Source organism: Methanoculleus sp., assembly GCF_020696975.1.
Classification (GTDB): domain Archaea; phylum Halobacteriota; class Methanomicrobia; order Methanomicrobiales; family Methanoculleaceae; genus Methanoculleus.
The window spans coordinates 1-53741 of the sequence record NZ_JAJGBK010000012.1 but is presented as its reverse complement, the minus strand read 5'-3'; the positions used below and the strand labels follow the sequence as shown (position 1 = coordinate 53741).

Sequence of the window (53741 nt, the reverse complement as noted above, 5' to 3'; positions counted from 1 at the left end):
CGACCGGGAGGGCCCGGAGGTCGACGGGGATATGGCCGGCGGTCTGCCCCCCGTCGACGATGAAGAAGATGCCGTGATCGTGCAGGCTCTCGCCGATACGGGCAATATCCTGCACGGAGCCGAGAACGTTGCTCCCGTGGGCCGTGACCATGAGCCGGGTATCAGGCGTGATGGCCGATTCAAGAGTATCGGGGCCGACAAAGCCGTTCTCGAAGGGGAGGACCGTCAGCTGGATCCGGCCCTGCCGCTCGAGTTCGTGGAGCGGCCGCAGGACCGAGTTGTGGTCGAGCGCGGTCGTAATAACATGGCAGCCGTCCCCGTTGGCGGCGAGGAACCCCTGGATGAGGATATTTAAGGAGTCAGTCGCGTTCTGGGTGAAGGCGACGTGCTCCGGGGGATCTGCGTTGAGGAGGGCCGCGAGCGCTTCCCGGGCGAGCGTAGCGTAATCCTCACCCTGGCTGCCGGTGGTCCTCCCTGACCCGAAGACGGGAAGGGCAAGAGACTGCCTGACGGCATCGAGCACCTCCGGGGGTTTCGGCCACGTCGTGGCGGCGTTGTTTAAGTAGATCGGTGGACTCCGGGCCATGCGACGTTCAGAGGGTCCGTCCTCTACGGTCAAAAAGGAATCGTTACAGACACCCGGAGGTCTTTTTCCACGGGGCTGCATACAACTGCCCAAACGGGCAAGGGAGGCGGCAGAGGTGCCCGGAATCCGGTACAGGGCCTGCCTCAACAAGATCCGGAGCCGTCCCGGTCTCAGGGATTGCGCCGCTTCGCAAAAAGGTAGACCGGTATCCCTGCCAGCATGACCGCACTCCCCGCAGCCATGGATGCGGCAGGGAGGGTGAACGCGAGCACGAGGCAGCCGAGAAGGCCGATCACCGCGATTTTTCGGCCATACAACCGTTCCTCTCCCGTCAGGGTGTACGCGGACGTATTCGTGACCGCATAGTACAGGAGGACGGTGAAAGAACTGAACCCGATCGCTGCACGAAGGTCCACGAGCAGCACCGCGGCGATCAGGATTACGCCGACCGTCACCTCGGCGAGATGCGGGACCCGGTGCACCGGGTGGACCCGGGCGAGATACGCGGGCATTCTAGAGTCTCGTGCCATTGCAAACAGCATCCGGCTGATGCCCGTCATAAGGGAGAGCAGCACCCCCAGCGTTGCGGCGGTCGCGCCGGCCCTGGCGATCCACTGCCATTGCTTAAGACCCGCCCCGGCGAGCACCGTCACCAGGGGGGCGCCGGACTCTGCGAGGAGCGCAGGCCCGATAAGGAGGAGCGCCGAGACGGCGACGGCGGTATAGACGACCAGTGTGATGCCAAGACCGAGCACGATCGCCCGGGGGATGGAGGTCTCCGGGCTTCTGACCTCTTCACCCAGGGTGGCGATCCTCGAGTACCCCGCAAACGCAAAGAACCAGATCCCCGCCGACTGCAGGATCCCGTATACACCGTTCGGTCCCGGGAGCGGGAGCAGATTGCCGGGTTCCGCCTCACCGGTGAACGCGAGAGCAACGATCGCGGAGAGCGAGAGCAGAACCACCGCAACGATGACCTTCGTCGCGCCGGCAGTCTTCTCGATCCCGAAATAGTTCAGTGCCGTGAAGATGATCACTGCCCCTGCGGCAAGCCAGCGTGCGTACTCCGGGAAGAGGTAGTTGCCGAACGTGAGCGCAACCGCAGAACAACTGGCGAGTTTCCCGACCACAAAACCCCAGCCCGCCACCCAGGCCCAGAACTCGTTCAACCGCTCTCGCGCGTATACATAGGTGCCGCCCGACACCGGGTACAGGCGGGCGAGCCCGGCGGACGAGGCAGCGTTACAGTATGCGATGGCGGCCGCAATTGCGAGGCCGACGACCAGCCCCGCCGAAGCTGCAGCCGCCGCCGGTGCAAGGGCCGTGAAGATGCCGGCTCCGATCATGGAGCCAAGCCCGAGGGCGACGGCATCCCCCGTCGTCAGTCTTCGCGAGAGCCGGTCCACCCGGACTCCGCCGAGAGGTGCCTTTCTCACCATACGACCGCCATCGCCTTACCGTCCGTAAGCCTCGCCAGCGCCGGAAAGCATACGATCGGTGCGAGAGTTAACTGATGTGCCTGTATAGGCGAACGAGCAGCGAAACACCGGACCGGGCCCGACCGATCTGCCGGAAAAAAAGGTTCGGGCCTTTACTCCTCCACGATGACGACGGGTTTGATCAGGTCTCTCGGCTTCTCCTTCATCAGGAGCAGGGCCTCCTCGAGTTTGTCGAAACCCCTGAAGACATGCGTCGCCATGAGGGATGGATCCATCCGCCCGTAGATCACGACTTCGGCCAGCCGCTCCATCCTCACCCGTCCGCCGGGGCAGAGCCCGGTCATGATGTTCTTGTCCGCCATCCCGAATCCCCAGCCCACGCGGGGAAGAGGAATGGTGTCCTGGTCCCCGATACCCGAACCGAAGTAGTTGACGTTCGAGATCACCGATCCGGGCCGGGCGACGTTGATCGCGTCCATCATAATATCAGGACCCCCACCGGCGACGATCACGGCATCGACCCCTGCACCGCCGGTCTTATCGAGGATCTGGTCGACGGTGCTTCCCTCCTTGTAACTGATGATATCCGTCGCGCCGTACTCTTTCGCCACCCTGACGGCGGCGGGCCTTGTCCCGACGGCAAATATCCTCCCGGCCCCCCGGAGTTTTGCGCCGGCTACGGCGGAGAGGCCGACCGGCCCGATCCCCAGGACCGCTACTGTGGACCCGATCCGGATCTCAGCGTTCTCGGCACCCATAAAGCCGGTGCTGAGCATATCCGGGAGCATGACCCCTGCCTCAAGCGATATCCCCTCCGGGAGATGAGCGAGGTTGTAGTCTGCCAGGTTCACGTGGAAGAACTCGGCGAAGACACCGTCTTTGAAGTTTGAGAACTTCCAGCCGCCAAGGGGCCCGCCGGTCTGCGAGGGGAACCCGCGCTGTGCTGCTTCCGTCTCCCAGTCGGGGGTGATGGCCGGGACGATGACCCGGTCGCCGGGCCTGAAATCCCTGACCTCACCTCCCACTTCATCCACGATCCCGAGAGCTTCATGCCCCAGGATAAGGTTGTGCCGCTCCCCGATCGCCCCTTCCCAGGCAGTATGGACATCGGAGGTGCACGGCGCAAGCGCCAGCGGTCTGACGATGGCGTCTCTCGGCCCACAGGCCGGCCGCTCTTTCTCGATCCACCCGATCTCTCCGATCTTCAGCATTGCGAGACCCTTCATTCTCTCATCCCATCCGGGTCGGGGTAACGGTACGGTGACATAAAGATATGGGCCATCAGAAGGCCAGCGGTTCTGCGGGCAGAGCGCCCCGGACCGGGCCCGGCATCAGTGAGGGGAGATGCCCCCGCTCGCACCCGGCGGTCCGAACGCTGTGCGGGTATGGAACGCGCAGGCGCAGGTACCCACGCCGCCGGAAACTCCATAAGAGTGAAGCACCATCCACTCATCAGAGAGATCGCATGGGTGGGCGCAAGAAGAGATCGGTCGTCGGTGTCCTCGTATCCTGGGCCATCGGGCTCGTCATCTTTCTGGTCCTGTTAGGCGTCCTGAACATACTCACCGGCAGCTACGTCCAGGCACCGATATTTGTCCGGATCGTCGGGTTCCTCAACGCCAACCTTGGCCTCCTCATCCTGATCTCGGTCGTCTTCCTCATCGGCGACCTCTTCGGCACCCTCATCTTCCCCCTGAACCTGCCGGGCCCGATCTTCGGCGCCGTCGGCGCCGTGTTTCTCGTTATGTTCCTCTTGCGCCTCATCCTGCTCGTGGGCGAGATCACCGGGATCGGGCTCTTTGCCCAGTTTGGGCGGACGTTTGCCGTCCCGATCTACCTGATCGTCTTCATCCTCACGCTCATCGGCGGATACATCGCGCTCTTTGCGGACCCGCCGCCGGACTGGGCGTGAACCGGGGCTACTCGAACCCCTCCGTCTCCTCGAACGTGCTCACCTCATGATCCCGCAATTTGCCGGTCGCGGGATCCATATGAACCATCACGAAGAGTTCGTGCTCGGGGTTCTCCCAGAGGGCAAGGGCGGGCCTGTCCTCCTTCGCCCTGAACCCGAGACCCTCAAGACCCTTACGGATCTCGTCGTAAGTGGCGTTTGCGGTCAAGACATCCCGGACCCGGCCAATCATGGCCTCCTGCTCACCCCGGTCAATCTTTATCTGTCTGGGCATGCGAGAACCATACCGCACACGTCCAGATAAACCTGACCCGGCAGGGGCGGTGAGATAAGGGGGTGGACAGAACCATTACCGGGCATTGTAGCCGGAAAACTCCCCGTTCTGGCTGTCAAGGTCGTCGTAGGCACCAACCCTGTACCCTGCATACCCGCCCCCGAGGTTCATCTGGAGCAGGACGAAGATCCTGAGGTCAGGCTGCACCCAGATTGCGACGTCGGTATCGTCCTGCTCCGGTATGAAGTTCAACGACTGGAGAGCCTCCCGTATATCAGCATACTCGGGCGTCGTCTGGATCATCTCCTCGATCTCCGCCATCACGGTCCGCTGCTGTGCCGCTTCAATATCTTCAAGCATGGCCCCCCTCGATAGGTCACTTCGTATAAAACATGATCCCGGGAACAATCGCTTGCCCTGCAATCCCGGGACGGGATAACAGCGCGGGCACTGCAGCCCCCCGCGGCCATCCGCCACTCCAGGAATCCCGGAGGTTGCCATCGAGGAGGAAGACACATGCCATCCCACCGGGGTGAATTTCCGGATCTCGACCGGACGCCAGGCTGCCAGACGAGGAGCACCCGGCGAAGTGACCGGATGACCGCTCTCTTCCTCGCGGTGGGCGGCACAATCCTCTTTACTGCGGCAACCGCTTAACGGATAGTTCCCATAATCATAAAGGCTACGTATATGGAAATATACAGCAATGGAAGGCCGGCAGGGGATGCTATGACCAGCGACGACGACACAAGGACACTGATCCTTGATATGGACACCGACGATCTGCAGGAACTCTCCGAATACCTGGACGTGCTGAGCAGCAGCACACGTCTAAAGGTCCTCAAAGTTATCGAGCGCAAGCCAAAGGACATCCGGCAGATCTCGGCCGCAATCGAGACAAGTTACGAGAACACCAAGAAGCACCTCGACAAACTCATGAGCATCGGGGTCGTCCGGAAAGAGGCCGGTCTCTCCCGGCCGACCGCAAAAGGGATCCGCCCGGTCTGGAAGTACTCGCTCGTGCCCGGAGGGCTTGAGGCGATCACGAGAAGCCTCGGGCTGTTTGCGAACCTGAACCTGACGCTTACGGATGCCGTGCTCGCAAAGAAACTTGCCGGTGTCCGGGAGACGTTCTCGGGCGAGTTTGCCGGGCAGAGTCCGGTCTTCATCCTGTTAGGGGGAGCGGAGGACGGCAAGGTCTTCCCGCTCGGAGACGACAGCATCGCCGTAGGGCGGGCGGACCCGGACGCGCCCGGCCGGTCCGGACAGGAGATCGTCCTCGGCGATGAGTATGCGGCGGTCACCCGTGTCTCACGACCGCACGCCCGGATCACCCGGCGGGACGGCGCCTGGTTCATCGAGGACTGCGGGAGCACCGGCGGCACGTTCGTGAACGGCGCGCCGCTCGACCGGGGCGCGCGGGGAGAACTCCACGACGGCGACCTTGTCGAACTCGCCAAAGGAGCGCCGGGGGCAACCCTTGTCTTCGTTGTTCCCGGGGGGGTGCCGGCGGCGGATGCGGCCTGAACGGGCGACAGTCCTGCTCCTCGCCGCCGCCCTCCTCCTCGCTGCGATCGCTCCGGCCGTCTCGGGAGCGGGTGGACCGCCAGGGGACACGAACGGCGTCGTTCCGGCCATCGGGGCTGCGGGCAAAGCGCCGGCCGACGACGTCACCACCGCTCCCGGGAAGAGCGGGTTAGCCCCAGGCCAGAACAAGGATAAGGGCAAGGGTAAACCCAAAGAGACACCGAGCCCCCTCCCCTCGCTCACACCTGCCGGGACCCCGGGAGAAGAGCAGGCCGGAAGAGCCGGTGAAGAGGGGAGCGGGCCGACGGTCGCAGACTTCTCCGGCTGGGGCGGGATTGGACTGGGCCTCATCCTGCTCGCCGGCGCCGCCGTGCTTGGTGCCCGATACCTGATGGAACCGGAGGAAAGAGGTGCCGGCGGCGAAACGCGGGCAGGCGCGACCATCCTGCCCGGCGCATACCGGACCCAACTCTCCCGTCCGGCCGGGTTCCCGCCGGAACTTGGAGAGCGCTACGACCGGATCGCCTTCGTCGGGAGGGGCGGGCTCGGACAGGTCTTCTCCGCAGTCAGGCGCGATGACCGTCGGACCGTAGCGGTGAAGATACCGGTCACCTACGACGAGGCAACCGGAAAGACGTTCATGAAGGAGATGCGGTTCTGGGAGGACCTCGTCCACCCTAACATCGTCCAGGTCTACTCGGTCAACATCCTCCCGGTCCCGTACGTCGAGATGGAGTACCTGCCCCGGAGCCTCGCAGACCTCGATAAACCGCTCCCGGTCGGGACCGCCGCCCGGATCGCTGCCGGCATCGCCGCCGGGCTTGCCTATGCCCACGAGCGGGGCGTCGTCCACCGGGACATCAAGCCCGGAAACATCCTCCTCGCCGACGACCTGACGCCGAAGATCACCGACTGGGGCATGAGCACGAGACTCGCAACGAGCCGGGAGACCGGCGCCGCCGGGTTCACCCTCGCCTACGCTGCCCCGGAGCAGATCGCCCCGGAACGGTTCGGGAAGACCGGGGCCGGGGCCGGGACCGACATCTACCAGCTCGGCGCCGTCCTCTACGAGCTGGTGACGGGAATGGCCCCCTATGCCGGCGAGGGCATCGCCGGGATGGCCGGGGCGATCCTGAACGGGCAGCCGGTCCCCCCCTCAGAGGTCGACCCCGCCCTCGCCAGGCTCGATGGAATCATTCTCCGCTGCCTCGCAAAAGAGCCTGCCGACCGCTACCGGTCCGCCAGAGAGGTGCTCGATGCAATCAATGCCGTAACGGGCGGCGAAGGGGATGAAGGATCGTGAAAGGTCTTCTCACCCACCTGATGGCGGCGGCCGGATAGGTGCCGAAGACCGGCCGGGAGTGAGGAGATCCGGGAAACGAGATTAAAACGCTCGTTTTCATAATTCGCCCGGTTAAAGCTACGAAAAATATCGTAGTTAAAGCAAGATATTTATTTTCACCGAATTAAAAGATGATTGATACCTATGCGAGGAAAGACAGCACTTCTGGGGCTTGCCCTGATGGTCATCTGCGCCGCGGTGATCGGGAGCGTCACCGCACAGATGCCGGAGGAGGAGTCCAAGGACAAACTGATCCACGTCTCCGGGACGGGCAAAGTGACGACCACACCCGACCAGGCCATCATTCTCTTCGCGGTCGAGACCGAGAACGCCGACGTTACAGTGGCGCAGCAGGAGAATGCCCGAAAGATGGACGCCGTGATCAACGCCTTAAAGAACGCCGGCATCCCGGAGAAGGATATCCGGACCGCAAGTTACAACATCATCCCGGTGACCGAGAACAACAACCGGCCACTTCCCGCCGACACGACGACCCGCGATCTGCGGATCCAGTTCTACCGGGTCATCAACACCGTTGAGGTCACACTCAATGACGTGAACCGCGCCGGCGAGATCGTCGACCTTGCAGTCGCGAACGGTGCAAACCGGGTCGATCGGTTCGCGTTCACCCTGAGTGACGCCAGGCAGCTTGAGTTCCGGTCGCAGGCCCTGACCGCCGCCGTAGAGCAGGCGCGGGGCGACGCAGACGCGGTTGCCGCGGCCCTCGGCAAGACCATCATCGACGTCAAAGAGGTCAACGTCGGAAACAACTACATCCCGCTGGTCTACGACAACCGCGTCATGGGCATGGAGAAGGCAGCCGGCGGAGCAGCGGCCCCGACACCGCTCGAGGCCGGTGAGATCGACGTGACCGCAACCGTCTCAATCTCCTACATCATCTCCTGATTCTACCCAAAACCCCCATTTTCGTCTGCAGGTCCGGGTGCTCTCCGGCCCCGGGCCCGACCTCCGATTACCTCATCGGGAAGCATAATCGTTCCCGACGAGAGACCGGATGTCTGGAGTCTGTTCTGATGCCCACTCTCATCGAGGTCTACAACAACATCCCCTTCCGGCCGGATCTCGCCACGGATTGGGGATTCTCCTGTTTTATCAAGGATGCCGGGCTGCTCTTTGACACCGGGGGGCGCGGGGACGTGCTTGCCGCAAACATGCAGACGCTCGGGATCGACCCGGCTTGCGTCCGGCATCTCGTCCTCTCCCACGACCACCACGACCACATCGGCGGGATCGCGACGGTTCTCGCCGATAACCCGTCAACAGAGGTCTACGTCCATGACGCCTTCTCGGAGAAGACTCTTGGACTGATCCGGGAATACACCGAACCGCGGATCATCCGCAGATGGACCGGGATCGCGGACGGCATCGCCGTGACCGGGCCGCTCGGGACCGGCATCCGGGAGCAGTCGCTCGTAATAACCGTACCGGGCGGTCTTCTCATCGTCACCGGGTGCGCGCACCCGCAGATCAGCCGGATCATCGAACGGATCTCACAGGTTGGACCGGTATGGGGCGTCATCGGCGGGCTGCACACCGTCACCGGCGAGGATATCGACACCCTCGCCGGTGTGAAATACCTCTCCGCGTCCCACTGCACCGATAAAATTGCAGAACTCCAGGCACGCTACCCGGAGTCGTTTTGGCCGGGAGGGGTCGGGAAGGTGCACCGTTTCTAAAAAGAGTTTGAGATTGGTTATTTTCAGGGACTCAATCGTCCCCTTTCTTCCCGGCAGCCCGGTTCTTCACCTCAAGGTTGTCCGCAAACGTGATGGTCCGTTGCGGGAAAGGCTTTTCGATACCGTTCGCCTCAAGTGCCTGCTTGATCTTCCAGAGGAGATCCGTCCTGACATCCCACCAGTTCCGGGCCGGCGCCCATATGTAGACGGTCAGGTTGACGCTGTTATCACCGAGATTGTCGACGAAGACCGATGGCGCCGGGTGCTTCAGAGCGAAGGGATGGTTCGCGATGACCTCCCTCGTGATCCGGATCGCCTTATCGGCATCGTCCTCATACCGGATACCGATCTCGTATGTAAACCGCCGGGCTGCATTGTGGACGTAATTCGTGATATTCGATGTGAATACTGTCTCGTTCGGTATACGGACGTAGATCCCGTCGTATGTCTTGACAACCGTCGAGAGGACGCGGACATCCTCGACATTGCCGCTCACGTCCGCGACGTTTATGCTGTCCCCGAGTTTGATCGGGCGTTCGAACATCAGGAAGAGGCCCGAGATCAGGTTCGAGACGACGCTCTGGCTGGCAAAACCGATGACCAGACCGGCGACACCCCCGGCCACCAGGAGACCGGAGAGGTCGAAGTTGAGTTGCGGGAGAGCGAAGACGAACGCCCAGAGGATGATGATGTAGTAGACCAGTTTTGCGAGCAGTTCGGACTCGTTCTTGGGCAGCCGCTCCGTGAGGGCTCTGCGGACGTTCGTCGAGACAATCCTCGCGACGGTCACGCCGATGGTGAGGATTACGGCGAAATACAGTATGTTTTCGAGGGTGATAGTGCCGACCCCGATAGGGATCTCCAGGACCTCGGTCACGTTGAACGCCATCAGTATCCCCACTCCATCAGGTAACCCCGATCGAGAACCGGGATCTTGCGGGCCACATTCAGCTCGATAGCCTTCGTCATGCCGGGCCGGAGGGGCGCGTCGACGAAGTCCGTCTCCGCGAGCGTCTTGGAGACGATCTTCATCGTTGCGGAGGCCGCGACATAATTGTCGTAGTAGATCTTCATATCGGTGCTGTCAAAGACTGCGCACGAGACCTCCGCCCACTCGTTGTATGCGTTATGAATGCAGAGTTTCAGCACTCCCTCGCGGAACGGCTCAACCGGCGGGATCTCCGGGTAGACCGCACTCCGGTAACATCGGGCGATGAGCCCGTTCGTCGGCGAGCCGTAGAGCGTATACTTCTGCGGACCAAGGCCGAAGATATCCAGCACATCGATGTCCTTCGCGGACTCTAAGAAGACACCGATCTCGACCGGAAACTTCAGGTAGACCGTCTGGGTGGCATCCGGCTCAATGACTATCGGAGAGAACTCCATCAGCAGGAACTCGGTGATATTCTCAGGGAGGTTGTGCGGCTCCACCGGGCTGATGACGATCTCACCCGTCTTTGAGACCAGGATCCGCTCGAACGTCCGGCCTTCGCACCGACGCCGGTAGGTCAAAAGACCGTTCACCACATCGGTTTCAACCGAAATGTCCCCGCATTCGCGGCAAAATGTGCCATTATAGCGTCCGAACATCACCTATACTCTGCAAATACTCAAATATTAAGTTACTTCAATAACGGAAACTATCGGTCTGTTGCGTTCCCGGTTCCAATCTCAAAAAGGCACATTAAGTGCCCTGATAATAAATTTTCAGCGTTAAATCAACGCGTTGTACCAACTCTGACCGTTATAGCGGGGAGTGATCTAGAAAAATATAAATAATAAATCTTCATCACAACATATTCTGAAACAAATAAATAGACACTCTTTTAAGCGGCGGTCCCAGACACTTTTTATATGTCTCTCCGGTTCTGGGGATACCCCGCTTTCTTCGCCTTCCTGGGTTGACTGGTGCAAGGTGCGGGGGTCTCGTCAGGGACCGGTGCAAGTAAGAAGCAAAGGACGTCGTATTTGCCGAGACGGATGACCCTTCCGGGAGAGGGAGTTTCCGCGGCTCCATGCGGCCGAGAACCGTTTGCAGGTGATGCGTGTGAAGATAGACCAGGAAAAGATCAGGGAACCCATGAGTCACAGCCAGATACCCTTGAGTATATTCACCCACCTCCAGCAGCCGGCACTTGTTCTCGACTGCGAGGGACGGGTGGTCGTCTGGAACGATGGCATGGTCCAGTACACCGGGGTCTCTCCGGAGGATATCATCGGGAAAGGCAATTACGCTCATGGGGAGGCGTTGTTCGGTGAGAGTCGCCCCACACTGGCGGACTGTATCCTGACAGAGAGCGAGCCCGGGAGCGACCACTACCGCCTGCTCCCCCACGACGGTGAAGGCCGGCTCGCCGAATCACGCATCACCCTCGTATCCGGCAGAGAGGTTGTCTGTATGGCTGCCCCTCTCCGCGACGCCGCCGGCCGACAGATCGGGGCGGTCGAGACGCTCCGGGATACTCCCAGAGAGCCACCGGTCGAAGAGTCATCGCGAGAACAGGTGCAGATCTTGGCAAACGCCCTGCCCGATATGATCTTCACGCTCAGCCAGGACGGCATCTTCACCCAGTTCTTCTGGACCGGGGGCCGGAACGTGGGCGTAAACCCGGACGAGATCGTGGGGAAGACCCCCCATGCCCTCTTGCCGGCCGAAGAGGCAGACTTCCTTGTCAGGGCTGCCCGCCGGGTCGTCGAGGCAGGAGAGGTCGTATCCGAGACCCGAACGTTTCTGTGGCACGGGGACCAGCGGTCATTCCACGTCACCATCCACCCCCTGCACGATCCTGCAGGGAGGATCATGGCAGCCACCGGCGTCAGCCGCGATATCACCCGGGACCTCCTCTGTGAACGGACCCTCCAGGAGACCAGCCAGTTCTCAAACCTCTATCTCGACCTGCTCGGCACCGACATCTACAACACCAGCATGGTTGCAGCAACGATCATCGAGATGCTCCGGGAACGGCTCTCGGGCGAGGAGGCGGAACTCGCACAGAGGGTCAAGAACACGGTCGAGCAGGGGATCAACGTCATCAAGAACGTTGAACTCTTAAACACACTCAACAAGCACCAGGTCCGCCTGGAGCCGGTCGATCTCGACTGCGTCATCCATGACCAGGTACGGCGTTACGCGGGGATCGATATCCGGTACGAGCCGGGGAGCCACATGGTCTGGGCAAACCCTCTCCTCGAACACGTCATATCCAACCTGATCAGCAACAGCATCAAGTTCGGCGGCATGAAGGTGCGGATCGATATATCCGTCATGGAGACCGCGGAGATCGTGACGCTCACCATCGCCGATACCGGGATCGGCATACCGGATCACCTCAAACCCAACATCTTCGATCGCTTCAACCGTGAGGGGAAGACCACGCCCGGAAGCAGGGGTCTTGGGCTTCACATCGTCAAGACCCTTGTAACCCGGTATGGCGGGCGCGTCTGGGCGGCGGACCGGGTTCCGGGCAAACCGGAGGAAGGAGCGGCAATAAAGGTTATCCTGCAGAAATGTTAGGCCCCCGGTTCAGGGGGACGCAATATATATTCTCCCAGCGACTATATCATACCGCATCATTCCCATTGGGGACTGCTTCAATGATACGAACAATATGCTTTAAAGAACGAAGATATATCGAAGAATTGCGAATTCTTACCCGGGCGACCGCGCTGGACTGCATTATCGATGAACGGTTCGACCGCATAGTATACCTCATAAAAGAAGGAGATATGGGCCTCGCTATCGGTCGGAAAGGAAGCAACATCCGCAAGATGCAGCGGGTCCTCGGGAAACGTATTGAGATGGTCGAATATTCTCCAGAGATCGAAAAATTCGCGAAGAACGTGTTTAAACCGGCCGACGTCGTCGGGATCAACAAGGACAACGACGGGAGACTCACGGTCTACATCAATAAGAGTGATCTCGGCATCGCCATCGGGAAAGGCGGCTGCACCATCGAGAAAGCACGGTGCCTCCTCTCCCGGTACTTCGAGACAGACCTTGGCGAGGTGCTCGCGGCGGGGGATACCCATGCGTGACTGGAAGGTTCTTGAAGAAGTCTGGCTGGTCATCCAGGACCGGGCAGAGCACCCGTCGGCCGAGAGTTACGTCAGTTCGGTCCTGACCCACAGGAAAGGGGTCGACAAATCCCTGGAGAAAGTCGGTGAGGAGGCGGTCGAGTTCATCCTGGCCGCCAAGAACCAGGTCCCCGAGAGGACGGTCTCGGAAGCCGCGGATCTCATCTTCCACTTCCTGGTGGCCCTTCAGGCATCCGGCACCGACGTGGCGGACGTGCTCGACGAACTCGCCGCACGCCGCAAGTAAGAGCAAGGGGCTCTCCCGGCGGAGCCTCAGAGATATTCCTTCAGGTCCACCATCCGCGGGAGGTCGTCTTTCTTCACCGCCGCGGACTCTACGACCGTATCCTCGATCATGATGGGAGCACGATACCGCAGAGCGATAGCTATCCCGTCGCTCGGCCGGCAGTCCATGATCTCGGTGCGCGAACCCTGCCGGAGGAGGAGTTTGGCGTAGAAGACCCCCTCCTCCAGGGAATCGATGTGCAGGGCATCGAGGGTTATATCAAAGTTCCGAAACAGCTCAACGATGAGGTCGTGGGTGATCGGCCGGGGGAGCATCTCGCTATTGAGGGCGTTGCTGATCGAGATCGCCTCCCAGAGCCCGACATATATGGGGATTGTGCTGTCACCCCCGGCGTCCAGGACGACTGTCGGTGCTGCTCCCATCTCGCTCACCGACATGAAGACGCCCTGCACCCTGCAACTTTGAGCCGTCATGTGTTCCTGACATGAGCTCATGGGGTTTAAACCTTGGGGTCAATCACCGCTGTTTTTTTGCGCGGGCGAGAAACTCGCGCCGCACAATGACGAGACTCGAGAGCAGGCCGAGGAGAATGTTGAGATAGTAGAGGATCAGCCGCCAGAGGAGGACAAAGACGCCCACGATCGACGACGGGACAAAGAGGCTGTAGAGCGACGTGGCGCCGAGCTCAGCAACCCCCGAGCCGCCGGGGGTGAGGGGGATCATCATGATGATGGCGATGACGAGCTGGACAACAAACGACTCGATGACGTACGGCGACTGGCCGAGGCCCACCAGGAGCAGCGATGCGATGGCGAACTCCGAGAGCCAGAAGAGCAGCGTGAAGATAAAACCCCAGACAAGACCGCTCTTTCCATGGTTCACGAACTTGACAAGCCCCGCATTGAAGTTGTCCACCTCCCGATCGATCGTATCAAGCAGGCTCTCGAGCCGTTTCAAATGCCAGCGCCGGTCGATCCATCGTGATATCCATTTGAGGGCCCTTTTGAGGAGGTCCGGGTTCTTCACCGAGTAGACGAAGACCAGCACGAAGAGCATGACGGAGATCCAGGCGGCGTACATGATGAAACTCAGACCGCTGAACCCGGAGGTAAGGTTGCTCCAGTACCGTCCGAGGAAGAGCATCGAGATGGCTCCAAGCACCCCAAGGACAATCCCGTCGAGGATCCGTTCCATCACGACGACGGCGGTGGCGTCCCCGACCGGGACGTTTGCCCGGTAGAGTTCGTGGACCCGGACTGGCTCGCCACCCGCCTGGGACGGGGTGACCGCCGCAACAAGCATGTTCGCGAGCACCAGGTTCAGGCAGTGCATGAACCGCACCCGGTATCCGAGCGATCCCGACATCAACTGGATCCGAAGCGCCCAGAAAACAAGCGAGACGATGTGGAAGAGGACAGCAAGGGCCAGATAGAGCGGGCTCACGCGGCTGAGATACTCGACCGTCATCTCATCGACGGTGAAGTAGAGGACCCCGGCCATCACAAGGACGCTAAAACTGATCGAGACGAGCAGCCACTTCCACTGAGACCTCTTCATACTCAACGCTCCCGGGCACCGGATGCTATCCGCAGATTGTTGCGGATTATCGGGCAATTTCTTGAGGAAAAAGCCCGAAATCGGATTAATAAAGTATTGTCCAGGAACTATATAACGATGGTTTTATGGCGAGCAGGGGGATGGACCCTTAGACGGTGAAAAGACCCCGCTCACCGGTTATTCTGAAAAGCCCCGCGCGGATGCCGGCATCAAGCCAGGCATACCCGTAGCTGAACCGGGCAAGCGCCCCTGGAAGATCGCCGGCCTCAAGGCGCTCCACTCCCTCCGTATACCAGGACTCTGCCGCCGAGCGGAACGCCTCCGCCCCCGCATGAAGCGGGCTCGCCTCGTCCGGGCCCGCCTCGACCACCAGGAGAGCATCGTTGAGCATCCGGCGGTAGCGGTGGGTCTTCTCGTGCAGGTGGGCGCTTTGCGAGTCCGGTATGCACGCCTCCACCCCTGCCGGCGGGTGGGCGGGGGACGGCTCAAAGAGTCCGAGGCTGCCGCCTGCGTCAAGCCAGCCGAGCCCGTAGGCAAAGGCGGCGAGCGCGTTCACCGGGTCGCCCGTCCGAAGAAACGTCGTCCCGTCGCTCAAATACGCCCCGGCCATCTCGACCACCTCCCCCGCCAACCGGGAGAGGAGAGTCCCCTCCGGGACGACGGTCCGGGTCCCCGAGAGCGCCTCTGAAAAGAGCGCCCCGTACTCCAGAAGGCTCATAGGCCGGCAAAGACCTCCAGGTACTCGCGTTCCATGGGGTGGAGATCCGCCGGGACGACGAGAATATGGAGCGGCGGCCCGAAATCGGTCTCCTTGAGCCTCGCACCGGTCCCGGCCCTGACCACGGGGCTCTCCGACCCCGCCCTGGCGATCCCCACATAGAGGGCGGGCGGCTCGATCCCGCGCTTCTCCGCCATCTCCTCAAGGATGGCAATCGCCTCCGGGATGCGCATGTAGCGGTCCTTCTGAATATCGAGGTAGACAAGTGTATGAAGGGAGAGAGCAAGGTTTGCCGCAACCGTCTCGACGGGGGCCGTCGGGAACCATCCCTTTGCGGGGAACGGCACCGAGCAGGATTTCCCGAACCGGTAGTTCTGCAGACCAGAGAGGCCCGAGACCGCGCTCGATATGGACGAGGCGTGGATGATAGAGGTCTCAACCCCGGCAGCGGCCGCCCGCATCCGGAGGTCGGCATGCGTCGTCGAGACCATGGGGTCCCCCCCGGTCAGGAACGCCACCCGGCCGCTCGTCGCACGCTCGATGATCTCGTGGGGGTCCTGTTCGACGTCCTCTCGCGCGAGCACCCGGACCTCTTTGCCGAAGAACGCCTCCATTGCCGGAACGTCTGTTCCCATCAGCCGCGACGTGTACCCCTCGAGGTAGACGGCATCGGCGTTCCGGACACAGTCGAGCCCTTTGACGGAGATGTCCCCGAGGTCGTAAAGCCCGAGGCCCACGAACGTCAGCATGACCGGCTCACTCCCTGGGGGTGTGCAGAGCATCGCAGAAGGTTCATCGTCATCCCTCAACTGTCGGCGCTCCTGCATCGTAGAGGTAACGGATCGGGGGGGTGGGGGCCTATCCCAGGATATAGAAGAGAAGGGCCCCGACAAGGAGACCAAGAGCGACAGTGTAGAGCGTGATCGCGAGCGTGATCCGTGAGCCGACCTCACGCAGGAGGACCGTGATCGTCGCAAGGCAGGGGACGAAGAGGACGGTCACGACCGCAAAGATGTAGAGCTGGAGGGACGAGAGGACCGCACCGAGGTCTGCAGTGCCCGCAAGGATGGCGAGGGTCTCAAACGCCATCTCTTTCCTTAAGATCCCGAAGATAAGCGCCGTCGCCGAGTAGCCGGGAAGGCCGAGGAGGGCCATGGTGTAGGGCTCCACGATCTCCTCAAAGATCGTCATGATGCCGAAGAACCCGAGCAGTCCGAGGACGACGCTCCCCACGAGGAGGAGGGGCATCGCTATGAAGAGGAACTCGGAGAGGCGCGACCAGGCTTTCCTCATCACCAGTCGCGGGTCCGGCCGGCGGAGCGGGACCATCTCCATGATCATGCCGAAGCGCTCTCCGGGCGCCACGCGTGAGAGGAAGAGCCCCGTCACGAGGATCAGGCCAAAGACGATCGCGTAGACGCTGAACGCCGCCCCGAGCCCGACGAAGCCCGCCACAATCCCGGCGATGATGACGGTCCGGGCCGAGCAGGGGACCATCGTCACCAGGAACGAGGCGATGATACGCTCGCGCCGGGAGTGCAGGAGCCGTACGCTCATGATGGCCGGCACGTTGCACCCGAACGCCAGGGTGAGGGGGATGACCGCCCCGCCGTGCATCCCGACCCGGTGCATCGCGTTGTCGGCGAGGAACGCCGCCCGGGTCATGTACCCGGAGTCCTCGAGGACGGAGATGACGATGTAGAAGAGGAGGACATACGGGAACGCAATCCCGAATCCCGCCTGGAGCGCGAGCAGTATGGATATCCCCAGTTCTTCGGCGAGCGGCGGGAGCCCCAGCGCGAGGAACGGCTGCACCGCAAAGACGTCGAAGAGTTCGACGATCATCTCCTCAAGGAACGTCCCCACAATAAAGACCAGGAGGAGCATCCCCACCAGGATCCCGAGGAGGATGGGGATGCCCGGGAAGACCCGCGTCAGGATGCCGTCAAGGTCGGAACGGGGAACCATCACGTCTTCCTTGAGGGTGAGGTCGGCAATCCGGTGGGCGAAGTTGTGCCGGTTGGCCGCAATGATCTGGGCGGCCGTCATCCGGTGCCGGGACTCGATCTCGTCGGCGATCGTTCGTGCTGCCTCAAGGAGTTCCGGGCTCTCGCCGATCCCCTGGAGCGCCTGGATGCTCTTCATCCGGTCGGCCCCGTACATCTTGCCGAGGCTCCGGACGGCCGCCTCGATATGGTGGTCGTACGGGATCTCCACCTTCGCCGGCCGGGTTGCGGCAAGGGCCGCCGGTATGATCCGGTCGATGTTCTTTCCCTGTGCGGCGGCAGTCAGGATCACATCCACGCCGAGGAGGTCGCGGATCGGGCCGGGATCGATCTCAAGCCCTTGTTTCACGGCCTCGTCGGCCATGTTCAGGACGACGACCATCGGGATCCCGTATTCCGCCACCTGGAGGAGGAGGTAGAGGTTGCGCTCAAGACGGGTGACGTTGGTCACCACGATGACCGCATCGGTGTCCTGCTGCTCCAGGAACTCGCGGACCAGTGTCTCTTCGTCGGATTCTCCATCCAGCGAGTAGACACCGGGCAGGTCCACGAGTTCGACCATCTCGCGCTGAAAGCAGGTGTTGCCCCGCTGCAGCTCGACGGTGGTCCCGGGGTAGTTGCTCACCTCCACCCCGAGGCCGGTGAGCTGGTTGAAGATCAGGGATTTGCCCACGCTGGGGTTGCCGACCAGCGCAAACCTCATGGACACGACTCCACGACAATAGATGCCGCGATCTCGGGGCTGATGCCGATATCGCACCCTTTCGCCCTGACGACGACCGATTTGTTCGGGAGCTTCCGCCGGATCTGCACGACCTCACCGGGGAAGATACCGAGGTCGACCAGCCTGCGGTTCCGCCGCGGTCCCCGTATCATCGCCACCCGGACAGTGTCGCCTTCCTTGCAGTCGAGCAGCGTGCAGGCGTTTCGGCCGCAGCACCGCCCCATACGTCCCCGCGCGGGCTCTGCGCCGTCCATGTACGAGGAGAGCCGATCGATGGTCTCGTCGGAGATGCCGTGCTCGAGGGTACAGGCCTCCTTGCTCGCCGCGTCCGCATCGACGCCGAGCATCTCCGTCAAAAAACACTGCAGGACGCGGTGTTTCCGCGCCACCCGCGACGCCACCGCGGACCCTTTCGTGGTCAGCCTGACGGCATCGCCGGAGACGTGCTCCAGATATCCTTCCTCTGCGAGCGCGGCGATGGTCGTCCGGGCGACTTCTGCCCCGGTACCGAGGGCGGCCGCTATCTCCGCGAGCGTCGCCGGACGCCTGCCGTCTTCCGTGATCATGAGGATTGCTTCAAGATAATCCTCGAATGCGGAGGGGAGCATGCTACATTCTTTTTATCGTATGGCAGTTTATGGATTTGTATGGTGCCATAGGGATCGGGGCGCCGGCAACGCTGAATTCACTACCGGGGATGACGACGATGATGAGCCAGAAAGAGATCACAAACAGGGATGTTGCCGAACGGCTCGCGTTCATGGCTCGCCTGCTCGAGATCGCAGGAGAAGACCGGCATAAGGTCCAGGCCTACGAGCGGGCGGCGCGGCAGGTCGAGCGGCTCACCCTCCCGGTTGCCGGACTCGACGAGGAGGAACTCACCCGTATCCCGGGTATCGGCAACCGAATAGCCGGGCAGATCCGGGAGATCGCCAGGACCGGGTCCTTTGCAGAACTCAACGACCTGCAGGCCGCCATCCCCGGCTCGCTCATCGCACTCCTCGATGTTTCAGGGGTTGGGCCCCGGACCCTGCACCTTCTCTGGAAGAGGCTCGGCGTCCTGACCCTCGACGATCTGGAGCAGGCAGTGAAGGGACGTCGGCTCCGGAAGCTCCCCGGCTTTGGGGCAAAGAAGGAGGGGACGATCGCAAAAGGGATCCAGCAGTTCCGCCGGATGCCGGATCGGATGACCCGGCCGCAGGCCGAGGCGGTGCTCGCGAAGGTCGCGACGCTCCTCCCGGACGGACAGTACACAGTTGCCGGAAGTTACCGCCGGGGTGCCGCCACGGTCGGCGAGATCGAGATCGTCACGACCGCCGATCAGGCCGCCCTCGCGGATCGTCTCGCCGCCGTAACCGATGGGACACGCGCAAACGTCCGGTTCACCGATCCTGCCCGGTGCGGCACCGCGCTCCTCTGCGCCACCGGGTCGGCCGGGTTCCTGGAGAGGCTCGGGGAGGTGGCGCTCGCGGAGGGCTACCGGCTCACGCCCGACGGCCTTGTGGATGCATCAAGCGGCCGGCTCCATACGTTCAGGAGCGAAGAAGAGGTCTTCTCGTTCCTTGGGATGGCGGCCATCCCGCCGGAACTGCGCGAGAACCGGGGCGAGATCGAACTTGCCCGCCGGCACGCCCTCCCGGACCTCGTCGATCTCGGCGACGTGCGGGGAGACCTCCATGCCCACACCACCGCAAGCGACGGCCGCCAGTCGCTTGAGGATGTGGCAGAGGCGGGAGACGCCCGGGGTTACGAGTATATCGTCATCACCGACCACTCTTCGCGAGTGAGCCCGGAGGCCCTCGCAAAGCAGCAGAGCGCGATCGAGAGGACCAACCGGCGGCACACCTGCCAGCTCCTCGCCGGGAGCGAAGTGGACATCAGAAGCGACGGCACGCTCGGGTATCCGAACAGGATTCTTGCCGACCTTGACCTGGTGATCGCAAGTGTCCACTCGGGGTTCGGCCAGGACCAGGACGTCGTGACCCGGCGGATCCTCACTGCGATGGAGAACGAGCACGTCGATATCATCGGCCACCCCACCGGGCGCCTTCTCGGGCGGAGACCGCCCTACGCGGTCGACCTTCCCCGCGTTGTGGCCCATGCAGCGGAGACGGGGACCGCGCTTGAGATCAACTCGTCTCCTCACCGGCTCGATCTTGAGGATATTTATATCTGGCATGCGAAGAAGAAGGGAGTGAGACTGGCTGCAGGGACCGATGCCCACCGCACCGGTGAGTTCGCAAATATGAAGAACGGCATCATGCTGGCGCGCCGTGGCTGGTGCGCCCCGGACGATATCGTAAATACCCTCTCCTTATCTGGACTGCTGGAGTGGCGCTCGTGATCTACCGGTTCTACGAGAAGATCCTTCTGCGTGATCTTCGCACGCTCCCGGAACAGATCTGTTTCATGATCACGGGGCAGGATATGCTCGACGCTCCCGACAACCTCTACGTTGCCGCCGGGTGGTGCCGCGACCTCGGGATCAGAAGTGTCATGTTCCACATCAGCACCGATGACCCGGCCAGTCTGGAGCGATGCCTCCCGCGGATCCGTGCGGTCTCCTCGATCGCGCGCCTGACACTGCACTACCGGGACGAAAGAGAGGTCAGCGGGGAGGGAATGGACGTGGCGGTAGCAATCGGGAAGAGCGGCCGGGAGGAGATCGCCGGCTGCGTGAGAAGGATGGCCGAGGACGGCATCGACCCGGGCTCCGTGGACGAGGACCTGCTGGAGTCCTACCTCACTTTCAAGTACGAGCCGGACCTCGTCATCAAGACCGGCGGCGACCACCTGACCGACTTCCTCATCTGGCAGTCGGTCTACTCCGAGCTCTTCTTCCTCGACGTCAACTGGGCGCTGCTCCGGAAAGTGGACTTCCTCCGCGCCCTCCGGGACTACCAGTCGCGTGCCCGCCGGTTCGGGCGGTGAGTGTGGTGGCGGAAGACCCCGAGCTTCAACCCCACCGGCCCGCGCTCTCCTTCCACCTCATGCGCTGGTCGTAGACCCGCATCGCCCGGAGGAGATCGATCTTCCTGAACGCCGGCCAGTAGGGGGCGCAGAAGTAGACGGCGGACTCGTGGCCGTTCGCGAGCCAGGGAAGGAAGTTGGACGTCCGGCAGTCGTTGCCGGTCCGGATGATCAGGTCGACGGGGGGTATGGGTGCACCCCGGTTGAGGTGGCTCTCGACGGTATCGGGGTTGATGGTCGCCGGATCGATGATGCCCTGCTTGACCTCGTCGAGGATCGACCGGGCGGCATGCACGATCTCGTTCCGGCCGCCGTAGGCAAGCGCGATATTGATGCAGTAGTCGGTGTAGTGCCGGGTTGCCTTCTCCGCCGCATCGATGGTTGCGAGGAGGTCGTCGGGGAGGAGGGACCGGTCCCCGATCATCTGCACCCGGATATGGTTCTTATGCACCCGCTCATCCTTCAGGATCGCGACGAACTTCTCCTGAAAGAGCGCGAAGAGCGACGCAAGCTCGCCCTTATCCCTCCGGAAGTTCTCGGTCGAGAAGGTGTAGAGCGTGATATACCGCACACCGAGCTCACACGCCCAGTCGAGGACCTGCTCCGTGGCATCCGCCCCGAGGCGGTGCCCGATCGCCGTGTCAAGCCCCTGCTCCCGCGCGAACCGGCGATTTCCATCCTGGATAACCGCAACATGCCGGGGTATGTGCTTCACCTGCCACCGCAGGTAGCGCTCGTAAAGAGGTTCAATCCTCGTTCGCAACATCGAGCGGTGTCACCTCCACGATCATCCCTCCGTTCGGGTAGCGTTCGACGACGTACTTCCTGCCCGGCAGCCCGGCAGACTCATCGGCAAGCACCCACCATGCCATCTCGACCCTCCCGTCACAGACCGCGTAGTCGTCTTTATCGAGGCTCTTCAGGAACCCGTCGAGATCGCCGGCCGGCTCAAGCACCCCATACACAACAGTCCCGTCATCTGTCACCTCTTCAAACGGACGCGCGGTGTTCGCTGCGATTCGCTTTAACCGTTCCCGTAACTGGACCGAGTCCTTGAAACTCGACGAACAGAAGTGCACCTTCGGATCGGCCGGGAGTTCCTCCGCCCACCGGGAGGCGCCCAGCACAGCGTTGTGCAGCCCATCAGTGAGTTCGAGCCCGCGTTCGCGCATGGCGGCGGCGCAGGTCTCCCCCCACTCCAGCTCGTTGATGTTGAGGAAGTCAAGGAGCGGCAGGGCGGCGGCAAGGGCCCCGATCCCCGGGAGCGCCGGCACCTCGATCCCGATCAGAAAGCCCATCCGCCGGGCGAGGACGGCGGAGCGGGCGAAGTTCGTCTCCAGGATCCGGGGCCAGGATTCGTGCGGGGGATGCAGCCGGATCTCGTCGACCGGCCCCTGCATCCGCCGGAGCGCATCTTCGTCCGGCGGGAGGCCCGTGTAGAGGTGAATCTGGTGGTCCGGGCCGAAGTGATCCTTGAGGCGCCTCGCGTACTCCACCACCCGGTCGAGGACAAGCAGCGGTTCGCCACCGGTGATCCCGGTCCCAAGAGCACTCATGCTCTCGGCTACCTCGATGGCCTCGGTCGGTGACGAGACCTCCCGTTCATTCGCAAAGACCACGTCCCGGCCTTTCCGTTCGCGGGAGAGCGGGCAGTACCAGCAGGTGCGGTGACACCGGCCGGTCACGAAGAGGACCATCTTTGCTCCCTGGTGGCAGAGGACGCATCCCGGGCTCAGGTATCGCCCGCCAGGTGCTGCTACTCCCGACTTCCGTGCCATATGTGCTTAACCTATGGGGAGGCGAAGAAGAAAAGACTTGGCGGTCCCCGGGATGCAGGCGTACCCCCCGGTCCGGCCGGAAAACCATGTTTATCGGACGGATGCAGTATTCAAACCAGGGGCGAGAGAAAAGGCGGTGTTCAGGCCGCCTGGACCGGCCCGCTGGATCCCTTCACCCTCCCCTCGTCCACAAGGTCGGTGTAGTCGTCGAACCAGTAGGCATCCGGGTTGCTCTTATAGACCATGAACCGCCCGCGGTCCTCCGGGTTTGCCGCCTGGTTGTACTTGAAGTACGTGAACTCACCGGTCTTCCCCACAACCTCAATCTTGCCGGTCGCATGGGAGATCACGAACCGTGCCCGTTTCGCAAGCCCCGAGCAGACCGAGCGTGCCTGCTCGAAGATTCTGTAAGACTCCTCCACCGGGACAGCGAACGGCCGGTTTCCAGTCGTGGGGCGGCACTGGAAGACATAGTACGGATGGACACCGATGGATGCAAGTCTGTTAAACAACCCGGCGAGAACACCGGGACTATCGTTGACGTCGCGGAGCAGGGGTGTCTGGTTCATGATGATCGCCCCGGCATCCTGCAGAAGGGAGACCGCCTGGCGTGCGGCGTCGGTCAGTTCACGCGGGTGGTTGAACTGCGCCATGATGTAAATGCGCTTCTGATCGTGACTGTACTTCCGGATCATATCCAGGAGTCCGGGATCGTTGATGACCCGGTAGGGATTGTACGCGAGCATCTTTGTGCCGATCCGGATGATCCCGACGTGATCGATATCCCGGAGCTGGCGGACGGTATCAAGCAGCTGGTCGGTCTTGAGGGTCAGAGGGTCGCCCCCGGTCAACAGGACGTTATTGATCTCCGGGTGGTCACGGATATAGGCAAGCCCTTCGGAGATATCCTTATTCACCTCACGTGCATCCCTGATGAAGAGGCGTTTCCTGAAACAGTAGCGACAGAGACCGCCACAGAGGTCGCTCACGAGCAGGAGAGCAGTCTCCCGGTACTTGTGCTGCAGCCCCGGTGCCCGGGTATACCGGTGCTCCGATGAGGGATCGAGGTGTCCCCAGGGCTCAAGCTCCTCCAGGCTCGGTATGATCAGCCTCCGGATAGGATCCTTTGTATCCTCCCAGTCGATCAACGAGAGATAGTAACTGTTCGAACGGAACGCAAAAAGATCGGTTACCCGTGCGAGTTCGGCGCGTTCTTTTGCGCCGATACTGGCAACCTTATCCAGCGATGCAACATATGTCGGGTTCATACTCCTCCTTTCTGTCGACACCTTCCGCTCCGTGGAACGGCCAGCAGTAATCGGGGATAAATGCATGAGAGCGGGATCAAGGATGGCAGTCCGATTGTGGAAAGGGTTCATGAGAGTGCCGTGCTCTTATGCAGGAAACCATCGCCCGTGATATGCAACTTAGGGTGTCGAGTTCTCTTGATACCGAAAAAATGGTTCTCGGATTACTTAATATTTTGGCCGGGCCCACGAAAATGGCGGGGATTGGGCGGGCCCACAAAAATTGCCTTCAGGCGATTACTTTTTCCTCTTGCCCATAGAGAGGATATCCACCATGTACCTCCCTTCTTTTTCCAGCCCGACGACGACCTCGTCGGACCGGGCCAGTTTCTCGATATTCAGTTCGTACGAACCGGGGCCGAGGATACGGATGCTCTCAATCCGCTCAAAGACCTCGATCTCCTCTCTGCGTCGGTCCTGCCGGACCTCAAGCACATCCCGCCCGGTCTCCCTGGCGATCTCATCGACGGTCTTTTCTTTCAGCACATCGTCGTGCCGTTCGGCCTCACGGATGTAAAGGAACTTCTTTCCGCCGCAACTCGGGCATCCTTTCAGTATCTTTGTCGAACCGTCTTCGAACTCCCTGCCGCATTGCGTACACTTGTGAGGCATCCTGTATCACCCGTAAACGTTCTTCATCGTGAGGAGGAGATCCACGCGCTGATGAGGTCTTTCTCCTTCTTAATAGTCTTGAGCTGGTTTGCAGGCCCGATAACGGTCAGCCGGGTCTCCGAGCGCTTCCCCCCCAGAAGCCTCGACAGAAACCCTTCCTGGGCATCCTTGATAGGATAGGTCTCCATCTCGATCCCCGTGAACCCATCGGGCGTGATCTCCCGCATCGTAATCTCGATGAGTTTGCTCTGTTCGTCCGGCGCGAGGCCCTTCTCCAGGACGACGATGTTCCCCTCCATGACATCGTCGAGGATCAGGCGGATCTTTTCCATGCCCGTGAGCCGATCAAGGCGCTCTGCCGAAATAAGGTCTATCTGTACACCCTGTATCATCTCCATCACCCGAAATAGGACGCCATCTTCTCGTACAGTTCATCTACGTTGCTTCCTTCCAGACCCGATATGGCGACCACAGGGTGCTGGGGAAACGCGCTCTTGATCCGCGCCGGGGAGGCATCGGGGAGATCGGTCTTGTTCGCGACGATCAGGACCGGGAGGTTTCTGCTCTCGATGATCCCCACCATCATGATGTTCACCTGCTGGAACGGGTCCTGCGTGGAGTCGAGCATATAGATGACGCCGTCGATGTCCTCCCGGAGCCAGTGCATCGCCTCGGCGACGCCTTCGGTCGCCTCTCGCGCACGCTTAACCGCTTCCTCCTTATCGAAGCCGTATTCGATGAACTCGTTATAGTCGATCTTGGTCGTCACACCCGGCGTATCGACGATATCGAAGGTGATCGAGTTGCCATCGCTGCCAGTGATGGTTACATCTTGCTTGCGGCGCACGCGACGCGTCTCGTGAGGTACCTCACTGACCGGCCCGACTGCATCCCCTATCCAATCCCGGACAATCCTGTTCGCAAGTGTCGTTTTGCCGGCATTGGGAGGCCCATAGATCCCGATGCGGCAGGTTTGCTGCCCGAAGAACGTCTTAAGGATTTGGGATATCTTCTGTTTTGTACGAACTAAGAAACTCATCTGGCACCTTCTGATTGACCATTTTCTGTATGCTTACGTATGCTATGACACTCACAATTAAATATAATTATATGTTCCATCCTGCAGATCATCCCGATTTCCGGAACGAAGCATCAATTCCAGTGCGTGAGAATTCTTTTATACTGCTGAAACGTAGATACACTTGCACCTGGATAATCGGCTCTCATAACGACCGAATTAGGAGAATCCCATGATGAATAATAGCGATACCATCCACTTCGAGACACGCGTTCCAGTCAGGGAGGTCATGCGGAGCCATCCAACGACCATCGATGTGGGGGAAACAGTCGCCCGAGCAGCGCAGTCAATGTGCCGCGATGAGGTCGGTAGCTGTATCGTGCTGCAAAATAATCTGCCCATAGGGATCGTCACGGAGGAGGATATCAACTGCAAAGTTGTGGCAAAAGACTTAAAGCCAAGCGGTACCCGCGTTAGCGAGATCATGAGCACCCCGCTGATCACCATCGGCGCAGACAGGCTGGTCGGGGATGCCGCGGTAATGATGGTGAAACACCGTGTCCGCAGACTTCCTGTGGTTGAGGACCAGCTGGTCATCGGGATCGTGACGGTCAGGGATATCCTCACCGTTGCAGCCGAGGTGAACGAGTTGCTGGCGGACCTCATCGAGATCAACCGCGAGGAGGAGTACGCCATGGGCGTCTGTGACCGGTGCGGGAAGATCTCCGATGACCTCTCACGAGTCGACAGCCTTATGCTCTGTCCCGTCTGTCGGGAAGAGGAGCAGTTGCTATGAAAGTGACCTCAAACCTGATGGTTGATATTCCTGCCCTACAATGCGATGAATATGTCACCAGAGCACGGAGCGTGCTCCGGGACGACGTCTTTCGTGAACTCTACGTCGTTGACGAACGGAACCGTCTGATGGGTTACCTCGATATAACTGACGTCCTTCGAGTGACGGACACCAAATCAAACGTCACGATCAGGGGCTTTGTCAGGGAAGCCGCCCAGGTCGCCCCGAACACGCCCCTCGTTGAGGTCGGTCGCGCGATACTGAATGCCAATACCAATAGTGCTGCCGTCATCGGCGAAGACGGTACGCTTCGGGCAGGGATTCTCTTCTCCGAACTCTTCCCGGTCCTGATCTCCCGCCATACCATACCGGGCCGGGTTGAGGATGTCATGTCGCGGGAACCCGTCACCTGCTCGTACCAGGATCCCATACACCGGATCTATAACCTGATTGTTACAAGTGGTTTTGTCGCGTTCCCGGTGATGCAGAAGAAGGAGGTCATCGGCATCGTCTCCCGCCGGGACCTCCTGCGTGCCGGGAGCATACGCCCGTCGGTGAAGAACCAGGCGGAGACCACGGTGGACCGGGTGATGACGACACCCGTCATCAGCGTAACACCCGACGACACGGTAGCAATGGCGAGCCAGCTGATGGTCGACCACGATATCAGCATCCTCCCGGTCATCAATGAGAGTAAGAGGCTTGTCGGCGTTATCGACCGTCATGATGTTCTGCGCAGTCTTGCCCGGTGAGGGCATCTGCAGGTACCATAGCACCCAAAGAGGAGTGATACCATGCAACCTAATCCGAACAACTCAGATAAGAAACCGGCTGATCGGCTCCTGAAGATGCCGGGCAAACTCGATCGCGGACCTGTCGACTTCAAGACGCGGATCGCTGATTCCGAAGGCGAGATCATGGCAATCGCCACGAGAAACGTCGTTACGGCACAGCGGACCACCCCGATCATCCAGGCAGTGGAGATCATGACCCGTGAAGGGTTTCGCAGGCTGCCGGTCATCGATGCAGGAACACACCATCTTCGCGGGATCGTGACCGTCAGCGACATCATCAACTTCATGGGCGGCGGCGACAAGTTCAACCTTGTCCAGGTCAAGCACGGGGGCAACTTCCTCGCGGCCATCAACGAGGGGCTGCGCGAGATCATGACCCCGCACCTGGTAACCATGCCCGTCACCGGAAACATTGCCGATGCGATCGATATCATCGTCAACAGAAACATCGGCGGGATTCCTATCACCGACGCCGAAGGAAGCCTGAAGGGTATCGTGACCGAGCGTGATGTGATGAAGGTGCTTGCCACCGAGCACTCGAGCCGCAGGGCGGAAGATATCATGAAGGCCCCCGTGCGTGTCACCAGCCCAGACACACCGGTCAGCAAGGTCTGTGAGGAGATGATAACGTGCCGGTTCCGGCGACTCCCGGTCGTTGTGGACGACGTTCTCTGCGGCATCGTTACCGCCACCGATGTCATGAATTATCTTGGGAAGGGCAAGGCCTTCGAGCAACTGACGACCGAGGATTCTGCCGAGGTAATGGGGGCGCCGGTGCGGTCGCTCCTCTCGGGGGACCTCCACACCATCGCGCCGGACCGGAATATCCACGAGATTGCCGTCGAGATGGTCCAGCGCCGGGTCGGAGCGCTCCCCGTCATAGAGGACTCCCACCTCGTGGGGCTCGTGACGGAGTACGACCTCGTGAAAGCATTTGCAGAGGAGTGAAGGAAGGATGCGTGCCGTTGATGTGATGTCCGCTCCGGTGCACGTCGTTGCACCGAACGATAACGTCGCCTATGCGCGAAACCGTATGCTGAAGCACCGTGTGTCAAGACTCCTTGTCATGGAAGAGGACGACCTTCAGGGCATCCTCACCAAGAAGGATATCGCCTACCGGCTCAGGCAGACGGAGGCAATGTGGCGACGGCGCCCGATCGACCGGATCCCGGTCAGCGTCCTGATGGCGCCGGACCCGATCACTATAACGCAGGAGACCAGTATTCGCGCCATCGCAGCCACGATGCTTGATAGGGACATATCAGGACTGCCCGTGGTCGAGGACGGCACGGTGATCGGTATCGTCACCAAACTGGATGTTATGCGTTCGGCATACGTGCAGGGGCTCACTGCCCAGGTCAGTGAGATCATGGAGGATGCGATCACGGTCAACCGGTATCACTCGCTGGATCACGTTATCAACACGATCAAGGGAAAAAACGATAAACTTATTGTCGTTAACGACAATGGAAGCCTTGCCGGCATTATTACGGAGAGTAACCTCGCATTCTACGAGTATCTGGACGAACGGATGAACCTGCCCAGAAAAGACGTTACCCATCTCCGGAAGGAAGAGCCGGCGGGGCAGAAACGCTTCAGATACGTCGTAGAGGTATCGGCAGTCGCAGAGGACATCATGAGCCGCCCGGTCATCACCATCCCTCCCGGCGCATCCCTCCAGGATGCCGTCGGGCTGATGCTGGAGCACCAGGTCAACAGCCTCGTTGTCGCGGAGGACGATGATATCCAGGGTGTGCTCAAGAGAGATGATATCATCAAGGAAGTGGCAAAATGAGCGACAGATTTCAGGTACTTATCAAAGACGTGATGGCGAAACCGATCACCATCGCAAAGTCTGCCTTTGTCAGTGAAGCGCTCGAAAAGATGCTCGATGAGGGCGTCGATCCGCTTATCGTGACCAACAACGGCACGGTCATCGGCACGACGTCCCGGGCGGCAATCGCCGAGACGCTTGGCAGCAAGAAGACTCAGGCAATGAAAGCCACATCCATTCATGTCGCGAACACCGTCGAGGAGAACTTCACCTCCGCATATCCGGACCAGAGCATCGATGTTCTGGTGCCGCTGCTCCAGCGCTACAAGCTCGTTGTGGTGCTCGATCCCGATCACCGCCTCATCGGACAGGTGACAACAGGCGACCTCCTGAAGGTGCTCCGGCCGGCCGGCGGCCTCCTGGACGCCATGGAGCCAGCACGCTCCATTCAGGCCGATGAGCGGGCGGTCCACCTCCGCCGGAGAATGCTTGACGGCGAGATCAACCGGTTCATCGTCGAGGACGGGGAGACCGTCCTTGGGATTGTCACGGAGACCGATGTCGCAAAGGCGCTCTATGCGTTCAAGGATATCGTTGAAGGGACCCGCCAGGACTACCGGATCCGAAACCTCCTCGTGCGCGACATCATGACCTCGCCCCTGATCTCGGTGGACGCGAGTATGGACGTCTCGGACGTCATCGACCTGATGCTCAAGAAGAATATCAGTTCCGTCCCGGTCATGCAGAACGGCAGAATCGCGGGCCTCGTGACCCGGAATTCGCTTGTGCAGGCGCTGTAACCCGCCCCAGATAACACTTCTTTTTTAGGGCGGCGGCAGGGCCGGGCGGGATGTTTTTGATTGAGGGGATAGGCTTGCCGGGGACGGGGTCAAGGTTCGCCCGGCCGGCCGAATGCAGTTTGTTGCCCACATAGGTGTTGATCGATCTGGCAGTGAACTGCGGTGCGATGGGCCTGGGGCCGGAGCATGAACCGCGAAGGTGCGAGCGAGAGCGAGGGTTCTGGAACTATCTTATATGGCGGGTGGGAACGCGGTTGGGGCGGTGAGTATGAGGGGGGGCTGTTATAGGGGCCTAGTCCAGGAGTGCGCGAACCTTGTGGGGCGCGTGGACACCCAGATGCGAGGACAGACCCTGTACACTGGACCGTGGGGATATCACCATTGGGGGAGAGGCTGACGGGGAGTGCGAGCGTAGCGAGCTTGAGAAACTCGAAGAGTTTCGAGGGGGGTTCACCCCTCCCCTGTCTCTAACGCGTAGAGATCCTCACTCCTCGTAGCCCCCACCCCGCCCGGCCTTCGGCCTCCTCACTCGGTCCAGTTTATGGGTTTCTCTCTACATCAGCAATTTTTTCGTTCATCGGTTGAAACCGCACCCTGGTGCCTGTAATTCACACACCTCTCCTCGCACCCGCCCCTCACCTCATACACCAATATTGCAAAACCTACCGGCGCTCGAACCCCATCCCCCTTCGGTGAAGTCATTCCCCCCCGGCACCAACCATTAATACACCAGAACCAGAAACGGATACCAGGATTGTCCATGAAACCAACGCAGCCAGTCAAACCAAACAGGGATGTAACGGCCCTCCTTCAGTCCATGAGCAAGACCGGTTTTCAGGGGAGAAAACTCGGGGAGTCGCTCGGTGTCTGGACCAGGATGGTCAAAGATCCAGACTGCACGATATTCATGGGACTGTCGGGTGCGATGATCCCGGCAGGTATGCAGAACGTGCTGATCGAACTTGTCAGGCACCGCTACGTCGACGTCATCGTCTCGACTGGTGCAAACATCTTCCACGACACCTGTGAGCACCTCGGCGTGCGGCACTACCTTGGCCACCACCACGCGGACGATGCAGCACTCCTCGAGGAAGGGATCGACCGCATTTACGACGTCTTTGCCTACGAAGAAGAGTTCCGGAGCATCGACGCGGAGATCGCCCGGTTCGCCGACGAGATTGCACCGTTCCACGGGTCGTCGCGCGCGTTCATCCGGCGTCTCGGCGAGTGGCTCCGCGAGCGGCGGCCGGAGGGACAGTCGCTCATCGCCACCTGCGCCGAGTACGACGTCCCGATCTTCATCCCCGCTCTCGGCGACTCATCCATCGGCATCGGGCTCGTGATGGCGCGCCGCCGCGGAGTCGACGTCAATATCGACCAGCTCGCCGATACCGACGAGATCACGCGGATGGTCGAGGAGTCGCGAAAGACCGGCGTCATCTACATCGGCGGGGGCGTGCCGAAGAACTTCATCCAGCAGACGCAGGTCATCGCCTCGATCCATGAACAGCACCTCGGCGGACACGCCTACGCCATCCAGTACACCACCGACGCCCCCCACTGGGGCGGCCTCTCCGGGTGCACGTTTGAAGAGGCGATCAGCTGGGGCAAGGAGGCGCCCGAGTCAGCGCGGGTCCAGTGCTTCTGCGACGCGACGATTGCCCTCCCTATTGTCGCGTCAGGCCTGATCGGGAGTGGGGTTGAGCGGGCCCGCCGGGCCCCCTGACACCAAAATAATTATTAAGATACCGAACCTAAATCTATAGGCACAAGTCATAGAATGCTGTGTCTGGAGCAGCACCATTGCGTGTTGCGAGTATCGAAAGATGCGAAGTTCTATGTTGAGGTAGCCAAGCCTGGTATGGCGCAGGTTTGCTAAACCTGTGTCCCCCTGGGACTCGAGGGTTCAAATCCCTCCCTCAGCGCTTTCACCGACAATGTCGATGATGAGGCGATCACATGGATGAAGAAGAGATAAAGTATTTTGTTCGAATCAGAAACACTGATCTCGACGGCACCAAGGCAGTGCACATCGCACTGACCGGGATCAAGGGCATTGGTCCGCACACATCGCGCACCATCACCGCTCTTGCCAGTGTAGATCCTCACGCCGTCCTCGGCAAACTGGACGACGGATCAGTCGACCGGCTCGCAACCGCCGTCGACACATACACGGAACAGGTGCCCGACTGGATGGTCAACCGTCCAAAAGACGTCTATACTGGAGAAGTCCGCCACCTCCTCGGTACCGATCTCTCCATGATGAATGACGAAGACGTCAACCGCATGAGGAAGATGCGGAGCTACCGGGGTATCCGGCACGAGACCGGGCAGAAGGTCCGCGGTCAGCGCACCAAGTCCACCGGAAGAACGGGCACGACCGTCGGCGTCAAGAGAAAGAAAGACTAACGCGGTGATTAAATGGGATATCCCGGAAAAAACCACAAGCAGTACGCGACGCCCAAGCGGCGGTTCGAGAAGACGAGACTTGAGGACGAAAAGCGGCTCATCATCGACTACGGGCTCCGGAACAAGCGTGAACTCTGGAAGGCCCAGAGTGTGCTGCGGAAGTACCGCGCCGCTGCCCGAGAACTGGTGGCACTGCGATCGGCAGGCATCAACCTTGAGGAGTACGAGAAGAAGAGAGACCAGCTCATCAACCACCTCTATCGCTACGGGCTCATTGGCGAGAACCCCGAGGTCGGTGACGTGCTCGCCCTGAAGGTTGAGCAGCAGCTCGATCGCCGTCTCCAGACACTGGTCCTCAGGAAGGGGCTCGCCCGCTCCCCGAAGCAGGCCCGCCAGTTCATCACCCACGGCCACATCGCGATCGCCGGTCGCAGGGTAACCGTCCCGAGTTACCGGGTCGAGAGAGCCGAAGAGCAGGAGATCACCTACTACGGCCCCTCCCCGCTCACGAACGACGTCCACCCCGAGAGAGGCCGGATCGCCCGCGCAGGAATGAGGTAATATCATGGCAGAAGAGAAATGGGGCATTGCACACATCTTTGCCTCCTTCAACAATACCATCATCACGATCACCGACCTCTCCGGCGCCGAGACGGTCACGAAGAGCAGCGGCGGCATGGTCGTGAAGCAGGACAGAAACGAGAGCTCGCCCTATGCGGCCATGCAGATGGCGATCCAGGTCGCGCAGAACGCGCGCGATAAGGGGATCACCGGCGTCCATGTGAAGGTACGCGCACCAGGCCGGGGCAAGCAGCGGAGCCCCGGTCCCGGCGCTCAGGCAGCGATTCGCGCCCTGGCCCGTGCGGGGATGAGGATCGGCCGCATCGAAGATGTCACCCCGGTGCCCCACGACGGTATCCGCGGCAAGGGCGGCCGGAGAGGAAGGAGAGTGTAATGGAGATAGCGTTTTCTCGACTGGATGAGAGAGTCGCCAAATTCACCATAAGCGGCGTTTCCACATCGTTCGCCAATATGTTCCGGCGGGCGATGATCAGCGAGGTGCCGACGCTCGCCATCGAAGATGTCCGTATCTACGACAACACAAGCGTCCTCTTCGACGAGATGCTGGCGCACCGGCTGGGACTCATCCCGCTCCGGACCGACCTCAAGCGCTACAAACCACGTAGCGAATGCACCTGCGAAGACGCAGGGTGCCCGGTCTGCACCGCCACCTACACGCTCTCCGTCGAGGGCCCGAAGACGGTCTACTCAAGCGACCTGATACCCCAGGACCCCGATGCCGCACCGGCAGAGGAGAACGTCCCCATCATCGAACTTGCCACGGAGCAGAAGGTTGTGCTCGAAGCACAGGCAATCGTCGGCACCGGAAAGGAGCATGCCAAGTGGCAGGCGACGACCGCCTGCGGCTACAAGAACTATCCGGAGATCGTCATCGATGAACGGTGCGACGGGTGCGGCATGTGTGTCGATGAGTGTCCGCGCGACGTGCTCGAGTCCGGGCAGGGAAGAGTCAGGGTCGTTGAAGGAAAGCAGGAGTTGTGTTCCCTCTGCAGGCTCTGCGAGCGGGCATGCCTTGCCGGCGGCATCGGCAACGAGCCGGCCATCCATATCGATACCGACGAAACCCGATTCATCTTCGTGGTGGAGAGCGACGGATCCATGCCCGTCCGGGAGATCATCGAGAGAGCGCTCCAATACATTCAGAGATCATCAGACGACCTGGTAGACGTGATGAACGATATAACGGGAGAGGGGACTGAATGAAGAAGACAACCGAGAATAAATCAAACCCCCGGCTGGCCGCCCTCATTTTGACGCTGAAAGACGCGTCGCGCGTACATGAGGCGAACATCTGGCGTGAGATTGCAAGAAGGCTGGATGCACCCCGGAAGAACTACGCCGAGGTGAACCTCAGCAAGATCGACCGCTACGCAAACGAAGGCGAGACGATCCTGGTGCCGGGCAAGGTGCTCGGCAGCGGCGCACTCAACCTGCCGGTGAAGATCGCCGCGCTGGACTTCTCTGAGGCTGCCGTGAGCAAGATCACCGGTGCCAACGGGACGTGCATGACTATCGAGGACCTCGTTCGGGACAACCCGAAGGGCAGCAAGGTACGGATCCTCAGGTGAGACGAATGGTTACAGTTATCGATGCAGAAGGATTACTGCTCGGAAGGATGGCCAGCATCGTCGCGCAGCGTGCGCTCGCCGGCGAGGAGATTGCCATCGTGAACGTCGAGAAGGCAATCGTCTCCGGGAACAAAGCGCAGGTGCTCGCGAACTACACCACAAAGCGCGAGCGGGGATCCCGTGAGGGCGGCCCGTTCTTCCCGCGCCGGCCTGACCATATCGTCAAGCGCACCATCCGCGGCATGCTCCCGTACAAACGCGAGCGCGGCATCGCCGCATTCAAGCGGATCAAGACCTACGTCGGCGTCCCGACAGAGTTCGTCGGGATGGAGGCCGAGTCGCTCGCAGAGGCCCACATCGACCGGCTGAGTAGCCCGCGGTACGTTACCGTCGGAGCAATTAGCACCAACCTCGGAGCAAAATACTAACATAGGGTGATGGAATGGCAAAGATCATCAACACAAGCGGTAAGAGAAAGACGGCAATCGCCCGGGCGACCTTAAAGCCCGGCAACGGCCGGGTCCGCATCAACTCCGTGCCCCTGGAGATCTACGGGACCGAGTTGATCAGGATGAAGATCGCCGAGCCGTTGCTGCTGGTCCCGAATGCGCTCGACGGTGTCGACGCGGCGATCGATGTCGCAGGCGGCGGTACGATGGGACAGGCCGAGGCAGTCCGGACGGCGCTTGCGCGCGGGATTGTGGAGTGGCACAACGACCCCCAGATTAAGGACGCATTCCTCGCGTATGACCGGACGCTGCTCGTAAACGACTCGCGGCAGAAGGAAACCAAGAAGCCGCACGGCCCAGGCGCACGGGCAAAGTTCCAGAAATCCTACCGGTGAAGGAAAAGAGATATAAGGGATGGAGGACCATTATTATGATACCCGTACGATGTTTTACATGCGGTAAGGTCGTCTCTACAGCCTGGAAGGAGTTCAAGGAGCGGCGAGATGCAGGCGAGGATCCAGGACGGATCCTCGACAATCTCGGCCTGGAGCGTTACTGCTGCAGGCGGATGCTGCTGACGCACAAGGAAGTAGTGGAGGACCTGAATCCGTATCAATGAGGGGTCGTGGGGTAGCCTGGACTATCCTATGGCGTTCGGGATGCTGTGACCTGAGTTCAAATCTCAGCGACCCCATTTTATCATTAATGATTTTGAGGCTGCACGATGGAATCATATACCCGGTATGAACGGGCGCGAATTATAGGGGCTCGTGCTCTGCAGGTATCAATGGGTGCACCTGTTTTGGTTAAAACAGCGAAGACAGAGCCGCTCGAGATCGCACTTGAAGAGTTCGATCGCGACATGATCCCTATAACAGTGAAGAGAAAGTAGTGATCTGATGACGACCATCGAACAGATTATCCTGAGAACGATCCTGGACAGCCGTGGAAACGAGACCGTCGAGGCCGAGATCCACACCGATTGCGGCTTTGGGCGGGCAGCGGCACCCAGCGGCGCAAGCACCGGAACCTATGAGGCAAAGGTGCGGCCGCCGCGCGAGGCTATCGAGGATGCAGAAAAGAACCTGATTCCATCGCTCATCGGTGAGGACACTCACGATCAGATCACATTCGACGCACTGCTCAGAGAGAACGACGGAACACCCGACTTCAGTTCAATCGGCGCAAACGTCGCTGTAGCACTGTCTCTTGCGTGCGCAAAGGCGGCTGCATCGTCTCTTGACCTGGAACTCTTCCGGTATCTGGGTGGCGCATTTGCCGGCGAGACGCCCCTGCCTTTGGGCAACGTCATCGGCGGAGGCGCTCATGCCCCGAATGCCACATCCATCCAGGAGTTCCTGGTAGTACCTACCGGGGCTTCCGGCGCTTCACAGGGCGTCTTCGTGAACGCTGCCGTTCATAAGGCAGTGAAGACGATCCTGGTGAAGCAGGGCAAGCTCTCCGGCAAGGGGGATGAAGGCGCCTGGGCACCCGCAATCTCCGATGCCGAGGCATTCGAGATCATTAGCGAAGCAATCGCCACCGTCTCCGATGAGATGAACGTCGAGGTCCGGATGGGAATCGACGTAGCCGCAAGCGAGCTCTGGGACGGCGAGCACTACCGCTACAAGGATGCCTCGCGAACCCTCGAAGACCAGATCGCCTACATGGCCGATCTCGTCGACCGTTACAACCTCATCTACATCGAAGACCCCCTCTTCGAGGAGGACTTCGACGCGTTCGCCGACCTTACCGCACAGGTCGGCGACCGCTGCCTGATATGCGGCGACGATCTCTTCGTGACCAACGTCGAACGGATCATGAAGGGCGTCGAGACGTGCGCGGCAAACTGCGTCCTCATCAAGCCAAACCAGATCGGCACGCTCACCGACACCTTCGAGGCGATACATCTCGCCCAGGAGAATGGTATGGAGACCGTCATGAGCCACCGGTCCGGAGAGACCACCGACGCAACCATCGCGCATCTCGCAACCGCATTTGAGTGCATCTTCCTCAAGACCGGCGTTGTCGGCGGGGAACGGATAGCCAAACTGAACGAACTGATTCGCATAGAGGAGCTGATCTAACTTGACTGGAAACGAACTTGAGATCGAACTGAAAGAACCACTGGTACCTGTGGAAGAGTACCTCGCAGCAGGCGTGCACATCGGCACCCAGCAGAAGAGCAAAGACATGATGAAGTTCATCTACCGCGTCCGCGGGGATGGGCTCTACATCCTGGACATCCAGGCGACCGACGAGCGGGTCAAGACCGCGGCGAAGTTCCTCTCGCAGTACGAACCCGCAAAAGTCCTGGTCGTCACCTCCCGGCAGTATGGCCAGTACCCGGCAAAGAAGTTCGCCGACGCTATCGGCGGCATGGCGGTCATCGGCCGTTTCATCCCCGGAATGCTCACCAACCAGCGCCTGAACAAGTACATCGAGCCTGACGTGATCGTCGTGACCGACCCCATCGGTGACTCCCAGGCGATCACCGAGGCGGTCCAGGCGGGTATCCCGATCGTCGCCCTCTGCGATACCAACAACATGACGAAGTACGTCGATGTGGTCATCCCGACAAACAACAAGGGCCGCAAAGCCCTCTCGATGATCTACTACCTCCTGACAAAGGAGCTGCTCCGCCTGCGCGGTGTTGCCACATCACTTACTCCCGAAGACTTTGAGACAGAGTTATAAGATCCGAAGGCACAGAGCTCAATCTTGATGGATATGCGCCCATGCAGTGTAGCGGGAATGTTCTATCCTGCCGAGCCCAGGCATCTGGAGCAACTGCTGGAGACATTCTTCCAGAGGAGGGCCCCGGGTATCGATGCCCGGGGCATCGTCTCCCCTCACGCGGGCTACGTCTACTCAGGAGAGACCGCAGCCTGTGCCTTCTCCACCATACCACCTGATTTTGACGGGACACTTCTGGTCATCGGTCCGAGTCACCGGGGCTATACGACCGGTGTCTCTGCCGTGCCGTGGGAGACTCCCCTCGGGATCGTCGATGTCGATACAGAGTTTGTCGATGCGCTGGATATCGAGGTCGATGAGGCATCGCACCGAAACGAGCACTCGATCGAGGTGCAGATGCCCATCATCAAGTACCGGTTTCCGCGAGCAAGGGTTGTGCCCATCATGATGGGAGACCAGAGTCACGAGGCGGCGGCAAGGCTCGCGGAGCACCTGCTCCAGGCGACACGGCGCACAGGAAGGGACGTCCGGATCGTCGCCTCAAGCGACTTCTCCCACTACGTCCCCGAAGAGGCAGCCCGTCGCCAGGACCTCTACGCGATCGATGCGCTCAAAACCCTGGACACCCGTGAGTTTTATCGGCGGCTCCAGGAGACCGGCGCCACGGCATGCGGCTACGGCCCGATATCGGCCATGTGCATCGCGTGCAGTTCCCTCGGAGCAAGCAGGGGGGAACTCTTGCGGTATACGACCAGCGGCGATGTGACAGAGGACTTCAATCAGGTAGTGGGGTATGCAGCGATAGCGGTGGTGTGATTGGCAACGTGGAGTGCGCCGGGCAAGGTCTTCCTGTTCGGCGAGCATGCAGTCGTCTATGGAAAGCCGGGCGTAGCAATGGCAATCAAGCCCCGTGTCTTTGTCACGGTGCGGAAATCCCGCAACCCAACGCGCCCGAAGTCGCCGTATATCAACGAGTGTTTCGAACGAATGGGTGTCCGGGGCAGTGTTTACGTCCATTCGCAGCTCCAGAGTTCGTCCGGGCTTGGATCGTCGGCCGCGGTGACGGTCGCGACCCTCTCTGCGATCAACGATGAGTTCGATCTCGGGCGCACCCGCGAGGATATTGCGGATATGGCGTTCGCCATAGAAAAAAAGGTCCAGAACGGACGGGCAAGCCCGACCGACACCTATGTCTGCGCAAACGGGGGGATGGTGCTCATCACCGGCAACTCGAAGAGGAGACTCCCCCCGCAGGGGCTGCAGCTCGTCGTCGGAAACACCCTGGTGCCGCACAGCACCGCAAAGATGGTCGAACTGGTCGGGAACCTGCAGAGAAAGCATCCGGAGATTGCAAACCCGATACTCGATGCCATCGGGGCCGTGACGCTCTCCGCCCTCCATAGCATCAACAACCCCAAAGACCTGGGGCAGTGCATGGACATGAACAACGCTCTCCTGGAGGCGCTCGGTGTGGGGCATCCGGCAAGCAGCAAACTCGTCCTTGCGGCCCGGGCAAGCGGCGCCTACGGAGCAAAGATAACGGGAGCCGGAGGCGGCGGGTGCATCATTGCCCTCTGCCCCCGGCGGGCAAAGAGCCGGGTCGCCGGGGCCATCGAGGCCTGCGAAGGAAGGGCAATCATCACCACCATCGATACGGATGGTGCGAGAAAAGAGAAGCATGACTGAGACCGTGATACTGAAACTGGGAGGGAGCGTGATCACCGACAAGTCGGGCGATTGTGCGATCGACCACACCCGCCTGCGCGGGATTGCGGCAGACCTCGCCACGCGGAGAGCCTCCGCGCTCGTGCTCGTCCACGGTGCGGGATCGTGCGGGCACCCGGAAGCCCGGCGTTACCATATCAACGACGGCCTCACGAGAGAGAACGTCCCCGGCGTCTACCATACACACGCTGCCGTCTCACGCCTGAACGCCGCGGTCGTCGATGCCCTGCGGGATGCGGGGGTCGAGGCGGTCGGCATCCATCCGCTGGATCTCGCTCTCGCCGAAGGCGGACGTCTGGCCTCGCTTGAGACCCGCCATATTGCCGAGATGACAGAACACGGCATTGTGCCCGTGCTGCACGGCGATGTGGTGATGGACCGCCTGCAGGGGTCGTGCATCGTATCAGGCGATCAGCTGGTGACCCGGCTTGCCGTCGCTCTTTCGAGCAGGCGAGTGGGTCTTGCAACAGACGTCCCCGGCGTGCTGCAGAACGGGGTTGTCGTTCCGCGCATCGACCGGTCCGTCATGGAGACGCTTGATATCGGGGGATCGTCGAACACCGACGTGACCGGGGGCATGCGAGGCAAGATCGCGGAACTCCTGGCGCTGGCCGATGCCGGGACCGAGTCGCATATCTTCCACGTCTCAAAGGTCGGCCGGTTCCTGGACGGCACCGGGCACGACGGGACAACCATAACCGGACGGGGAGTATCATGACCGGGGAACTCGCCACATCCTCACGGAAACGGGACCACCTGATCATCTGCTGTGAAAATCCCATTGAAGCAGGCGATCCCGGGTTCAAGGATGTCCGGCTGGTCCACGACGCCCTCCCCGAGTGCGATATGGACGCGATCGAGACCAGAACCCGATTCCTCGGCGCGACACTCGGGTCTCCCCTCTTCATTGCAGCGATGACCGGAGGACATCCGGACACCCTCGAGGTGAACCGGCGGCTGGCACGTGTCGCCGACCGGTATAACCTCGGTATGGGTGTTGGTTCTCAGCGAGCGGCATTGGAGAAGCCCGAACTGGAGGAGAGTTTCACGATCGTGCGGGAGGAGGCGCCGCATGCCTTCCTCTGCGCGAACCTAGGAATCATCCAGCTCCGCGACCACGGCATCGAGTGGGCGGAACGGGCTGTCGAGATGATCGATGCACAGGCGATCGCCATCCACGTCAACTCGCTTCAGGAAGCGATTCAGCCGGAAGGCGATCATAATGCAGAGGGGTGCCTTGCTGCGCTTAGTACCCTCTGCGAAGAGTTCTCCTACCCGGTCATCGTGAAGGAAACCGGATCCGGCATATCAGCCGGGACTGCAAGGATAATCCGGGGGGCAGGAGCAAGCGCAATCGATATCGGGGGTTATGGAGGCACGTCGTGGGCGAAGGTTGAACGCCTGCGGGCAAAAGACTCCAGGCTCGCCGAACTCGGGGAAGCGTTCCTCTCCTGGGGCATACCGACCGTGGTAAGCCTCTGCGAGGTGCGGAAGGCAGGAGGCCCGATCATCGCGACGGGCGGACTGCGATCAGGAATCGATGTTGCAAAGGCAGTCGCACTCGGGGCGGATCTCGGGGGCATGGCCCTCCCCCTCTTAAAACCGGCTATGGAGAGTGAAGATGCACTCATTACAGCCGTCGAGGCGATACACCGCGAACTCGAGGTGGCGATGTTCCTGACGGGGTCACGGACAATACGGGACCTCTCAAACGCACGGACGTATATAACCGGATTAACCAGGCAGATGATTGAAACAAGCGACTAATCACAAAACATCCAAGCACGGAGGTTTACATGGATATTGAGATCATAGCAGTGGGCGGGTATAACGAAGTCGGCAGAAATATGACTGCCGTCCGCTGCGGAAAAGAGATTGTCATCTTTGATATGGGTCTGCGCCTCGACCAGGTGATGATCCATGAGGATGCTGATATTGAGAACATGCATTCTCTGGACCTGATCGAGATGAAGGCCATTCCTGATGACACCATCATGAATGCGGTAGAGGGGAGCGTCAAGGCGATCGTCTGTTCCCACGGACACCTGGACCACATCGGTGCCATACCGAAACTGGCGCACCGGTACAACGCCCCGATCATCAGCACGCCCTACACATCGGAACTGATCCGGCAGCAGATTGCAGGCGAACAGAAGTTTGGTGTGAACAACAAACTCTTCGCCCTGAAGGCCGGGCAGCGCTACACCATCTCCCCGCACCTCACGCTCGAGTTCGTGCGGAGCCAGCACTCGATCATCGATACCGTATTTCCCGTCCTGCACACCCCGCGGGGCGCGGTCGTCTACGCAAACGACTTCAAACTCGACCGGACGCCGGTGATCGGGGAGCCGCCGGACTTCGCCCGGCTGCGGCAGATCGGGAAAGAGGGTGTCATCGCTCTCATCACGGAGAGTGTCAACATCGCCGACAACGGGCGCTGCCCGAGCGAGAAGATCGCGCGGGACCTCGTGCGGGACACCATCACGAGTTACGAGGACGACAAGAGCGCTCTCTTCGTCTCGACGTTCTCGTCGCACATCTCCCGTATCAAGACCATCGCCGAATGCGCCCACGAGATCGGAAGGAAACCGGTCCTGCTCGGCCGGTCGATGGAGCGCTACAACTCGGCAGCCGAACAGCTCAAACTGGTCGGGTTCCCCGAGAGTCTCTCGATGTTTGGCAACCGGCGGACCGTGGACCGGACGCTCAGACGGATCATGAAGACCGGGAAGGACAAGTTCCTCCCGATCGTCACCGGCCACCAGGGCGAGTCGGGCGCCATCCTGACACGGATCGTGATGGGGGATACCCCCTACAAACTGGAGAAGGGCGACAAGATCCTCTTCGCGGCGAGGGTAATCCCGAACCCGATGAACCACGGGCAGCGTTACCTGGTCGAGGCACGCGCCAAGATGGCGGGTGTGCGGATCTTTGACGACCTGCACGTCTCGGGCCACGCCTACAAGGAGGACCATTACGAGTTCCTGCACCTCTTAAACCCCCAGCACCTCATCCCGTCGCACGGTGATATCGGCATGACCGGGAACTACGCGAAGTTCGCGGAGGAGATCGGGTATACTCTGGGTAACGACCTTCACATCCTCAGGAACGGGCAGAACGTCTTGATTAAGTAGGAGAGAGTGCATGACGACGCTACAAGACTACCTGGAGAAGAATGCTGACAGATTTGACAAGGTAATCCACCGCTACTTCGGAGATGTCCACGGCGACCTCTTCCGGGCGAGCGCCCACCTGCTGCTTGCAGGCGGCAAACGGCTCCGTCCGGCGGTCGTCATACTCGCCGCGGATGCAGTGAGGAAAGGGAGTTCGGACGACCTGATCCCTGCAGCCCTCGCGCTTGAACTGACCCACAACTTCACCCTCATCCATGACGACATCATGGACGGCGACGTTGTCCGGCGCGGCGTCCCGACGGTGCATACGGTCTGGGACGAGCCGACGGCGATCCTCGCAGGCGATGTGCTCTACGCGAAGGCGTTCGAGTTCATCTGCCTCTCGGACGCCACCGACGCCGCAAAGGTCCGGGCGACAAAGATGCTTGCCCGGACATGCGCCGAGATCTGCGACGGGCAGAGCATGGATATGGCGTTTGAGAAGAGGGAAGACGTCTCGGAGGCGGAGTACCTGGAGATGGTCAGCAAGAAGACCGGTGTTCTCTACGGCGCGTCTGCCGCCATCGGCGGGATCCTTGCGGGGGCGACCCCGATCCAGGCCGATGCCCTCTACCAATTCGGATTAAACAGCGGCGTCGCCTTCCAGATCCAAGACGACCTCATCGACCTCCTTGCGAGCACCGAGAAGAGCGGCAAGGACCAGGCGTCGGATATCCGGGAAGGGAAGCAGACCCTGATCGCGATCCGGGCGCGTGAGAAGGGGATCGACCTTGTCCCCTACCGGAGGAGCCTCTCGGCCGAGGAGATCAACGACCTGATCGCCCGGCTGGAGGGTGCAGGCGTCATCGACGAGGTCCGGGCGAGAGCGGTCGAGCGGGCGGCTGTCGCAAAAGAAGCGCTCTCGATCCTTCCAGACTCGGAAGAAAAGAACTTGCTCTCAGAGATTGCAGACTTCTTCATCGACCGGGGCAACTGAAACCATGGACACCGATCTCGAGCATCTGCTCTTTGTCTACGCCCTCCAGAACGCTGTAAAGCACGATAGCGCCCCAAAAAGCGGGACGGTCATCGGCACGGTGCTCGGTAAGCACCCTGAGTTCCGGAGCAGGGCAAGGGAACTGGGTCCCCTCGCAGGAAAGGTGGTCGCGGAGGTGGCGGCGATGAGCCAGTCCGACCGCAAGAGCCGCCTTGAGGAACTCGCTCCCGAACTCCTCGCCGAACTCACCGAGACGACGCATGAGCGCTCGCGGGAACTTCCCGCGCTCGAGGGCGCCGAGAACGGCGTGGTGATGCGGTTTGCCCCGAACCCGAGCGGGCCGCTCCACCTCGGGCACGCCCGGGCCTCTATTCTGAACGATTACTATGTCAGGCGCTACGGGGGCCGGTACGTCCTCCGTATCGAGGATACAGACCCAAGACGGGTCGACCCCGAGGCGTATGGGATGGTGCAGGAGGATATCGCGTGGCTGGGGCTCGGGATCACCGATGTCGTCTACCAGAGCGACCGACTCGATATCTACTACGACCTCTGCAGGAAGCTCATCGAACTCGGCGGCGCCTACGTCTGCGTCTGCGAGTCGGAACGGTTCAGGGAACTTAAACTCAAGGGGAAGGCCTGCCCCTGCCGGGAGCAGACGGTGGAGGAGAACCTGGAACTCTGGCAGCAGATGCTTGACGGGGAGTTCTACGAGGGGGACGTGACCGTCCGGGTGAAGACGGACCTCACACACCCCGACCCCGCGATGCGGGACTACTCCGCGATGCGGATCGTGAGCGAACCCCTCCACCCGCGGGTGGACGCCACGGTCTTTCCGCTGATGAACTTCTCGGTCGCGGTGGACGACCACCTCCTCGGGATCACTCATGTCATCCGCGGGAAGGACCACATCGCAAACACGAGACGGCAGCGCTACATCTTCGATTATTTCGGCTGGAAACCACCGGTCTACCGCCACTATGGCCGGATGGGGATATCGGGCGTCGTCCTCTCGACGTCCGGGATGCGCGAAGGGATAGAGAGCGGCCTTTACACCGGGTGGGACGATATCCATCTCGGGACGCTGCGGGCGATCGCCCGCCGCGGCATCGAGGCCGATGCAGTCCGGAACGCCATGGTCGATATCGGGATCGGGGAGACGGATATATCGTTCTCGTGGGAGAACCTCTACGCCAAGAACAAGGAGCTCGTCGACCCGAAGGCGAACCGCTACTTCTTCGTCCCCGACCCGGTCGAGGTGACCGTCGAGGGCGCTCCACGGCACGAGGCCCACGCGGCCCTCCACCCGAACGACCCCGCCCGGGGGGTCCGGACCCTTGCGACCGCCGGCAGGATCCTCCTCCCGCGGGCGGATATCGAGGGACGGAGCATGGTCCGGCTAAAGGACCTCTACAATATCAGGATCGCGCAGGACGGGGATGTGCTACGGGTCACCTACGCAGGCGACTCGCTCGATGAAGCACGGCGCGAGAAGGCGCCGATCATCCAGTGGCTCCCGGCGGAGACGAAACTCCCCTGCACGCTTCTGCGGCAGGACGGGAGCCTCGAAGGGTTCTGCGAACCGTTAGTCGCCGGCGAGGCGGATAACGTCGTCCAGTTCGAGCGGATCGGGTTTGCCCGGATCGACTCGGTCGACGGCGGCCGGGTGAGCGCGTACTTCGCGCACCGGTGAAGGGGCAGGGGCAGAGCCCCTCTTTTTAGATCGTAAGGCTACCTGCAACCCACCCGAAGACCTGAGTTCTTCCCACGCTCCCTTTGGTCCGTCGTAACTCACGGCCGCTGAACCGGCGGTTCCTCTGCCCTGCGGGCGAGTTCCCGGAGCACCATCCGGGCGAGTCCGGCGTTTTCATAGTCCCGCTCCCGGGCAACGTCACGGATGCAGGCCGGCACATCGATGATCCGCTCCGCCTCCCTGATCTCGGCCGCGAGCGCCTCAAGGTCTCTCCTCTCACGCATACGCTCCCGGTGCCAGGCCGCGGACTCGCGGTCGGGATCGATCCGGATGATCGCTTCAAAACAGGCCGCCGCCTCGTCATAGCGGCACATGGCCCCGAGCACCCACCCCCTGCTCTGCCAGGCGAGAATGTGCTCCGGGTTCAGCGTGAGCGCCTCATCGCAGCAGGCGACGGCATCTTCGCTCCTCCCCATGCAGGCGAGAACGTAGCCCTTCCGTTGCCAGGCCATCGCGTCGCGGGGATCAATGGCGAGCGCTTGATCGAAACAGGCGAGCGCCTCGGCGTAGCGACCGGCCTTGAGGAGCGCGTACCCCTTCCGCCTCCAGAGGAGAGGATCGTCGGGGGCGAGTTCAAGGGCCCTGTCGTAGCACGCGATCGCTTTACTGTAGTCCCTGGTGTTGCAGAGAGCCTGGCCCTTGTGGTACCACGCTCCGGCACCGTCATCTCTGGTCGCCATCGGACCTATAGGGGAGGCCAATCCATAAGAACATAACCCGTACCACCCGGCAACGTTTAAGACCGGTTAGGTGAGAGATAACTGTATTATGGCAGATAAGATTCTTGTTGCCTATGCCTCCCGCTACGGCTCGACCGCAGAGGTGGCGGAAGCGATCGGGGATGAACTCAGGAAGGCCGGCGACGAAGTTGATGTGCGCCCGGCGAACGAGGTCAGCGACCTCTCCCCCTACCGCGCGGCCATCATCGGGAGCCCTATATATATGGGGAAATGGCTCCCGGAATCTCAGGTCTTCATCGAGCGCTACCAGCAGCTCCTCCGCAGCATCCCGGTCGCCTTCTTTGCCGTGGGGCTCACGGTCGAAGAGGGGAATCCCGAGTTCCTCAAGAAGGCGGAAGCATCGATGGACCAGGTCCGGATGCTTGTAAAGCCCGTCGATATCGGTCTCTTTTCGGGAGGACTCGATACCGGTCGCCTCTCCTTTGCAGACCGCACAATCATCAAGCTCATCCGGACAAAAACAGGGGATCTCCGAAACTGGGAGGCCATCCGTGCCTGGGCACGGGCGGTGCGCCCGATGATTGGACCGGCCTGACCGGCCATTATCTTAATTCTTCCAGGACCGGAGGCATGAGCAGTTACCCTTTCTCGCACCGGCCGATGCGTTGTGGCAACGCTTCGTGACTGAAGCCGGATTATAATACCCAATGATGAATAAAAAAGAGGCATAATCCATACCATCACGCAGATATCATTAAATACCACCGCTTCATATCACTGCACACCATGACCCAGATAAGGGGCTATTCGGCCCCCATATTCAATAAGAGTCAATTTAAGCGAACTAAACCGTCAGGGCACCGCAGATCCGGGATGATCCTGGCGTGCCTCATCACGCTCTGCCTTATCGTCGGGATAGGCCAGGCACACAGCCTTGACGGCACCATCGGTACGCCACAGAAAGGCGTGCAGGTCGAGACAAGGCTCTACCTCAACGGCGGAGATGGGAGTGGAAATGAGAACGGGAGTGAGAATGGAGGCGGAAACGGAGATGGGAACGGAGGCAGATCTGGAGATGGAACCAGGATCGCCTCCTCCGGATCCGGAGGAGGAGGCTCCCGCACTGCCACCCTGCTCTGGACCCACACGTTCCCGGATGCAGTAACAACGATTGATATGCCGGCCGACGGGTCTGCCGTGGCGGTCGGTAGCGCAGGCGGGAATATCACGCTCTTAAACAGCAACGGCACGCCATTCTGGACCTCCGGGTTCGGCGCTCCGGTCGCCGGGATCGGGATCTCTGCCGGGGGAAGCATCATTGCAGGAGGAGCCGGAGACCAACTTGTGATGCTTGATTCGGGCGGCCAGACCCTCTGGACGATAGAGGCGGGAAACACGGTGCTCGGGGCAGATATATCCTCTGATGGAAATTACAGCGTTGCAGGGACCACTGCAGGGGACGTCTTCTTCGTCAACGACCGGGGAGGCCTCCTCTGGAGGAGATCGCTTGGAAGCCCCGTCAACGCTGTCGCGGCCAGTGCGGACGGTTCGCTCGTGGCGGCAGGGACGGGTGATGGCAATATCAGTCTCCTCGATTCCCGGGGAGATCTGCTCTGGACCTATGATGCAGGGAGTGCCGTGCAGAGCGTCTCAATCGCCGCCGGAGGAACCACTGTTGCCGCCGGAACCGCCGGGTCCGCGGTCCTCCTGCTGGACAGCAAAGGGAAGGGGACCGTAGTATGGACGGGTGACGGACCGATCAACGCCCTCTGCCTCGGTCCCCGCGGCGCCACCATCGGCGCCGGGACGGCCGGAGGCTACACCCACCTCTTAAACAGTGCCGGAGCGGGAATGTGGACGTTCGACAGGCTCATGGGCCCGAAGGGTGAGAACTGCACCGTCACCGGGATCACGCTCTCATCACCGGCAGACTACCTGGCGATCGGCTCCGATAACCGGAACGTCTACTACTTTGCCTTCACCGCACAGCCTCCCCCGACGATGATCCCGGGACAGAAGACGGCACCCACGGATCCCGCTGATCCGGGATCATTCGTTGCCGAGATGCAGGGCGCCCCGGCGACACCGCAGGAGGCACCCGGGTTCTGCGCCGCCGCGGGTCTCGGGGCCATACTCGCCGCTGCCGTTTTGCGGCGCAAAGACCGGTAGAGGGGATCACCCCCGGGAGATCCCTTTTTCCCGTCCGGCCTTCCGGGCCGCAAGAAAAGGTGCTTATAGGACGACGGCCCACCTATAAAAATCATGATAGATCGGGTGGATAAATATTCTTTTGTCGCCAGAATGCCCGACGAACCGGGCACATTGCACCGCGCGGCCGAGATCATCAAGTCCTACCGGGGCAACATCAACCGCATCCAGTACGACCGCAGGATCGATCCCGCCACGGTCTTCTTTGAGGTGACCGCAACGCCCGCGACCTACTCGCAGATGAAGGAAGACCTCCACGCCATCGGCTACCTCCAGGAAACGCTCCCCACCCTCGGATTCCTCAGGTTCTCCATATACCTCCCCCACGAGCCCGGGTCCCTCTTCGACCTTCTCACCTACATCACCGGGGCGGGGGCGAACATCGCCTACATCGACTTCGACGACCAGAGGTGCTCCTCCGGCAAAGTCACCATCAGCCTGAACGTCGAAGAGACCGCGATCGTCGAGAGCCTGCTCGATCGGCTGAAGTCACGTTACCGCCTCGAGATCATCGAGTACGACACGACCGGCGAGAGGCTCGACGATACCGTCTTCTACGTCAGGTTCGCCCAGGCGGTGCGGGGACTGATCGGAACGGCCGAGGACGAGTTCCTCCTCTCCTTCCTGCAGGACGTCAACCACATCGTCCAGGAACTCAACAGCCTCGGCCAGGACCCGCGGGAGGTCTTTGAGAGCATCCTTGCTACAGGAAGGACGCTCAAGAACACGACCAAAGACCGGTTTTACGCCGACGTCCAGCGCATCCGCTTGAGCGACGACGTCGAGGTCTTCTGCTTCCAGATGCCGGGCGGCGGAAACATCTTCCTGCTCCGTGCCCCGGACGAGACCGTCATGATCGATACCGGTTACGGGATCTACCACGAGGACGCTGTGCGGATGTTCCAGCACTACGGCCTCGGGGACCTCACCCGGATCAACCGGATCTATATCACCCACGCCGACGCCGACCACTGCGGGGCCGGAGGGCTCTTTGCCGCAAAAGCGTATACGCACACCGGGTCGCTTGCGATCATCCGCCAGGCGAACCGGGCCTACGGCTCGCGCAGCGAGGCCTCAATCCTCGAGGAGGTCTACACGACCGTCATCAACCTCTTCTCGCACTTCTCGGCGCCGGAAGACCTCGAACTCTTCCCGGATGAACCGATCGGCACGCGCTCGATCTTTCCCATCCTTGCCCGCTTCACGGTCCACGATATCGAGTTCGAGGTCCTTGAGTCTCTCGGCGGGCACATGCACGGCCAGGTCTACCTCTTCTCTCCCGATCACGGTATCATCTTCACCGCCGATACGCTGATCAACTTCGGGAGCCTCGACGAGGACCGGAAACGCTACAATTCGCTCGCTGACTTCCTGGTAACGTCGGTCAACGTCGACAGCGAATGCGCACGCCAGGAGAGGAAGGCGCTGCTCGAACTGGTCCGGGAGACGGATGAGGAACTCGCCCTACACGGCCGCCGGTGCCTGGTCGCGTGTGGCCACGGCGCTGTCTCAGTCCTCTCGGACGGGAGACTGGAAGCGGTCGGGCCTATCGAGCGCTACCAGGCGCGAGAGGTGAGGGGGAGTTAGGCACCCGGGCGCCAATCCCCGACGAAAGCGATCCCTGCACCGAGAGCGACCAGGGCCCCGCCCAGGAGCAGCACCAGGGGTTCCAGCTGGGTGAGGAGGAAGAGAGAGGAGATGATGCCGACGACCGGAATGATCGGAAGGAGCCCGATCGCACCGGGGATCCGGAACGGCCGGACCGCGCCCGGCGCACGGTAGCGGAGCAGGATGACGGACGCGTTGATGACGATGAACGTCACGAAGAGCGTGAAGTTGGTGACGTTCGCGACGAAATCGATCTCGCCGGCGAAGAGGAAAACCATAGAAGCGAGCGCAACGGCGATGATGGCCGTCCAGGGCGTCCGCGTCCGGGGGTGCACCCGGGCAAGGACCGGCGGGAGTGAGAGCGAGGCTGCCATGCCGTATATGATCCGGGACGACGCCATCATCATCAGAAGGGCGGTGTTTGCCGTGGCAAAGAGTGCGATGACGGAGATAAGGGTGAACGCCGCAGGACCAAGGGCGACGGATGCGACATCGGCGAAGGGGGCCCGTGAAGCGGCGAGCTGTTCCCAGCTGACGACCGAGACGGCGGCGAGCGAGACCAGGACATAGAGAAGAATCGAGATGGCAAGCGCGATGATCAGGGCGAGCGGGATGTTCCGCTCCGGGTTCCGGGTCTCTTCGGAGAGTTTCACCATCTCCTCAAACCCCATGTAGGCGAAGAAGACAAGCGCGGACGCCTGCAGGAGGCCCGGGATCCCCTGCGGCATCTCAAGGTAATCCACCCGCCCGATATGCGGGAGGCCGATCAGGATGACCATGACGATACCCGCGGCCTCGATGAGGGTCAGGGCGATGGCGACCCGGGCGGTCTCCTTGATACCGGAGAAGAGGACCCCGGCGAGAAGGATGATGATCAGGGCCGCGGAGGGGAGGACTGGAAAGCCGACGAGGTCCGAGAAGTAGCCGGCAAACCCAAGCGAGACGGTTGCAGCCCCGAAGACGCCGGAGAAGATGATCAGCCACCCGACGACGAAGGCAAGCCTCCGCCCGAAGGCGTTTGAGACGTATTCGAACTCGGCGCTGGCGTGGGGAAACATCGATGAGAGTTCGGCATAACTGAGAGCACTGAACGCGGCGATGGTGGCGGCAATCGTAAACGTCAGCCAGACAGCGTTGCCGGCCATGCCGGCCGCCTCCCCGAGGAGGGCGTAGATCCCTGCCCCGAGGATGATCCCGACACCAGAGAGGGTGACGGCAGCGAGCCCGAGTTCTCGCCGGAGTTTTGTCCCTGGATTGGGAGCGTCCGGTTCCTCTTTCGGCATATGATACTTTTATGCGCCGGCTCAATTTATGGCTATCCAGCAGCGCCCGGGAGACCATACATTTTTATTTGATGTGGCTCCGGGAGAGAGCCATATGGGGAGTGCAGATGGGGCAGAATATTCTGAGTCTATTAAGGCAGGAACACGCGAAAGTGGTCGCTCAACTGGACGAGCTGCAGCAACAGGGTCTCCGTGACCGCAAGGAGTTGTTCAACCGGATGAAGAACAACCTCCTGCCGCATATGGCCGGAGAGGAACGGGTCTTTTATCCGGAGCTCGAAGGGCGGGGGCTCCGGGACCTTGTATCCGGGTCACGGGAGGAGCATACGGCTATCCGCACGCTCATGGACCGGCTGAACCGTACCTCCATGGACGATGAGGAGAACTGGCTCCGTGCGATGCTGGAGGTCAGGGAGGCCGTGGAGAGCCATGTCGAGCGGGAGGAGAACGTGGTCTTCCCGGAAGCCAGGAAGAGGATGGACGCTGCTCTTCTCCTCCAGATCGGCAACCGGTTCGAGGAGGCGAAGGGAAAGGCTCACCTCGTGCCGCTCAGGTGACCCCGGCGGCTCCTGGACGGAGACAGCCACAACTGATATATACAGGATCGGTCCATGCAGCCCTCCCTGCAGAGCAGGGAAGTGATCGGGATGGCGCAGAATGTTATTGACACCCTGAAGCAGGAGCACCAGATGGTGCTCTCGTTGCTCTCGGAACTCTCAAGCAAGGGCATCAGCAACCGGCAACAGACGTACAATTCCTTGAAGGAGAACCTCATACCGCACATGATCGGGGAGGAGAAGAGCCTGTATCCGAGGCTTGAGCGAGAGTCGGATATGCGGGACATGGCGCTTGAGGCAATCGAGGAGCACAATGCGGTCAAGTCGCTGCTCTCCCAGCTCGATAATGCATCCACATCGGAAGAAGACGTCTGGGTGGCGAAGATAACGGTGATCCAGGAGAACGTGAAGCACCACATCAGCGAGGAGGAGGAGCATATCTTCCCCCAGATGCAGCAGAAGATGAGCAGCGAACTCTCAGACCTTGACACCCGGTACCAGGAGGCAAAGAGGAGCGCACTGCCGGTTGCGGCACAGTGAGCGGCAGGTATACCATACGGGCAGGTGCCTGGCACCGGTGCCCCTGTTTTTTGTTAATCCGGCGAAATTGTTATCTGTCATCCATCCTATTGCTCGCCCGGAGGCAGGCTATGTATGCCACAGATTCTTGAACTGATCCAGGATGATCATGATCTCATCAGAAGTCTCTTTGATGAACTCGAGAGCAACCCCGAGACCCGGGATGTCCGGTGTATTACGCTCCGCCGTGAGCTCCCCGGGCATATGTATGCCGAGGAGGCTACACTGTATGCACGGCTCCGGGATGTGGTGCCGGAGGAGATCCAGCGGTCGCTTGAGGAGCATGATGAGGTTCGTAAAAGGCTTATCCGGTTTGAGAAGATCCCGCTCAGGGACGATGCCTGGATGCCGGCACTCCACGAACTGAGGGGGGATGTGGAGGCGCACTTCGCATCGGAAGAAGGCGGGGTCTTTGCCCGGGCGGAGCGTCACCTCAGCAGGAGCACCCTGTTTGAACTCAGTGAGGCGTTCCAGCAGGAGAAGGAGGCGGCAGCCCAGATCACGATCGCATAACTGCCGGTTATGCCGGCACCGGGCGAAGCGGCGGCAAGGTCGTTGACGATGCAACCCGCCACCTCTCTTCGATGGCCCTGTGGTGAGGGGTGAAGGCGGGGTACAGGAAGAACGGCCGTCACCACCGCTCTCGCAGCCTGTCAGGTCTCCGGGGAGCAGGTAAATGATGTAACCCTGACAAACGATTAAAGTTAAATAATAAATAGATACTACAAATAGAATGGTGCCACCGCAGTGGCGGCACATCTTGAGATCCATGCATGGTGTGAAACCCTCTGCCATTGAAGTAATCCCGGGGCACCGTGCCGGATGTCCCGGAAGGTTGCTATGAGTGTTTCACGGGGATGGAAGGGAACGGCCTTTCCATTCCCCTATCCAGTTCGCTGTTTTGAGAGCGGCCTTCAGCATACTGCCAGGAAGGGAGGAGCCGGTCGTGCCGGCTACCGCTCGGAGGTAGAATATACTGTTGTGGAAAATGCGTTACGCAAAAGAGACGATCAGGAACAGACAACTTGCGTTCGCACGGTAAGATATAGAAGAACAGGTTTCAGAGTAAAGGGAGGTAATAGCAGCGAATTGCGCTTCCCGAGGGCTCTCGCACCTCAGTACCACACAACACGTGAGAGGGCTTAACTGCTGGGTTCGAGATGGGTCCAGGTGTTTCCCCTCTGCTATGGCCGCTATTACCATGTGAGCGAACATCCTGATGGATGCCCGGTCGAAGTCGAAAATCCAGATGGATTTTCTTCTCATCAGGCCATCCTGATGGATGCCCAGCCAAAGTCGAAAATCCCTACGGGATTTTCTCCCCAATCGGCCGCTTCGCGCCCGAATGGAAGCCAAGGCCCGGACTTGAACCGGGGTGTAGTTGATCTGCAGTCAACCGCGTGGCCGCTCCGCCACCTTGGCAAACCGTGTTACCTCCTATATGTTAGCCACCCAGGTATTTAATGTTTACCACCCATCTACCAGGGCAGGTCATAAGGAGAACAGTCTTCCAATGGAAGGACGGTAATAGCAGCGAATTGCGCTTCCCGAGGGCTCTCGCACCTCAGTACCACACAACAA

Annotated in this window: 62 protein-coding genes, 3 tRNA genes and 1 rRNA gene (1 of these 66 running past the window's edge); 43 read left to right on the top strand and 23 right to left on the bottom strand. The window is 60.8% G+C overall.

The features are described 5' to 3' along the window. The 3 genes from QZ650_RS02640 to QZ650_RS02630 form a co-directional block, all read right to left on the bottom strand. Nucleotides 1-586: the 5' portion of an aminotransferase class V-fold PLP-dependent enzyme gene (locus QZ650_RS02640; RefSeq protein WP_292518210.1), read on the bottom strand. The gene continues 581 nt to the left of window position 1, outside the view; 586 of the gene's 1167 nt are visible here — the first part of the coding sequence; it begins with the start codon at nt 584-586; the stop codon falls past the left edge of the window. 170 nt (nt 587-756) lie between these two features. Then, nucleotides 757-2025 carry an amino acid permease gene (locus QZ650_RS02635; RefSeq protein ID WP_292518209.1) on the bottom strand — a complete coding sequence of 423 codons (1269 nt, stop codon included), beginning with the start codon at nt 2023-2025 and terminating at the stop codon, nt 757-759. Between the two features lie 152 nt (nt 2026-2177). Further along, on the bottom strand, nt 2178-3251 hold the full coding sequence (locus tag QZ650_RS02630; protein WP_292518208.1) for an NAD(P)-dependent alcohol dehydrogenase: 1074 nt from the start codon (nt 3249-3251) through the stop codon (nt 2178-2180). 239 nt (nt 3252-3490) lie between these two features. Between QZ650_RS02630 and QZ650_RS02625 the strand changes: the two genes are divergently transcribed. Further along, entirely contained in the window at nt 3491-3937 is a 447-nt protein-coding gene (locus tag QZ650_RS02625; RefSeq protein WP_292518207.1) for a hypothetical protein, read from the top strand. 7 nt (nt 3938-3944) lie between these two features. Here the strand turns inward: QZ650_RS02625 and QZ650_RS02620 are convergent, their stop codons facing one another. Continuing rightward, nucleotides 3945-4211, bottom strand: coding sequence for a hypothetical protein (locus QZ650_RS02620; RefSeq protein WP_292518205.1), 267 nt, complete (start codon nt 4209-4211; stop codon nt 3945-3947). A 75-nt stretch (nt 4212-4286) separates the two neighbouring features. Further along, nucleotides 4287-4571, bottom strand: coding sequence for a hypothetical protein (locus QZ650_RS02615; RefSeq protein ID WP_292518204.1), 285 nt, complete (start codon nt 4569-4571; stop codon nt 4287-4289). 156 nt (nt 4572-4727) lie between these two features. Here QZ650_RS02615 and QZ650_RS02610 point away from each other — a divergent pair, with 156 nt between their 5' ends. From QZ650_RS02610 to QZ650_RS02590, 5 genes are all read left to right on the top strand, one after another. Continuing rightward, the gene (locus tag QZ650_RS02610) at nt 4728-4868 is read left to right on the top strand and encodes a hypothetical protein (RefSeq protein WP_292518203.1); all 141 of its coding nucleotides are present in this window, start codon (nt 4728-4730) and stop codon (nt 4866-4868) included. Nucleotides 4869-4940: 72 nt separating this feature from the next. Next, nucleotides 4941-5738, top strand: coding sequence for an FHA domain-containing protein (locus tag QZ650_RS02605; protein WP_292518202.1), 798 nt, complete (start codon nt 4941-4943; stop codon nt 5736-5738). Next, the gene (locus QZ650_RS02600; RefSeq protein ID WP_292518200.1) at nt 5728-7041 is read left to right on the top strand and encodes a serine/threonine-protein kinase; all 1314 of its coding nucleotides are present in this window, start codon (nt 5728-5730) and stop codon (nt 7039-7041) included. The genes QZ650_RS02605 and QZ650_RS02600 overlap by 11 nt, the downstream gene beginning before the upstream one ends. 183 nt (nt 7042-7224) lie before the next feature. Further along, on the top strand, nt 7225-7986 hold the full coding sequence (locus tag QZ650_RS02595; protein WP_292518199.1) for an SIMPL domain-containing protein: 762 nt from the start codon (nt 7225-7227) through the stop codon (nt 7984-7986). A gap of 128 nt (nt 7987-8114) precedes the next feature. Further along, nucleotides 8115-8777, top strand: a complete 663-nt coding sequence (locus QZ650_RS02590) for an MBL fold metallo-hydrolase (protein ID WP_292518197.1) — start codon at nt 8115-8117, stop codon at nt 8775-8777. A 31-nt stretch (nt 8778-8808) separates the two neighbouring features. Here QZ650_RS02590 and QZ650_RS02585 read toward each other — a convergent pair whose 3' ends face one another. Next, nucleotides 8809-9666, bottom strand: a complete 858-nt coding sequence (locus QZ650_RS02585) for a mechanosensitive ion channel family protein (protein ID WP_292518195.1) — start codon at nt 9664-9666, stop codon at nt 8809-8811. Next, nucleotides 9666-10289, bottom strand: a complete 624-nt coding sequence (locus tag QZ650_RS02580) for a DUF432 domain-containing protein (RefSeq protein ID WP_292518193.1) — start codon at nt 10287-10289, stop codon at nt 9666-9668. The genes QZ650_RS02585 and QZ650_RS02580 overlap by 1 nt, the downstream gene beginning before the upstream one ends. Nucleotides 10290-10824: 535 nt before the next feature. On the opposite strand from QZ650_RS02580, the gene QZ650_RS02575 reads away from it, so the two are divergent. From QZ650_RS02575 to hisE, 3 genes are all read left to right on the top strand, one after another. Then, the gene (locus QZ650_RS02575; protein WP_292518192.1) at nt 10825-12291 is read left to right on the top strand and encodes a PAS domain-containing protein; all 1467 of its coding nucleotides are present in this window, start codon (nt 10825-10827) and stop codon (nt 12289-12291) included. 80 nt (nt 12292-12371) lie between these two features. Then, on the top strand, nt 12372-12812 hold the full coding sequence (locus QZ650_RS02570; protein WP_292518191.1) for a NusA-like transcription termination signal-binding factor: 441 nt from the start codon (nt 12372-12374) through the stop codon (nt 12810-12812). Then, nucleotides 12805-13098, top strand: a complete 294-nt coding sequence (hisE, locus tag QZ650_RS02565; RefSeq protein ID WP_292518190.1) for a phosphoribosyl-ATP diphosphatase — start codon at nt 12805-12807, stop codon at nt 13096-13098. The genes QZ650_RS02570 and hisE overlap by 8 nt, the downstream gene beginning before the upstream one ends. Before the next feature lie 26 nt (nt 13099-13124). Here the strand turns inward: hisE and QZ650_RS02560 are convergent, their stop codons facing one another. The 6 genes from QZ650_RS02560 to QZ650_RS02535 form a co-directional block, all read right to left on the bottom strand. Further along, nucleotides 13125-13571 carry a bifunctional nuclease family protein gene (locus QZ650_RS02560; protein WP_292518189.1) on the bottom strand — a complete coding sequence of 149 codons (447 nt, stop codon included), beginning with the start codon at nt 13569-13571 and terminating at the stop codon, nt 13125-13127. A gap of 43 nt (nt 13572-13614) precedes the next feature. Next, a complete protein-coding gene (locus QZ650_RS02555; RefSeq protein WP_292518186.1) occupies nt 13615-14655 on the bottom strand; it encodes a flippase-like domain-containing protein in 1041 nt (346 codons plus the stop codon). Nucleotides 14656-14803: 148 nt separating this feature from the next. After that, nucleotides 14804-15373: a DUF357 domain-containing protein gene (locus tag QZ650_RS02550; protein ID WP_292518184.1), complete on the bottom strand. Its 570-nt coding sequence runs from the start codon at nt 15371-15373 to the stop codon at nt 14804-14806. Further along, the gene (gene dph5 / locus QZ650_RS02545; RefSeq protein ID WP_292518182.1) at nt 15370-16122 is read right to left on the bottom strand and encodes a diphthine synthase; all 753 of its coding nucleotides are present in this window, start codon (nt 16120-16122) and stop codon (nt 15370-15372) included. Before dph5 ends, QZ650_RS02550 begins: the two co-directional genes overlap by 4 nt. Nucleotides 16123-16231: 109 nt before the next feature. Then, on the bottom strand, nt 16232-18082 hold the full coding sequence (gene feoB, locus QZ650_RS02540) for a ferrous iron transport protein B (protein WP_292518180.1): 1851 nt from the start codon (nt 18080-18082) through the stop codon (nt 16232-16234). Beyond that, nucleotides 18079-18711 (bottom strand): metal-dependent transcriptional regulator, encoded by a 633-nt coding sequence (locus QZ650_RS02535; RefSeq protein ID WP_292518178.1) that lies wholly within the window; start codon nt 18709-18711, stop codon nt 18079-18081. The genes feoB and QZ650_RS02535 overlap by 4 nt, the downstream gene beginning before the upstream one ends. Before the next feature lie 101 nt (nt 18712-18812). Between QZ650_RS02535 and QZ650_RS02530 the strand changes: the two genes are divergently transcribed. Continuing rightward, nucleotides 18813-20447: a helix-hairpin-helix domain-containing protein gene (locus QZ650_RS02530; protein WP_292522450.1), complete on the top strand. Its 1635-nt coding sequence runs from the start codon at nt 18813-18815 to the stop codon at nt 20445-20447. After that, the gene (locus QZ650_RS02525) at nt 20444-21034 is read left to right on the top strand and encodes an undecaprenyl diphosphate synthase family protein (protein WP_292518287.1); all 591 of its coding nucleotides are present in this window, start codon (nt 20444-20446) and stop codon (nt 21032-21034) included. Before QZ650_RS02530 ends, QZ650_RS02525 begins: the two co-directional genes overlap by 4 nt. A gap of 25 nt (nt 21035-21059) precedes the next feature. Here the strand turns inward: QZ650_RS02525 and uppS are convergent, their stop codons facing one another. The 6 genes from uppS to QZ650_RS02495 form a co-directional block, all read right to left on the bottom strand. Continuing rightward, the gene (uppS, locus tag QZ650_RS02520) at nt 21060-21839 is read right to left on the bottom strand and encodes a polyprenyl diphosphate synthase (protein ID WP_292518174.1); all 780 of its coding nucleotides are present in this window, start codon (nt 21837-21839) and stop codon (nt 21060-21062) included. Further along, the gene (locus QZ650_RS02515; RefSeq protein WP_292518172.1) at nt 21820-22851 is read right to left on the bottom strand and encodes a radical SAM protein; all 1032 of its coding nucleotides are present in this window, start codon (nt 22849-22851) and stop codon (nt 21820-21822) included. The genes uppS and QZ650_RS02515 overlap by 20 nt, the downstream gene beginning before the upstream one ends. A 140-nt stretch (nt 22852-22991) precedes the next feature. Next, complete coding sequence (locus QZ650_RS02510; protein WP_292518170.1) at nt 22992-24119, bottom strand: KamA family radical SAM protein; 1128 nt, start codon at nt 24117-24119, stop codon at nt 22992-22994. A gap of 276 nt (nt 24120-24395) precedes the next feature. Beyond that, nucleotides 24396-24770, bottom strand: a complete 375-nt coding sequence (locus QZ650_RS02505; RefSeq protein WP_292518168.1) for a Zn-ribbon domain-containing protein — start codon at nt 24768-24770, stop codon at nt 24396-24398. 23 nt (nt 24771-24793) lie between these two features. Then, nucleotides 24794-25162, bottom strand: a complete 369-nt coding sequence (locus tag QZ650_RS02500) for a DUF2073 domain-containing protein (RefSeq protein ID WP_292518284.1) — start codon at nt 25160-25162, stop codon at nt 24794-24796. A 5-nt stretch (nt 25163-25167) separates the two neighbouring features. Next, a complete protein-coding gene (locus tag QZ650_RS02495; RefSeq protein WP_292518165.1) occupies nt 25168-25809 on the bottom strand; it encodes an Era-like GTP-binding protein in 642 nt (213 codons plus the stop codon). Between the two features lie 211 nt (nt 25810-26020). Between QZ650_RS02495 and QZ650_RS02490 the strand changes: the two genes are divergently transcribed. From QZ650_RS02490 to QZ650_RS02365, 26 genes are all read left to right on the top strand, one after another. After that, complete coding sequence (locus QZ650_RS02490) at nt 26021-26584, top strand: CBS domain-containing protein (RefSeq protein WP_292518162.1); 564 nt, start codon at nt 26021-26023, stop codon at nt 26582-26584. Next, nucleotides 26581-27336 (top strand): CBS domain-containing protein, encoded by a 756-nt coding sequence (locus tag QZ650_RS02485; RefSeq protein ID WP_292518160.1) that lies wholly within the window; start codon nt 26581-26583, stop codon nt 27334-27336. Before QZ650_RS02490 ends, QZ650_RS02485 begins: the two co-directional genes overlap by 4 nt. Nucleotides 27337-27378: 42 nt before the next feature. Further along, entirely contained in the window at nt 27379-28326 is a 948-nt protein-coding gene (locus tag QZ650_RS02480) for a CBS domain-containing protein (RefSeq protein ID WP_292518158.1), read from the top strand. A gap of 7 nt (nt 28327-28333) precedes the next feature. Continuing rightward, a complete protein-coding gene (locus tag QZ650_RS02475) occupies nt 28334-29173 on the top strand; it encodes a CBS domain-containing protein (RefSeq protein ID WP_292518157.1) in 840 nt (279 codons plus the stop codon). Then, nucleotides 29170-29952 carry a CBS domain-containing protein gene (locus tag QZ650_RS02470; RefSeq protein WP_292518155.1) on the top strand — a complete coding sequence of 261 codons (783 nt, stop codon included), beginning with the start codon at nt 29170-29172 and terminating at the stop codon, nt 29950-29952. Before QZ650_RS02475 ends, QZ650_RS02470 begins: the two co-directional genes overlap by 4 nt. Nucleotides 29953-30712: 760 nt before the next feature. Next, on the top strand, nt 30713-31678 hold the full coding sequence (locus QZ650_RS02465; RefSeq protein ID WP_292518153.1) for a deoxyhypusine synthase: 966 nt from the start codon (nt 30713-30715) through the stop codon (nt 31676-31678). A gap of 114 nt (nt 31679-31792) precedes the next feature. Next, a tRNA-Ser gene (locus QZ650_RS02460) sits at nt 31793-31877 on the top strand. A 34-nt stretch (nt 31878-31911) separates the two neighbouring features. Beyond that, a complete protein-coding gene (locus QZ650_RS02455; protein WP_292518151.1) occupies nt 31912-32361 on the top strand; it encodes a 30S ribosomal protein S13 in 450 nt (149 codons plus the stop codon). A gap of 12 nt (nt 32362-32373) precedes the next feature. Then, the gene (locus QZ650_RS02450; protein ID WP_292518149.1) at nt 32374-32922 is read left to right on the top strand and encodes a 30S ribosomal protein S4; all 549 of its coding nucleotides are present in this window, start codon (nt 32374-32376) and stop codon (nt 32920-32922) included. 4 nt (nt 32923-32926) lie between these two features. After that, entirely contained in the window at nt 32927-33316 is a 390-nt protein-coding gene (locus QZ650_RS02445; RefSeq protein WP_292518147.1) for a 30S ribosomal protein S11, read from the top strand. After that, on the top strand, nt 33316-34146 hold the full coding sequence (locus QZ650_RS02440) for a DNA-directed RNA polymerase subunit D (protein WP_292518145.1): 831 nt from the start codon (nt 33316-33318) through the stop codon (nt 34144-34146). The genes QZ650_RS02445 and QZ650_RS02440 overlap by 1 nt, the downstream gene beginning before the upstream one ends. Continuing rightward, a complete protein-coding gene (locus QZ650_RS02435; protein ID WP_292518144.1) occupies nt 34143-34511 on the top strand; it encodes a 50S ribosomal protein L18e in 369 nt (122 codons plus the stop codon). Before QZ650_RS02440 ends, QZ650_RS02435 begins: the two co-directional genes overlap by 4 nt. Before the next feature lie 5 nt (nt 34512-34516). Further along, nucleotides 34517-34939, top strand: coding sequence for a 50S ribosomal protein L13 (locus QZ650_RS02430; RefSeq protein ID WP_292518142.1), 423 nt, complete (start codon nt 34517-34519; stop codon nt 34937-34939). Nucleotides 34940-34953: 14 nt separating this feature from the next. Then, a complete protein-coding gene (locus QZ650_RS02425) occupies nt 34954-35355 on the top strand; it encodes a 30S ribosomal protein S9 (RefSeq protein WP_292518140.1) in 402 nt (133 codons plus the stop codon). 35 nt (nt 35356-35390) lie between these two features. Beyond that, complete coding sequence (locus QZ650_RS02420) at nt 35391-35579, top strand: DNA-directed RNA polymerase subunit N (protein ID WP_292518138.1); 189 nt, start codon at nt 35391-35393, stop codon at nt 35577-35579. After that, a tRNA-Pro gene (locus tag QZ650_RS02415) sits at nt 35580-35654 on the top strand. A 30-nt stretch (nt 35655-35684) separates the two neighbouring features. Further along, nucleotides 35685-35852, top strand: a complete 168-nt coding sequence (locus QZ650_RS02410) for a DNA-directed RNA polymerase subunit K (protein ID WP_292518136.1) — start codon at nt 35685-35687, stop codon at nt 35850-35852. Between the two features lie 7 nt (nt 35853-35859). Further along, on the top strand, nt 35860-37047 hold the full coding sequence (gene eno / locus QZ650_RS02405; protein ID WP_292518134.1) for a phosphopyruvate hydratase: 1188 nt from the start codon (nt 35860-35862) through the stop codon (nt 37045-37047). A gap of 1 nt (nt 37048) precedes the next feature. Continuing rightward, a complete protein-coding gene (rpsB, locus tag QZ650_RS02400) occupies nt 37049-37657 on the top strand; it encodes a 30S ribosomal protein S2 (protein ID WP_292518132.1) in 609 nt (202 codons plus the stop codon). A 27-nt stretch (nt 37658-37684) separates the two neighbouring features. Then, on the top strand, nt 37685-38473 hold the full coding sequence (amrB, locus tag QZ650_RS02395; RefSeq protein ID WP_292518130.1) for an AmmeMemoRadiSam system protein B: 789 nt from the start codon (nt 37685-37687) through the stop codon (nt 38471-38473). Next, entirely contained in the window at nt 38474-39343 is an 870-nt protein-coding gene (gene mvk / locus QZ650_RS02390; RefSeq protein WP_292518128.1) for a mevalonate kinase, read from the top strand. After that, a complete protein-coding gene (locus QZ650_RS02385) occupies nt 39336-40100 on the top strand; it encodes an isopentenyl phosphate kinase (RefSeq protein WP_292518126.1) in 765 nt (254 codons plus the stop codon). Before mvk ends, QZ650_RS02385 begins: the two co-directional genes overlap by 8 nt. Next, entirely contained in the window at nt 40097-41149 is a 1053-nt protein-coding gene (fni, locus tag QZ650_RS02380) for a type 2 isopentenyl-diphosphate Delta-isomerase (RefSeq protein ID WP_292518124.1), read from the top strand. The genes QZ650_RS02385 and fni overlap by 4 nt, the downstream gene beginning before the upstream one ends. Nucleotides 41150-41178: 29 nt before the next feature. Beyond that, on the top strand, nt 41179-42516 hold the full coding sequence (locus QZ650_RS02375) for an RNase J family beta-CASP ribonuclease (RefSeq protein WP_292518122.1): 1338 nt from the start codon (nt 41179-41181) through the stop codon (nt 42514-42516). Nucleotides 42517-42526: 10 nt separating this feature from the next. Beyond that, nucleotides 42527-43492 (top strand): polyprenyl synthetase family protein, encoded by a 966-nt coding sequence (locus tag QZ650_RS02370; protein ID WP_292518120.1) that lies wholly within the window; start codon nt 42527-42529, stop codon nt 43490-43492. Nucleotides 43493-43496: 4 nt separating this feature from the next. After that, nucleotides 43497-45185, top strand: a complete 1689-nt coding sequence (locus QZ650_RS02365; RefSeq protein WP_292518118.1) for a glutamate--tRNA ligase — start codon at nt 43497-43499, stop codon at nt 45183-45185. A gap of 98 nt (nt 45186-45283) precedes the next feature. On the opposite strand, the gene QZ650_RS02360 is transcribed toward QZ650_RS02365, so the two are convergent. Further along, nucleotides 45284-45925, bottom strand: a complete 642-nt coding sequence (locus tag QZ650_RS02360) for a tetratricopeptide repeat protein (RefSeq protein ID WP_292518116.1) — start codon at nt 45923-45925, stop codon at nt 45284-45286. Between the two features lie 88 nt (nt 45926-46013). Here QZ650_RS02360 and QZ650_RS02355 point away from each other — a divergent pair, with 88 nt between their 5' ends. The 3 genes from QZ650_RS02355 (at nt 46014) to QZ650_RS02345 (ending at nt 49720) form a co-directional block, all read left to right on the top strand. Then, a complete protein-coding gene (locus tag QZ650_RS02355) occupies nt 46014-46520 on the top strand; it encodes a flavodoxin domain-containing protein (protein ID WP_292518113.1) in 507 nt (168 codons plus the stop codon). A gap of 278 nt (nt 46521-46798) precedes the next feature. Beyond that, nucleotides 46799-48094 carry a PQQ-binding-like beta-propeller repeat protein gene (locus tag QZ650_RS02350; RefSeq protein ID WP_292518111.1) on the top strand — a complete coding sequence of 432 codons (1296 nt, stop codon included), beginning with the start codon at nt 46799-46801 and terminating at the stop codon, nt 48092-48094. Between the two features lie 132 nt (nt 48095-48226). After that, complete coding sequence (locus QZ650_RS02345; protein WP_292518109.1) at nt 48227-49720, top strand: MBL fold metallo-hydrolase; 1494 nt, start codon at nt 48227-48229, stop codon at nt 49718-49720. On the opposite strand, the gene QZ650_RS02340 is transcribed toward QZ650_RS02345, so the two are convergent. After that, nucleotides 49717-51024, bottom strand: a complete 1308-nt coding sequence (locus QZ650_RS02340) for an amino acid permease (protein WP_292518107.1) — start codon at nt 51022-51024, stop codon at nt 49717-49719. The two genes, QZ650_RS02345 and QZ650_RS02340, sit on opposite strands and share 4 nt — an antisense overlap. A 107-nt stretch (nt 51025-51131) precedes the next feature. On the opposite strand from QZ650_RS02340, the gene QZ650_RS02335 reads away from it, so the two are divergent. The 3 genes from QZ650_RS02335 to QZ650_RS02325 all read left to right on the top strand — a co-directional run bounded on the left by QZ650_RS02335 (nt 51132) and on the right by QZ650_RS02325 (nt 52673). Beyond that, the gene (locus QZ650_RS02335; RefSeq protein WP_292518105.1) at nt 51132-51581 is read left to right on the top strand and encodes a hemerythrin domain-containing protein; all 450 of its coding nucleotides are present in this window, start codon (nt 51132-51134) and stop codon (nt 51579-51581) included. Nucleotides 51582-51635: 54 nt separating this feature from the next. Then, nucleotides 51636-52121 (top strand): hemerythrin domain-containing protein, encoded by a 486-nt coding sequence (locus tag QZ650_RS02330; protein WP_292518103.1) that lies wholly within the window; start codon nt 51636-51638, stop codon nt 52119-52121. 114 nt (nt 52122-52235) lie between these two features. After that, the gene (locus tag QZ650_RS02325) at nt 52236-52673 is read left to right on the top strand and encodes a hemerythrin domain-containing protein (protein WP_292518101.1); all 438 of its coding nucleotides are present in this window, start codon (nt 52236-52238) and stop codon (nt 52671-52673) included. Between the two features lie 563 nt (nt 52674-53236). Here the strand turns inward: QZ650_RS02325 and rrf are convergent. Both rrf and QZ650_RS02315 read right to left on the bottom strand, forming a co-directional pair. Then, nucleotides 53237-53358, bottom strand: a 5S ribosomal RNA gene (gene rrf / locus QZ650_RS02320). 152 nt (nt 53359-53510) lie between these two features. Further along, nucleotides 53511-53582, bottom strand: a tRNA-Cys gene (locus tag QZ650_RS02315). Nucleotides 53583-53741 lie beyond the last annotated feature (159 nt).

What these genes read in the sequence shown, in the direction of transcription:
- QZ650_RS02635 (WP_292518209.1), bottom strand. Translation starts at nt 2,025, where the DNA reads ATGGTGAGAAAGGCACCTCTCGGCGGAGTCCGGGTGGACCGGCTCTCG.
- QZ650_RS02630 (WP_292518208.1), bottom strand. Translation starts at nt 3,251, where the DNA reads ATGAAGGGTCTCGCAATGCTGAAGATCGGAGAGATCGGGTGGATCGAG.
- QZ650_RS02625 (WP_292518207.1), top strand. Translation starts at nt 3,491, where the DNA reads ATGGGTGGGCGCAAGAAGAGATCGGTCGTCGGTGTCCTCGTATCCTGG.
- QZ650_RS02620 (WP_292518205.1), bottom strand. Translation starts at nt 4,211, where the DNA reads ATGCCCAGACAGATAAAGATTGACCGGGGTGAGCAGGAGGCCATGATT.
- QZ650_RS02615 (WP_292518204.1), bottom strand. Translation starts at nt 4,571, where the DNA reads ATGCTTGAAGATATTGAAGCGGCACAGCAGCGGACCGTGATGGCGGAG.
- QZ650_RS02610 (WP_292518203.1), top strand. Translation starts at nt 4,728, where the DNA reads ATGCCATCCCACCGGGGTGAATTTCCGGATCTCGACCGGACGCCAGGC.
- QZ650_RS02605 (WP_292518202.1), top strand. Translation starts at nt 4,941, where the DNA reads ATGACCAGCGACGACGACACAAGGACACTGATCCTTGATATGGACACC.
- QZ650_RS02600 (WP_292518200.1), top strand. Translation starts at nt 5,728, where the DNA reads ATGCGGCCTGAACGGGCGACAGTCCTGCTCCTCGCCGCCGCCCTCCTC.
- QZ650_RS02595 (WP_292518199.1), top strand. Translation starts at nt 7,225, where the DNA reads ATGCGAGGAAAGACAGCACTTCTGGGGCTTGCCCTGATGGTCATCTGC.
- QZ650_RS02590 (WP_292518197.1), top strand. Translation starts at nt 8,115, where the DNA reads ATGCCCACTCTCATCGAGGTCTACAACAACATCCCCTTCCGGCCGGAT.
- QZ650_RS02585 (WP_292518195.1), bottom strand. Translation starts at nt 9,666, where the DNA reads ATGGCGTTCAACGTGACCGAGGTCCTGGAGATCCCTATCGGGGTCGGC.
- QZ650_RS02570 (WP_292518191.1), top strand. Translation starts at nt 12,372, where the DNA reads ATGATACGAACAATATGCTTTAAAGAACGAAGATATATCGAAGAATTG.
- hisE (WP_292518190.1), top strand. Translation starts at nt 12,805, where the DNA reads ATGCGTGACTGGAAGGTTCTTGAAGAAGTCTGGCTGGTCATCCAGGAC.
- QZ650_RS02560 (WP_292518189.1), bottom strand. Translation starts at nt 13,571, where the DNA reads ATGACGGCTCAAAGTTGCAGGGTGCAGGGCGTCTTCATGTCGGTGAGC.
- QZ650_RS02555 (WP_292518186.1), bottom strand. Translation starts at nt 14,655, where the DNA reads ATGAAGAGGTCTCAGTGGAAGTGGCTGCTCGTCTCGATCAGTTTTAGC.
- QZ650_RS02550 (WP_292518184.1), bottom strand. Translation starts at nt 15,373, where the DNA reads ATGAGCCTTCTGGAGTACGGGGCGCTCTTTTCAGAGGCGCTCTCGGGG.
- dph5 (WP_292518182.1), bottom strand. Translation starts at nt 16,122, where the DNA reads ATGCTGACGTTCGTGGGCCTCGGGCTTTACGACCTCGGGGACATCTCC.
- feoB (WP_292518180.1), bottom strand. Translation starts at nt 18,082, where the DNA reads ATGAGGTTTGCGCTGGTCGGCAACCCCAGCGTGGGCAAATCCCTGATC.
- QZ650_RS02535 (WP_292518178.1), bottom strand. Translation starts at nt 18,711, where the DNA reads ATGCTCCCCTCCGCATTCGAGGATTATCTTGAAGCAATCCTCATGATC.
- QZ650_RS02530 (WP_292522450.1), top strand. Translation starts at nt 18,813, where the DNA reads ATGAGCCAGAAAGAGATCACAAACAGGGATGTTGCCGAACGGCTCGCG.
- uppS (WP_292518174.1), bottom strand. Translation starts at nt 21,839, where the DNA reads ATGTTGCGAACGAGGATTGAACCTCTTTACGAGCGCTACCTGCGGTGG.
- QZ650_RS02515 (WP_292518172.1), bottom strand. Translation starts at nt 22,851, where the DNA reads ATGGCACGGAAGTCGGGAGTAGCAGCACCTGGCGGGCGATACCTGAGC.
- QZ650_RS02510 (WP_292518170.1), bottom strand. Translation starts at nt 24,119, where the DNA reads ATGAACCCGACATATGTTGCATCGCTGGATAAGGTTGCCAGTATCGGC.
- QZ650_RS02505 (WP_292518168.1), bottom strand. Translation starts at nt 24,770, where the DNA reads ATGCCTCACAAGTGTACGCAATGCGGCAGGGAGTTCGAAGACGGTTCG.
- QZ650_RS02500 (WP_292518284.1), bottom strand. Translation starts at nt 25,162, where the DNA reads ATGATACAGGGTGTACAGATAGACCTTATTTCGGCAGAGCGCCTTGAT.
- QZ650_RS02495 (WP_292518165.1), bottom strand. Translation starts at nt 25,809, where the DNA reads ATGAGTTTCTTAGTTCGTACAAAACAGAAGATATCCCAAATCCTTAAG.
- QZ650_RS02490 (WP_292518162.1), top strand. Translation starts at nt 26,021, where the DNA reads ATGATGAATAATAGCGATACCATCCACTTCGAGACACGCGTTCCAGTC.
- QZ650_RS02485 (WP_292518160.1), top strand. Translation starts at nt 26,581, where the DNA reads ATGAAAGTGACCTCAAACCTGATGGTTGATATTCCTGCCCTACAATGC.
- QZ650_RS02480 (WP_292518158.1), top strand. Translation starts at nt 27,379, where the DNA reads ATGCAACCTAATCCGAACAACTCAGATAAGAAACCGGCTGATCGGCTC.
- QZ650_RS02475 (WP_292518157.1), top strand. Translation starts at nt 28,334, where the DNA reads ATGCGTGCCGTTGATGTGATGTCCGCTCCGGTGCACGTCGTTGCACCG.
- QZ650_RS02470 (WP_292518155.1), top strand. Translation starts at nt 29,170, where the DNA reads ATGAGCGACAGATTTCAGGTACTTATCAAAGACGTGATGGCGAAACCG.
- QZ650_RS02465 (WP_292518153.1), top strand. Translation starts at nt 30,713, where the DNA reads ATGAAACCAACGCAGCCAGTCAAACCAAACAGGGATGTAACGGCCCTC.
- QZ650_RS02455 (WP_292518151.1), top strand. Translation starts at nt 31,912, where the DNA reads ATGGATGAAGAAGAGATAAAGTATTTTGTTCGAATCAGAAACACTGAT.
- QZ650_RS02450 (WP_292518149.1), top strand. Translation starts at nt 32,374, where the DNA reads ATGGGATATCCCGGAAAAAACCACAAGCAGTACGCGACGCCCAAGCGG.
- QZ650_RS02445 (WP_292518147.1), top strand. Translation starts at nt 32,927, where the DNA reads ATGGCAGAAGAGAAATGGGGCATTGCACACATCTTTGCCTCCTTCAAC.
- QZ650_RS02440 (WP_292518145.1), top strand. Translation starts at nt 33,316, where the DNA reads ATGGAGATAGCGTTTTCTCGACTGGATGAGAGAGTCGCCAAATTCACC.
- QZ650_RS02435 (WP_292518144.1), top strand. Translation starts at nt 34,143, where the DNA reads ATGAAGAAGACAACCGAGAATAAATCAAACCCCCGGCTGGCCGCCCTC.
- QZ650_RS02430 (WP_292518142.1), top strand. Translation starts at nt 34,517, where the DNA reads ATGGTTACAGTTATCGATGCAGAAGGATTACTGCTCGGAAGGATGGCC.
- QZ650_RS02425 (WP_292518140.1), top strand. Translation starts at nt 34,954, where the DNA reads ATGGCAAAGATCATCAACACAAGCGGTAAGAGAAAGACGGCAATCGCC.
- QZ650_RS02420 (WP_292518138.1), top strand. Translation starts at nt 35,391, where the DNA reads ATGATACCCGTACGATGTTTTACATGCGGTAAGGTCGTCTCTACAGCC.
- QZ650_RS02410 (WP_292518136.1), top strand. Translation starts at nt 35,685, where the DNA reads ATGGAATCATATACCCGGTATGAACGGGCGCGAATTATAGGGGCTCGT.
- eno (WP_292518134.1), top strand. Translation starts at nt 35,860, where the DNA reads ATGACGACCATCGAACAGATTATCCTGAGAACGATCCTGGACAGCCGT.
- amrB (WP_292518130.1), top strand. Translation starts at nt 37,685, where the DNA reads ATGGATATGCGCCCATGCAGTGTAGCGGGAATGTTCTATCCTGCCGAG.
- QZ650_RS02385 (WP_292518126.1), top strand. Translation starts at nt 39,336, where the DNA reads ATGACTGAGACCGTGATACTGAAACTGGGAGGGAGCGTGATCACCGAC.
- fni (WP_292518124.1), top strand. Translation starts at nt 40,097, where the DNA reads ATGACCGGGGAACTCGCCACATCCTCACGGAAACGGGACCACCTGATC.
- QZ650_RS02375 (WP_292518122.1), top strand. Translation starts at nt 41,179, where the DNA reads ATGGATATTGAGATCATAGCAGTGGGCGGGTATAACGAAGTCGGCAGA.
- QZ650_RS02370 (WP_292518120.1), top strand. Translation starts at nt 42,527, where the DNA reads ATGACGACGCTACAAGACTACCTGGAGAAGAATGCTGACAGATTTGAC.
- QZ650_RS02365 (WP_292518118.1), top strand. Translation starts at nt 43,497, where the DNA reads ATGGACACCGATCTCGAGCATCTGCTCTTTGTCTACGCCCTCCAGAAC.
- QZ650_RS02360 (WP_292518116.1), bottom strand. Translation starts at nt 45,925, where the DNA reads ATGGCGACCAGAGATGACGGTGCCGGAGCGTGGTACCACAAGGGCCAG.
- QZ650_RS02355 (WP_292518113.1), top strand. Translation starts at nt 46,014, where the DNA reads ATGGCAGATAAGATTCTTGTTGCCTATGCCTCCCGCTACGGCTCGACC.
- QZ650_RS02350 (WP_292518111.1), top strand. Translation starts at nt 46,799, where the DNA reads ATGATCCTGGCGTGCCTCATCACGCTCTGCCTTATCGTCGGGATAGGC.
- QZ650_RS02345 (WP_292518109.1), top strand. Translation starts at nt 48,227, where the DNA reads ATGCCCGACGAACCGGGCACATTGCACCGCGCGGCCGAGATCATCAAG.
- QZ650_RS02340 (WP_292518107.1), bottom strand. Translation starts at nt 51,024, where the DNA reads ATGCCGAAAGAGGAACCGGACGCTCCCAATCCAGGGACAAAACTCCGG.
- QZ650_RS02335 (WP_292518105.1), top strand. Translation starts at nt 51,132, where the DNA reads ATGGGGCAGAATATTCTGAGTCTATTAAGGCAGGAACACGCGAAAGTG.
- QZ650_RS02330 (WP_292518103.1), top strand. Translation starts at nt 51,636, where the DNA reads ATGCAGCCCTCCCTGCAGAGCAGGGAAGTGATCGGGATGGCGCAGAAT.
- QZ650_RS02325 (WP_292518101.1), top strand. Translation starts at nt 52,236, where the DNA reads ATGCCACAGATTCTTGAACTGATCCAGGATGATCATGATCTCATCAGA.